Consider the following 45,697-nt stretch of genomic DNA (forward strand, 5'->3'; position numbering starts at 1 on the left):
GCCGTGGTCGACGTGACCGATCGTGCCCACGTTGACGTGAGGCTTGGTGCGGGTGAATTTACCTTTTGCCATTTTTCGACTCCGAAAAAAACGTTTTCAACGTATGCAGATGGGTTGCAAAGCTGCCGTTGCAACCCCCAAAAACTGGTGCCCTTTGCGGGAATCGGACCCGCGACCTCTCCCTTACCAAGGGAGTGCTCTACCACTGAGCCAAAAGGGCTTTTGTAACAAAGTTACGAATTCACATCGCCTCAACAACGAACCGGGCCTCTGGAGCGGGAGACGGGAATCGAACCCGCGTCATCAGCTTGGAAGGCTGGGGTTCTACCATTGAACTACTCCCGCATCGGGGGCACTTCAAGGCACCCAAAGCGCTAGATCCAATCGCTCTTAGAAACCAAATTCATCGCTGGTGGAGAGGGCTGGATTCGAACCAGCGTACTCGTAAGAGGGCAGATTTACAGTCTGCTGCCATTAACCACTCGGCCACCTCTCCGGCGAACCTCGAAATATAGCACGGTTTTGTGACTACCCGGAAACCCATGCATCAACGAAGATGCAGGAAAACCGCTCGAGGCGTTAGCCCACGATTATCGCCTAAGTTTTCACCCCGCCGACTGCTGCGCCTCACGCCAGGCACGGGCTTCGCCAAAATGGCCGCAGCCGATGAACGGCACGGGCGGCCTCAGGGCCGATAGAGGCGACGGATGATTCGACATCAGCACCTTATGTCGCCCAACATCGATCAACGCCCGCTTACTTTGCGCGTGCGAACCCCAGAGCATAAAAACAACAGGTTTTTCTCCACCTGAAACATGGCGGATGACGGCATCCGTCAGCACCTCCCAGCCCTTGCCTGCGTGGCCGGCGGGCTGGGCCTCCTCGACCGTCAGGCAGGTGTTGAGCAGCAGCACGCCATGCGTCGCCCACTTCACCAGGCTGCCGCCCGGATTGGGGAATGCAGGGGGCGCCGTGCCGAGGTCACGCTGCAGTTCCTTGAAGATGTTGCGCAGCGACGGCGGCAGCGCCACCCCGGGCGCCACCGAGAACGCCAGCCCCTCGGCCTGCCCGCGCCCGTGATACGGGTCCTGACCCAGGATGACCACGCGCACGTCCTCCGGCGGCGTGAGCTCCAGCGCCCGCAGCGGCTGCGGCGGGAAGATCACCGCGCCAGCATCGAGCCGCTCGCGCAGAAAGCCCTGCAGCTTCTGCCCCACCGCGCTGGCAAAGAAATCATCGACCAACGACTGCCAGCCCGGCGCCACGGGCCAGTCGGCGGGGTCGCTGCTCGACAGCTGATCGGGCCGGCTCATTTGAACAAAGCAGCGAGGGCCTCGCCGGGTTCCTTGGCACGCATGAAGGCCTCGCCGACCAGGAAGGCGTTGACGCCTGCGGCGCGCAGCGTGGCCACGTCCTCGCGCGTACCGATGCCCGACTCCGTCACTGGCAGGCGGTCATTCGGCAGCCTGGGCAGCAGGTCGATGGTCGCCTGGATCGACACCTCGAAGTTGCGCAGATTGCGGTTGTTGACGCCGATCAGCGCCGTCCTGAGCTTCAGCGCGCGGTCAAGTTCGGCCGCGTCGTGCACCTCCACCAGCACCGCCATGTCCAGCCCGCGCGCGATGGCTTCGTAGTCCTTCATCTGTGCGTCGTCGAGGCATGCGGCGATCAGCAGGATCGCATCGGCGCCCATCGCGCGCGATTCGTACACCTGGTATTCATCGACGATGAAATCCTTGCGCAGCACCGGCAGGTCGCACGAGGCACGCGCCTGCTTGAGATAGTCGACGCCGCCCTGGAAGAACTGCTTGTCGGTCAATACCGAGAGGCAAGCCGCACTGACCGTGCCGTCGCCCTCCGCATAGCTCTGCGCGATGTCGGCCGGAATGAAGTCCGCGCGCAGCACGCCCTTGCTCGGGCTGGCCTTCTTGACTTCGGCAATCACCGCAGCGTGGCCCGCGGCGATCTTGGCGCGCAAGGCGGCTTCGAAATCACGCGTGAGCATGCGGCTCTCCGCGTCGAAGCGCACGGCTTCGAGCGACGCGCGCTTGCGGGCCGCGGCGACCTCCTGGTGCTTGACGGCAACGATCTTGTCGAGGATGTCGGACATGGGGTTTCTGGTGCTCCCGGTTTCTCTGTGTTCAGACGGTGGCGGATGCCTTGACCAGCTCCGCGAGCTTGGCCTTGGCGGCACCCGACGCAATGGCGGCACGCGAACGCTCGACGCCCGCGGCCACTGAATCGACCACGTTGGCCGCGTACAGCGCGGCGCCTGCGTTCAGCAGCACGATGTCCAGCGCGGGGCCGGCCTGATTGTCGAGCACACCCAGCAGCATGGCCTTCGACTGCTCCGGCGTTTCCACGCGCAGCGCGCGGTTGCTCGACATCGCGAAGCCGAAATCCTCGGGGTGCAGTTCGTACTCGCGGATCTCGCCGTCCTTCAGTTCGCCCACCATGGTGGCCGCGCCGAGCGAAATCTCGTCCATGCCGTCGCGGCCGTAGACCACCATCGCATGCTCGGTGCCCAGGCGCTGCAGCGCGCGCACCTGGATGCCCACGAGGTCGGGGTGGAACACGCCCATCAGGATGTTCGGCGCGCCGGCCGGATTGGTCAGCGGCCCGAGGATGTTGAAGATCGTCTTGATGCCGAGCTCCTTGCGCACCGGCGCGACATTCTTCATCGCGGGATGGTGGTTCGGCGCGAACATGAACCCGATGCCGCACTCCTCGATGGAGCGCGCGATCTGCTCGGGCTTCAGGTTGATGTTCACGCCCAGCGACTCCAGCACGTCGGCGCTGCCCGACTTGCTCGACACGCTGCGCCCGCCGTGCTTGCTCACCTTGGCGCCCGCAGCGGCGGCCACGAACATCGAGCAGGTCGAGATGTTGAAGGTGTGCGAGCCGTCGCCGCCGGTGCCGACGATGTCGACCAGGTTGGTCGTATCGGTCACCGGCACCTTGGTCGACACCTCGCGCATCACCTGCGCGGCGGCGGTGATCTCGCCGATGGTTTCCTTCTTCACGCGCAGGCCGGTGATCAGCGCGGCCATCATCACCGGCGAGCACTCGCCGCTCATGATGAGGCGCACGATGTGCAGCATCTCGTCGTGGAAGACTTCGCGGTGTTCGATGGTGCGCTGCAGCGCTTCCTGGGGGGTGATCATGGAAAGTCTCCTCGGGGTGAATCAGCGGCCGACGCGAACGGCGGGCGCATCGGTGAACGCAAGCTTGAGGCCGAAGCCGATGAACAGCACGCCGGCGGCGCGGTCGAGCCAGTGCATGCCCTTCTGAACGGCGCTGCGGCGCGCCATCCAGCCCGCGGCGACGGCCCAGCCGATGTTCACGGGAATGGCGTTGACGTTGAACAGCACGCCCAGCAGCACGAAGCAGAGCGCCGTGTTGCCGGCGCCGGGCGCGATGAATTGCGGCACGAAGGCCAGGAAGAAAAGCGCGACCTTGGGATTGAGCACGTTGGTCCAGAAGCCGCCCAGGAAGATCGCTTTCAGGCTGCGCTCGCCGGCCGCCGCCGCCTCGGCCCGCAGGTCGGCCGGCGGCTTCGCGCGCGACAGCAACATGCGCACGCCGAGGTACAGCAGGTACGCCGCGCCGATGTACTTGAGCACCGTGAAGGCGGCGGCCGACGTCGCCATCAGCGTGCCGACGCCCACGGCGGCGGCGAAGATGTGGACGAAGCAGCCCGCCGTGATGCCGAGTCCCGCCATGATGCCGGCGCGCACGCCGGAGCGCAGCGAATTGGTCACGACGTACAGCACGTCGGGCCCCGGTGTCAGGTTGAGCAGCCAGCCGGCGGCGATGAAGGCGAGCAGATGAGGAAGATCGGGCATCTCGCTCCCCCGGGGCTCAGGCGTTGAAGAATCCGCGAATCGCTGTGACCGCGCGGTCGACGCCGGCGGCATCGACATCGAGGTGCGTCACGAAGCGCAGCCGGTAGAGCCCCGTCGCAAGAATGCCCTGCTGGTTCAGGCTCGCGAGCAGCTCCGCGGATCGCGCCTGCGCGGCACCCGCGAGATCGACGAACACGATGTTGGTGTGCGGCGCCTCGACCTTCAGACCCTCGATGCCCTTGAGCCCCTGTGCGAGCCGCTGCGCCAGCGCATGGTCGTCGGCCAGGCGGTCGATGTGATGGTCGAGCGCATGCGATGCCGCCGCCGCCAGCAGGCCGGCCTGCCGCATGCCGCCGCCCGCCATCTTGCGAACGCGGTGCGCACGCGCGATGAACTCGCGCGAGCCCACCAGCGCCGAGCCGATGGGCGCGCCCAGGCCCTTGCTGAAGCACACCGACACGCTGTCGAAGCACTGCGCGATCCGGCGGGCTTCCGCGCGGATGTCGCTGCGCTTGTTCAACGCAGCCTGCGCGGTCGCCGCATTGAAGAGCCGTGCGCCGTCCAGGTGCCGCTGCAGCCCCTTGCTCTTCGCCAGGTCGGTCGCAGCCTGCACGTACTCGAAGGGCAGCAGCTTGCCGCCCAGCGTGTTCTCCAGCGCCAGCAGCCGCGTGCGCGCGAAGTGCGCGTCGTCGGGCTTGACGGCGGCCTCGATCTGCGCGAGCGGCAGCGTGCCGTCGGGCGCATGGTCGAGCGGCTGCGGCTGCACGCTGCCGAACACCGCCGCGCCGCCGCCTTCCCAGCGGTAGCAATGCGCCTGCTGGCCGACGATGTATTCGTCGCCCCGGCCGCAATGCGAAAGGATCGCGCAGAGGTTGCTCTGCGTGCCGGTCGGCACGAACAGCGCGGCCTCGAAGCCGAGCATGGCGGCGATCTTTTCCTGCAGCGCGTTCACGCTCGGATCGGTGCCGAAGACGTCGTCGCCCAGCGGCGCCGCCATCATGGCCTCGCGCATCGCGGGCGTGGGTTGGGTGACGGTGTCGCTGCGCAGGTCGACGAGGTGGGTGCGGTCGGTCATGGTGGCTCAGTCCAGGAAGTTCTTGAGCATGGCGTGGCCGTGCTCCGTCAGGATGGATTCGGGATGGAACTGCACGCCTTCGATGCGCACGTCGTGCGCGAATCCGGTGTGCCGCACCCCCATGATCTCGCCGTCGTCGGTCCAGGCGGTGACAGCCAGCGCCTTGGGACAACTCTCGCGCTCGATGGACAGCGAGTGATAGCGGTTGACGACGAACTTCTGCGGCAGCCCCGCGAACACGCCTTCCTGCGTGGTCGTGATCTCGCTCGTCTTGCCGTGCATCAGCTGCTGCGCGCGCACGATCTTGCCGCCGAAGGCCGCGCCGATGGCCTGGTGCCCCAGGCACACGCCCAGAATGGGCAGCTTGCCGGCAAATGCCTCGATGGCGGCCACCGACACGCCCGCCTCCGCCGGCGAACACGGCCCGGGCGACACCACCAGCCGCGTCACGCCGGAGGCGACGAGTTCGCCGATCTGCGCCACGGTGATCTCGTCGTTGCGGTGCACCTGCACGTCCGCGCCCAGCTCGCCGAAGTACTGGACGATGTTGTAGGTGAAGCTGTCGTAGTTGTCGATCATCAGCAGTTTCATGGCTTGCTCACAATCCGGTGGACGCCCTTGACGACGGGGAACACGTTGAAGTTGATCAGCAGGCCCAGCTTGAGGCCCGACAGCCGCAGCGCGGCCAGCACCTGCGCGCGATGCAGGTCGGTCAGCACGTCGACCGCCTTGAGCTCCACGATGACCGACTGCTCGATCACGAAGCCCGCGCGGTAGACCTCACCGAGCGAGCGGCCCTTGTAGCTGGCCGACAGCGCCACGTCGCGCGTGAAGCCGATCTCGCGCTCGGCCAGCTCGATGGCCAGCGCCGCGGCATAGGCGGCTTCGTCGAGCCCCGTGCCGAGCACGCGCTGCACCTCGACGGCGGCGCCGATGATCTCGTGCGAGAAGTCGTTCTGAATATCCGGTGCGTTGCTCATCATTCCAGGCCTTCCTCGACCAGTTCGGCGGCGCGCAGGAGTGCGCGCGCCTTGGCTTCCGTTTCCTTCCACTCGAGTTCGGGCACCGAGTCGGCCACCACGCCGGCCGCGGCCTGCACGTGCAGCATCTGGTCCTTCACGATGCCGGTGCGGATGGCGATGGCCACGTCCATGTCGCCCGCATAGCTGATGTAGCCGCAGGCGCCGCCGTAGAGGCCGCGCTTGGTGGGCTCCAGCTGGTCGATCAGCTCCATCGCATGCACCTTGGGCGCGCCGGTCAGCGTGCCGGCCGGGAAGGTGGCCTTGAGCACGTCGATGGCGGTCATGCCGTCCTTCAGCGTGCCTTCGACGTTGCTCACGATGTGCATCACGTGGCTGTAGCGCTCCACCGCGAAGGCTTCGGTCACCTTCACGGTGCCGGTCTTGGCGATGCGGCCGATGTCGTTGCGCGCGAGGTCGATCAGCATCACGTGCTCGGCGCGCTCCTTCGGGTCGTTGATGAGCTCCACCTCGGCGGCCTTGTCCAGCTCGATCGACGCGCCGCGCGGACGCGTGCCGGCCAGCGGGCGGATGGTGATCTTCTGCTCGCCCTCGCCCGTGTTTTCCTGGCGCACCAGGATCTCGGGCGAGGCGCCCACCACGTGGAAGTCGCCGAGGTTGTAGTAGTACATGTAGGGCGAAGGGTTCAGCGAACGCAGCGCGCGGTACAGCGACAGCGGCGACTCGGTGTAGCGCTTGCTGATGCGCTGTCCCACCTGCACCTGCATGAAGTCGCCGGCGGCGATCATTTCCTTGGCGCGCTCCACGGCCGCAAGGTAGTCGGCCTTGGCGAAGCTGCGCTCGGGCGGATGCGGCTGCGTGGGCTTCACGATGGGGGCGCTCACCGAGTACTTGAGCTTTTCCTTGAGCTCCCTCAGGCGGCGCTTGCCCACTGCATAGGCCTCGGGCTGCTTCGGATCGGCATAGACGATGAGGTACAGCTTGCCCGAGAGGTTGTCGATGACGGCCAGCTCTTCACACTGCAGCAGCAGGATGTCGGGGCAGCCCAGTGTGTCGGGCGGGCAGCTTTTTTCGAGCTTGCGCTCGATGTGGCGCACGGTGTCGTAGCCGAAATAGCCGGCAAGGCCGCCGCAGAAGCGGGGAAGGCCCGGGCGCAGCGCCACCTTGAACCGCTTCTGGTACTCGGCGACGAAGTCGAGCGGATTGCCCTTGACGGTTTCCACCACCTCCCCGTCGGTCACCACCTCGGTGACGGCCTCGGCGCCGAAGCCGCTGGCGCGCAGCAAGGTCCTCGCGGGCAGCCCGATGAAGCTGTAGCGCCCGAAGCGCTCGCCGCCCACCACGGATTCGAGCAGGAAGCTGTGCTTGCCGCCGCCTTGCGAATGGGCGAGCTTGAGATAGAGGGAAAGAGGCGTCTCGAGGTCGGCGAAGGCCTCGGCCATCAGCGGAATGCGGTTGTAGCCCTGGGCGCTGAGGCTCTTGAATTCAAGTTCGGTGATCACGGGTTCGTTCTCCAATTGCCAGCCGGCGCTCCTTTGGCCGGGGGCAAGGTCATTCACGGGTGGTCCGGCGTCGTCGAGTATGTGTCGATCCGGAACCGCGGGCGCACGGCGTGCGCCGTGCAATCAAACAGTCAGCGAAGTATGGCTACGCCAGGGCCAGGCTCCCCGGCTGCCTTCACCTGTTTGATTGATGTGATGAACGAACATGGAAAGCCGAGTTTAGCCCACGAAAACGCCGGTTCGCACAACAACGGCCGCTCCGGCGCGGCTTCAGGGCGGCTTCAGGGTTCATCCCGAGGTTGCCCATAAAACGAAAAGATACATTCGCACGACCGTTCGCAAAATACCGAGGAGACCTCCCGTGCCAGCTTTTTCGCTCCCGACCGTGTTCTCCCGGCTCGCCCTGGCGGCCTGTCTTGCCGCTGCCGCGTCCGGTGCCGCGGCGGCCCAGGTCGATGTGGCCGGCGTCAAGCTCGAAGACCGCATGGACCTGCATGGCAGTGCGCTGCAGCTCAACGGCGCGGGCATTCGCTACAAGGCCATCTTCAAGGTCTACACGGCGGGGCTGTACGTGGGCAAGAAGGTGTCGACGCCGGAAGAGGCGCTGGCCGCGCCGGGTCCCAAGCGCGTGGCCATCACCATGCTGCGCGACATCGACGCGAACGAACTCGGCAAGCTCTTCACCAAGGGCGTGGAAGAGAACTCGCCCAAGAGCGAAATGGTCAACCTCATTCCAGGGCTGCTGCGCATGGGCCAGATGTTCGCGGACCAGAAGCAGTTGAAGACCGGCGACACCTTCAACATCGACTGGGTGCCAGGCACGGGCACCGTGATCACGGTGCGCGGCGTGCCTCAGCCCGACCCGGTGAAGGAGCCGGCCTTCTTCAACGCCCTGCTGCGCATCTGGCTGGGGCCCAACCCGGCCGACTGGAAGCTGAAGGACGCGCTGCTTGGCAAGCAGTAGCCGAACAGCCTCAGATCAGGCGGCCGCAAGTTCGGCCAGCGAATCCACGAAGCCGTCGGCATCCACCGCCCGCACCGGCTCGCCGTGGTTGTAGCCGTAGGTCACGAGCACCACGGGGCAGCCGGCGGCGCGCGCGGCACGCGCGTCGTTGCTCGAATCGCCCACCATCAGCGTGCGTGCGGGCGTCGTGCCCAGCGCCTCGCAGGTCTTCAGCAGCGGCAGCGGATCGGGCTTCTTGCGCTCGAAGGCGTCGCCGCCGAACACCAGTTCGAAGAACCCGTCGAGCCCCTTCTCGGCCAGCAGCGGCTTCGCGAACGACGTCGGCTTGTTCGTGAGGCACGCCAGCCGCAGGCCCTGCGCGCGCAGTGCCTTCAGGCCGTCGATCACGCCCGCGTACACGGCCGAGTGCTGGCCGTTCACCGCCAGGTAGTGGTGCTGATAGCGCTCCCAGGCGCGGTCGAACAATGCGCGCGCCCTGGCGTCGGCAGCGTCGCCCTCGGTCGGCGCCATCACGTGCACGAGCGCGGAATGGATCAGGTGTTCCGACCCCTTGCCCACCATGCGCTCGATCGCAGCCGGCTCGACCGCGGGCAAGGAAAGATCGGCCAGCATGCGGTTCAGCGATGCGGCGAAGTCGCCGAGCGTGTCGACCATGGTGCCGTCGAGGTCGACGATGGCGGCGTCGAAGCGGTTGGGGTGGAAGCTGATGGAGTTCAAGACAGATCGATCGAGTTGCGACAAGGGAGGAACGGCGGGCAAAACATAGCAGACCCGGGCGCGAGTCGCGCCGTCTCTCTCAGTCGCCGCCGTCCCGCGCGGCGAGCCTTGCCACCTCGCGATCGAAAGCCTCGTACTGCCCGTCGCAGAAAAGCTCGCAGAGGCGATCGACCTCCGCGCGGCTGCACTCGTCCACGACCGCCGCGTCCTGCTCCGGCTTCGCCTTGCCGAAGAAGCCCTTGCGCATCTGGATCGACACCGACTGCAGCTGGTAGCTGCGGTTGCGTTCGTCGCCCAGCGCCGAGATCCAGAGCTCCCGTTGGTCGGGCTCGTTCTGCAGCACCAGCGTCGGCAGCGGGCCGTCCTGCTGCTCGTCCCACAGCGCGAGTTGCTCGGTCCACGGGAAGGCGTCGATGGCGGCCATGAAGGCGATCAGGTTCGTCTCTCCCTGCGGGTCCGTCTGCTTGTAGTCGTAGCCGACTCTCTGGATTGCGTAGGTCAACATGGTGTGTGGATCGGCGAATGCCGGGGGTGTTGGTGAGAGCGCCATTCTGTGGCCCCGGGGGCACGAGGCCGGCACGCGGGGATAATGGTCGCCCGATGATCGTCCGACCCCGCCCTCATTGGCTGCGCATGCTCTTCGTGTGGCGCGGCTCGGTCCTGCCGGACATCGTGCCGCAGCTGTTGTGGACCACCGCCTTCGCGGTGCTGGTGACGGTACTGCACGGGCGGCTTTTTCAATGGAAGGTGCCGCTCAACTTCGTGCCCTTCTCGCTCATCGGCCTCACGCTGGCGATCTTCCTGGGCTTCAGGAACAGCACGAGCTATTCGCGCTACTGGGAAGCCCGCACGCTGTGGGGCACCCTGCTCAATGAAACGCGCTCGCTGGTGCGCCAGGCGCTGACCCTGGGCGACTCCCCCGCGCACGCCGGCGTGGCGGCCGCGCGCCTCATCGCCTTCGTGCATGCGCTGCGCCATCAGCTGCGAGGCACCGATCCCTGCGCCGACCTCGCACGCCTGCTGCCGCCGGAAGACTGCGAGCGCCTGCGCGCCGCGCGCTTCAAGCCGGCCATGCTGCTGCTCATGGTCGGCGAATGGCTGCGCGACCAGCGCAGGAGCGGCCGGCTCGACCCGATGCTCGCGCAGGCCATGGAAGTACCGCTGGGGCGGCTGACGGAGGCACTGGGCGGCTGCGAGCGCATTGCGAGCACGCCGATCCCCTTCACCTATTCCGTCATCATCCACCGCACCATCTATCTCTACTGCGTGCTGCTGCCCTTCGGCCTCGTGGACGCCATCGGCGCAATGACGCCGGTGGTGGTCGCGTTCGTCGCATACACCTTCTTCGCACTCGAGGCACTGGGCGCCGAGATCGAGGAACCCTTCGGCACCCAGCCCAACGACCTGGCACTGGACGCCATGTCCCGCATGATCGAAGCCTCCCTGCGCGAGATGATGGGCGAGCCCCGAGCGCCGGAAACCACCGATGGGCGAACCGTTGGTTACATCCAGACCTGAAGAAGCTTAAGAAGCATTCCGGAAACTTTTCGGGGCTTTCGGACACCTACGTTCCGGCGCTGTCTTTCGCGAACGCGCAAGACAGCCATTCATTCAATGTCTGTATTCCAGACACATCCATGAGGAACACTCCATGCGTCTGACGACGAAGGGCGGCTTCGCCGTGACGGCCATGATCGATGTCGCGCTGCGCGAGCAGGCCGGCCCCGTGGCCCTGGCGTCGATCGCCAAGCGCCAACATATTGCCCGCTCGTCGCTGGAGGCACTCTTCAGCAAGCTGCGCCAGCATGCGCTGGTGAAGGCGACGCGAGGCCCGGGCGGTGGCTACACGCTGGCGCGCAAGGCATCTGAGATCACCGTTGCGGACATCCTGTTCTCGGTCGACGGCCAGGCCGCACCAGAGGCCGAAGCCGCACCGCCGCGCGACAAGGCCGGCAACGGCGCCGCAGACGGCGAATCCGGCTGCTACTCGACCGATGCGCTCTGGGCCTCCGCCAACCACCACGTGATGGAGTTCCTCGACTCCGTCACGCTGCAGAGCCTGGTCGACGACCAGTTGGCCAAGGGCGTGCGCGTCGAAGAGGAAGCCCCCCGCAAGAAAGAACCGCAGCCGCGCCCCGTGCCCAGCCTGCGCCACGTGAACGCACCCAACTCCGTGTTCGCTTGGAGCGGCGTGTTCGCCAAGCGCTGACCGGCACCGCTCCCGCCCCGCCGGCGGGCGGTCAGCGCAGCGTGGCATGCGGATGCAGCGGATGCGCCAGCGTGTCCGCGATGAGCCGCAGCGCCTGATCGCACTGCTCGCGCGACATCGGCCCGCCCAGGCAGATGCGCACCGCGTCGGGCGGATCGCCGTCGGTGGAAAAGGCCGCGCTCGCCACCACGCCCACGTTCTGCGTGCGCAGGTAGGACGCAAACTCCACCGGACTCCAGCCCGGCGTGAGCGGCAGCCATGCATGGAACCCCTCCGGATGCGCCTGCAGCCCGTTCGCGCCCAGGTAGCGCGTGGCCAGCACCTGCCGCGCCATCGACTCCGCGCGCACCGCCTGCAGCATCTCTTCGGCGGTGCCGTCCTCCACCCACAGCGTGGTCAGCGCATTGGTGATGGGTGAGGCCATCACCGTGGTCGCGCGCATTGCGCCGGCCAGCCGCTGCGACTGCACCACCGTCGGCGAGCACACATACGCGCTGCGCAACCCCGCGCCGAAGCATTTCGAGAATCCGCTCACGTAGTAGGTGAGCCCGGGCGCCAGCGTGGCCAGCGACGCTGGCACCTGGCGCGGCAGCATGCCGTAGGCGTCGTCCTCGATGATCGGCACCGCGTAGCGCAGCGCCACGTCCGCGAGCGCCTCGCGACGGGCGCGCGAGACCGTGGCGGCGGTCGGATTCAGCAGCGTCGGGTTGCAGTACAGCGCCTTGGGCTTGAGCGTCCTGCAGGCGTGCTCGAAGGCATCGGCAATCGGGCCGTCGTCGTCCATCTGCAGCGCATGCAGCTGCACGCCCAACTGCGCCGCGATGGCCTTCACGCCGGGGTACGTGAGCGACTCCACGCACACCAGCTCGCCCGGCCGCGCAAGCTGCGAGAACAGCGCCGTCAGCACGCCGTGGATGCCCGGGCACACCAGGATGCGGTCGACGCTCGCATCGGGCACGAAGGGCCGCAGCCAGTGCATGGCGGCGGCGCGGTCGTGCGCGGTGCCGCCGAAGTCCTGGTAGCGCAGCAGGTCGTGGAAGTCGGCCTGCGCGAAAGCCCGGCTCGCGCTGTCGTGCAGCCGCGCCATCAGGTGCTCGTCGTCGGGCTCGGGCGGCATGTTCATCGTCATCTCCGCGCCGCTGCCGCCGCGCAGCCGCAGGCTCGGGCTGCCCGAGCGGATGAAGGTGCCCGTGCCCGCGCGCGAATCGATCAGCCCGCGCTTGCGCGCCTCGGCATAGCCGCGCGCCACGGTCGTGTAGTTCAGCTCCAGGTCGGCCGCCAGTTCGCGCAGCGTGGGCAGCCGGTCGCGCACGCCGAGTCGCCCGGTCTTGATGTCGTCGGCGATCAGCTCGGCCAGTTGCAGGTAGGCCGGGCGGGCGCTGTTGCGCAGTTGCCTGCGCCAGTGGGCGGTGATGGTGGTCATCGGGGGGCTCCGGCGAAGTTGATCGCATTCATTGATTGCATCCGGCCACCGATCAACACGCAGGATTCGCGCCCGCCCCAGAGGACCCGGATGCTTCGATCAGGTGCGATCAACCCCATTGATCGGGTGCATTGATCGCACGGCGCATGCGTCTTGCCGGTGCGCGGCGAGCCCCCCGGCCCCGCCGCTGGCCGGCCTTTTCACGGGCCGGAAAAATTTTTTGCGGCTTGCGGCCCGCGCCGCTGCGCGTTGATCGCGACTTGATTGCACGCAGCCGCGCGGACGCTGGCACATCGCCTGCGAAGAGGAAGGCACGCAAGACCTGCGTGTCCAACCACCCAACCGGAGTCCCCCATGCCCAAAGTCACCCGCCCCCGCAACGAAAAAGGCGAGTACCTCGTCGACTACGAAGAGAAGGTGTTCGAAGACGTCAAGGCCGAGCCCGGCGAGAAGGCGCTCGTCACCTTCCACACCGTGGCCTTCGAAGGCTCCATCGGCTTCGTCAACCTGCTGCAGGCCACGCGGCTGCGGCGCAAGGGCTACGAGACCTCGGTCCTGCTGTACGGCCCCGGCGTGACGCTGGGCGTGCAGCGCGGCTTTCCCACGCTGGGCGACGAGGCCTTCCCGGGCCACCAGAACTTCAACAAGCAGATCGTCAAGTTCATGGAGGAAGGCGGCAAGGTCTACGCCTGCCGCTTCGCGCTGCAGGCGCTGTACGGCCACGGCGAAGGCGCGCTGATCGAAGGCATCACGCCGATCAACCCGCTCGACGTGCTCGACCTGGTGCTGCTGCACAAGAAGGCCGGCGCGGTCATCCTCGACACCTGGACACTGTGAGCGAAGGCGCGGCGATGGCATCCACACCCACCACCGTTCGGGCGGCGGCGATCCAGATCGCACCGGACTTCGAGCGGCCCGACGGCACGCTGGAGCGCGTGTGCAGCGCCATCGACGCGGCCGCTGCCAGGGGCGCGCAGCTCGCGGTCTTTCCCGAGACCTTCGTGCCCTACTACCCCTACTTCAGCTTCGTGCTGCCGCCGGTGCTGCAGGGCGCGCCGCACCTGCGGCTGGCGGAGCGCGCGGTGGTCGTGCCAGGCCCGGTCACGCAGGCCGTGGCGGAGCGGGCCCGCGCACGGAACATGGTGGTCGTGCTCGGCGTGAACGAGCGCGACCACGGCAGCCTCTACAACACGCAGCTGGTGTTCGACGCCGACGGCACGCTGGTGCTCAAGCGCCGCAAGATCACGCCGACCTATCACGAGCGCATGGTCTGGGGCATGGGCGACGGCGCGGGCCTGAAGGTGGCCGACACCGCCGTGGGCCGCGTCGGCGCGCTGGCCTGCTGGGAGCACTACAACCCGCTCGCGCGCTACGCGCTGATGGCGCAGCACGAGCAGATCCACTGCGCGCAGTTCCCCGGCTCGCTGGTCGGCCCGATCTTCGCGGAGCAGATGGAAGTGACCATCCGCCACCACGCGCTGGAGTCGGGCTGCTTCGTGGTCAACGCCACCGGCTGGCTCACCGACGAGCAGATCCGCTCGGTCACGCCCGACGCGCAACTGCAGAAGGCGCTGCGCGGCGGCTGCCACACGGCCATCGTCTCGCCCGAAGGAAAGCACCTCGCGCCGCCGCTCACCGAGGGCGAAGGCATGGTGGTGGCCGACCTCGACATGGCGCTGATCGCCAAGCGCAAGCGAATGATGGATTCGGTCGGCCACTACGCGCGGCCCGAGCTGCTGTCGCTCGCCCTCAACGACCGGCCGGCGCAGACCACCGTGCCCATGCACCTCACGCAACCTTTCGCCCAACGGAGCCCCGACCATGACCACGACACCCATCACGACGCAGCAGCAGGACAGCCGGCAACTGATGACCGAGCTCCAGTCCTTCGGGTTGCGGCTGGTTGATCCTTCGGCCGGCGTCTCGAGCCGCCGCGGCGGCGCGGGCCCTTCGGACCACAAGGCCGTGACCGTCGACGGCCACACGATCATGGTGCCGGTGCACACGTCCACCGCCTGGCACTCGCCCTTCACCGCCGAGGCGCCGGACGCGAGCGGCATGAGCCGCGTGATGCGCGGCAGCATTCCCATCGCAAGCATCAGCTTTCCGAGGCAGCCGCGCTTCTACGCCATGCAGACCTTCGACGGCGTGCCCTACTCGCACATCGCCACGCTGCACGGCAGCGACGTGCTGGCCACCACCGTGCTGCAGACCTGCATCCGCTACGAGAGCCGCAGGAAGAGCTGCAAGTTCTGCGCGATCGGCCAGTCGCTCGCGGCCGGCCGCACCGTCGCGCGCAAGACGCCCGAGCAGCTCGCCGAAGTGGCGCGCGCCGCCGTGCTGCTCGACGGCGTGAAGCACATGGTGATGACCACCGGCACGCCCAACGCCACCGACCGCGGCGCGGCCGTGCTGTGCGAGAGCGCCTTCGCCATCAAGGCCGCGGTCGACATCCCCATCCAGGGCCAGTGCGAGCCGCCCGACGACGACCAGTGGTTCCACCGCATGAAGGCCGCCGGCATCGACACGCTGGGCATGCACCTCGAAGTGGTCACGCCCGAGGTGCGCGAACGCATCATGCCGGGCAAGGCCAGCGTGCCGGTCTCGCGCTACATGAGCGCCTTCGAGGCGGCCGTGGGCGTGTTCGGGCGCGGGCAGGTCAGCACCTACATCCTGGCCGGGCTGGGCGACACGCGGGAAGCCATCCTCGACACCTGCGACCAGCTGCTGGCGCGCGACGTGTACCCCTTCGTCGTGCCCTTCGTGCCGATCAGCGGCACGCCGCTGGAAGACCATCCGGCCCCCACGCCCGAGTTCATGAAGTCGCTGCTCGCGCCGCTGGGCGAACGCGTGGTGGCCGCCGGCCTGCGCTCGGCCGACATCAAGGCCGGCTGCGGCAAGTGCGGCGCCTGCTCGTCGCTGTCGATCTACGAAAAAGAAAGCGAAGGCTGACCATGCTGTGCATCGACGACCTCTGCGAGATGGCGGACCACTACGCGCCCGCCGAATACCTCGTGCGCGAAGCCGCCCAGCGATGGGAGCGCGACGAAGCCATGGCGCTGCGCCGCGCGGTGTTCTGCATCGAGCAGGGCATCTTCGCGCGCGACGACCGCGACGCCATCGACGACCACGCGCGCCTGCTGGTCGCCATGTCGTGCAACGGCGGCATGCCAGAGCAGGTGGTGGGCACGGTGCGCATCCATCGCGGTGAGGCCGAAGGCGAATGGTGGGGCTCGCGGCTGGCCGTGCACCCCGCCTTCCGCAGCCAGGGGCACCTGGGCGCCACGCTGATCCGGCTGGCCGTATCGCGCGCCCATGCGCTGGGCTGCGAGACCTTTTTCGCGCAGGTGCAGCTGCAGAACGTGCCGCTGTTCAACAAGCTTGGCTGGACGACGCTGGAGGAGACCAGCGTGCACGGCCGCCCGCATGCGCGCATGCAGGCCGACCTCGCGTGGTATCCGCCTTGCCACGATCCCGTCAGCGGCTTCGTCACGCGCGCCAGGGTGGCGGCATGACGCAGCATGTCCACGACATCGCCGAAGCCCTGCGCGCCACGCGCGGCTTCGCCCACAAGCGCGACATCAGCGATGTGGTGTCGGCGCTGGGCCGTTCGCTGCCAGGCGGCCATGCGGCGCTCGCGCAGGCCGTGCCCATCGGCGACGACTGCGCGGCCATCCCCGACGGCCACGGCGGCTACCTGCTGTTCGCCATCGAAGGCCTGGTCGAAGACTTCATCGTGCGCATGCCGTGGTTTGCCGGCTACTGCGGCGTGATGGTCAACGTGAGCGACATCTACGCCATGGGCGGGCGCCCCACCGCCGTGGTCGATGCCCTGTGGAGCACCGGCATGAGCCCCGCGGACGACGTGCTGCGCGGCATGGCCGAGGCCGCCGTGCGCTACGGCGTGCCCATCGTCGGCGGCCACAGCAACAACCGCAGCGAGCGGCCGCAACTGGCGGTGGCCATCCTCGGGCATGCGCGCCGGCTGCTCACCAGCTTCGACGCCAGGCCGGGGCATCTGCTGGTGATGGCCGCCGACCTGCGCGGCGCCTACGAGGAGCCTTTTCCGTACTGGAACGCCTCGACCCGCGCGCCCGCCGCGCGGCTGCGCGCCGACCTCGAGCTGTTGCCGGCCATTGCCGAAGACGGCCTGTGCGGTGCCGGCAAGGACATCAGCATGGCCGGCGCCGTGGGCACGGCCATGATGCTGCTCGAATGCTCCGGCGTGGGCGCGCGCATCGACCTCGACGCGCTGCCCCGGCCCGACGGCGTGCCGCTGCTGCGCTGGCTCTCGTCGTTCCCGAGCTACGGCTTCGTGCTCAGCGTGGCGCCCGCGCAGGTGGCCTCGGTGCTGGCGCGCTTTGCCGCGCGCGACATCGCCTGCGGCGTGATCGGCGAGGTCGATGCCGCGCGGCAGGTGCGCCTGCGCGCCGGTGGCGAAGAGGCGCTGCTGTGGGACTTCGGCAGCGACGCCTTCATCCAGCCGCCCAGCCTGCAAGCGGAGGCCGCCGCATGCCCGTGACCCACTTCAGCGTGCGCTGGCCCGACGCCAGCGAAACGCGCTGCTACTCGCCCTCCAGCGTGGTGCGGGAGCACCTGGCACCCGGCGAGCGCTATGCCCTCGCCGACTTCATGCAACGCACACGCGAGGCATTGGGCCAGGCCTCCGAGCGGGTCCGCGCGAAGTACGGCTTTGCATGTTCGCAGGCAATGGACCAGCTCGCGCAGATCGAGCGGACCGCCGCGCGCTTCGCCGCCACCGCGGACGCCCACGTCACCGTCGTCGCCATCGACTGACGCGTTCCCCACATCCAGAGAAAGAAGCACCCCATGTCACATCCCTACGGCGGACGCAGCCACTACAGCGTCGTCATCGTCGGCGGCGGCCAGGCCGGCCTGTCGCTGAGCCAATGCCTGCAGCAGCGCGGCATCGACCACCTCGTGATAGAGAAGCGCAGCCTGGTGCACACCTGGCGCACGCAGCGCTGGGACTCGTTCTGCCTCGTCACGCCCAACTGGCAATGCCAGCTGCCGGGCTGGGGCTACACCGGCGGCGATCCGCACGGCTTCATGGTCAAGGACCAGATCAACGAATGGCTCGCGGGCTTCGTCGAGCACGTGAAGGCGCCGGCCGTGGAGGGCGTGACCGTCGAACGCGTATCGCGCGACGGCGAGCGCGACCGCTTCGGCGTGCAGACCGACGCCGGCCTCTACACCGCCGACCAGGTGGTGGTGGCCTCGGGCGGCTACCACCGCCCCATCGTGCCGCGCCTGGCCGAAAAGCTGCCGGCCAGCGTGGCGCAGTTCCACTCGGCGCAGTACCGCAACCCGGCGCAACTGCCCGAGGGCGCGGTGCTGGTGGTGGGCTGCGGCCAGTCGGGCGCGCAGATCGCCGAAGACCTGCACCTGGCCGGCCGCAAGGTGCACCTGGCCACCGGCAACGCGCCGCGCTGCGCGCGCTTCTATCGCGGCCGGGAGGTGGTCGACTGGCTCGCCGACATGAAGTACTACGACATGCCCGTCACCGAGCATCCGCTGCGCGAAGGCGTGCGCGACAACACCAACCACTACGTGACCGGCCGCGACGGCGGGCGCGACATCGACCTGCGGCGCTTCGCGCTCGAAGGCATGGATCTGTACGGCCTGCTGAGCGGCTTCGACAACGGCAGCTTCGAATTGCAGCCCAACCTGCGCGACAACCTCGACCAGGCGGACAGCACCTACAACCGCATCAACGCATCGATCGACAAGCACATCGCGGCGCAGGGCATCGAGGCGCCGCCGCCTTCGGTCTACACGCCGGTATGGGAGCCACGGGAAGAACGCACGCGGCTCGACCTTGCCGCGGCGGGCATCACCAGCGTGGTGTGGTGCATCGGCTTCTCGCCGGATTTCGCGTGGGTCGATGCGCCGGTGTTCAACGGGCGCGGCGCGCCGGTGCACCTGCGCGGGGTCACGAACGAGCCCGGGCTGTACTTCCTGGGCCTGCCTTGGCTGCACACCTGGGGGTCGGGGCGCTTCTCGGGCGTGGCGCGGGATGCGGAGTTCCTGGCGCAGGCGATCGAGGAACGCAAGGCGACGTTGCGCGGCGGTGCCGACACCGCACCGCCCCCCGAGTTGCGCGCAGCCTAGGCCTGCTGCGCCTCGGTCAGCGCCTGCGCCGCCACCACCGCCTCGGTGCGGTTGCGCACGTTCAGCGCACGGAAGATGGCGGCCAGGTGGATCTTCACCGTGCCTTCGCTGATGCCCAGGCTGCGCCCGATCAGCTTGTTGGGCTTGCCCTGCGACAGCAGTTGCAGCACCTCGACCTGCCGCTCGGTCAGCACGTTGCGCAGGTGTTCCAGCGTCTGGCTGCCGGCGCCGCCGCGCGGCAGCGTCTCAGACGCCTGGGGTGCCACGCCCGCCACGATGCCCGGCGGCAGCGCGGTGAGCATCATCGGCGGCACGTACACGCCGCCGGCCAGCACCAGCCGCACGGCGGAGAGCATCACCTCGGGTGAATAGGCCTTGGGAATGAAACCGAGCACGCCGCGCTCCAGCGCGCTGCGCATGATGGCCGGGTCTTCGTACCCGGACAGCACCATGACGGGCAGGGCCGGATGGCGCTTGCGGATTTCGTCGATGTGCGCCTGCCCATCGGCGCCGGGCATGTTGAGGTCGATCAGGGCCAGGTCGAGGTCGTCGGAAGCACCCGCAAGCAGCTCGTCGACGCTCATCGCCAGAACGAACTCGATGCCGGGCTCCAGTTCCGACAACTTGGCTTTGACCGCCTCGATGACGAGCCGGTGGTCGTCGGCGATCAGGATTTTCATGTCTTTTTTCCCGTGCCCCAGCACGCGTTGAACTACCGGGTGCAGAAGATACCGGTGATTTCCCCGCGCAGCAAGGCCGCCGCCCCACCAACGGCATAGGCCCCAAGCGGTATGGCGCCCCCGCCGGCCCGTTTGAAACAATGAAAGCCTACTCGAAGGAACCGGGGACATAGGCATGTGCCATCGCTGCAGACGCCGGTGCAAGGCATCCTTCGCAATGCACGCCTGAGCAGGCACCTCCATGGCTCGCCTGCTCGACTGCTTCTCCGGCTTCATCGCATACGGCCTCGCCCTCGATGCATCGGCCGCCGCCGGGCGCCCGATGCCCGCGCTCGCGACGGTGCAGCGCAAGGCCATGCAGCTGCTCGACACCGCGCGCGCCGAAGCGGCCGCCGCGGGCACGCCCGCGCCGCAGGTCGAGTCGGCCGTGTTCGCGATGGTGGCGTGGATCGACGAGATCCTCGCGCGGCACCCGGAAGCGACGGCAGGCGCGGATGCCGGCAGCGGCCCCTCGCCGCTGCAGGCGCAGCTCTTCAACTCGAACAATGCGCACAGCGAGTTCTTCCACCACCTGTCGGCCCTGGGCGCGCAGGACAACGACGTGCGCGAGGTCTACTGGCACGCGCTGGTGCTGGGCTTCAAGGGCCAGTACTACTTCGAGGACGGCGACCAGGGTGAGCTCGGAAAACTCAAGGACCTGCACGGCCGCCAGCTGCAGCTGCGCCCGCTCGCGGCCGACAGCCTGGCGCACGACCGCATCACGCCGCAACCGTACAGCGTGCCCGACCCGCGCGGCCCCAACGACACGCACCGGCGCGACCGCGCGCTGCTGCGCGCCGGCGCGGCGCTCGCACTGCTGCTGCCGCTGATCTACCTGCTGTGGCTGTGGTCCACCGGGCCGCCCGCGGCCGGCTCCGGACTGAGCCAGCGCATCGAGCAGCACCTGCAGACCTTCGCCTGCGCCGACCTCACGGCCACCGTGGACCCGGAGGGCCGCACGCGCGTGTCCGGCTTCGTCTCGCTGCCCGGCGACCTGTCGCGGGTGGAGCGCGAAGTGGCCATGGTGCCCGGCGTGAAATCGCCGAGCTTCGACGTCGGCCTGCGCGTGTGGCCGCACTGCGAGGTGTTCGCCATCATCAAGCCCTACCAGGCGCGCAACCGCGAGCGGGCCTACGGGCTCGACATCGACTCGCCCTCCGCGCTCGAAGGCAAGCTGCGCGAAGGCGACCCGGTGCGCGTGCAGGTGGTGGCGCCGCGCCACGACAGCTACATCTGGGTCGACTACTACACGGCCGACGGCGCGGTCATGCACCTCAACGCCGGGCAGGCGCCCACGAAGCTGCATGCGGGCGAAACACTGGCGCTGGGCCGCGAGATCCCGTCGAGCTGGCTCGTGAGCCCGCCCTTCGGCAGCGTGCTGATCACCGTGCTCTCGGCGCCGACGCCGTTCACCGAAACCGCCGACCGGCCGCCTTTCGAGCTCGCGTCAGACTACCTGCTGCGGCTGCGAGAGACCGTCGCGGCCGGCAAGAACAGCGACCGGCTGATCGCCGACTTCGTGTTCCTGGAGACGGTTTCGCGGTGACCGCCATGCTTTCGCACGACCATCGCTTCTGGCTGCTGCTGGTGCTGTGCCTCGCGGGCTTCGCGCTGCTGTACGGCGTGGTGCGCGATGCCGGACGCGGAGCGCGGCGCCGCGCGCTGCAGCGGCGCATCGAGGCGCTTGGCGTCCCCGCCTCGGAAGCCGGCGACACGGAACTGGCCGCCGCCGCGTTCAGGGAAGGCATGGCGCAGGCACAGCAGGCCCTGAAGCGCAGCCGCCCGCGCGCGCCCGTTCCATGGTTCCTGTTCTTCGGCAATGCCGCCGCCAACGTGTGCGGCCTGCTTTCTGCGGCGCATGGCGAGCGCCTGCCCGCGCACGACGCAGGCGAAGCCAAGGCAGATGCCCGGTGGCACTGGTGGCTGACCGGCGCCACCGTGTCCATCGAGATTCCGCCCGGCGCGGTCGGCAAGGCCGCCGACACGCCGGCGCAGCGCGGGCTGTGGCTGCAGTCGCTGCTGGCACTGGCCGAGCGGCGACACCGCCTGCCGCTCAACGGCATGGTCGCGTGCGTGTCCGCGCAAGAGCTGCTGCATGCCGACGAGAGCGAACTCGCGGCCCTGGCCGCGCGAATGCGCCGCCTGCTCGACGAGACCGCAGACACCCTGCGACTGCAGCTTCCCACGTACCTCGTCGTCACCGGGCTCGAACAGCTCCCGGGCTATGCGGTGCTACGCGGCGCGTTGCCGCCCGAGGTGCTCTCGCAGGCCGTGGGCCATCGGCTGACCGACGCCTCGGCCGCCATCGCCACGCCAGCGCGCGAACGGCTCGATGCGGTGTTCGACCCGCTCGCCCGGCACCTGCATGCGCTGCGAATGAGCCTGCTGCATCGGCAGGCCAGCGCCGCGGACCGGCTTGCGGTGCATGAATTCGTGGAAGCGGTGCGCGCGCTGCAGCCAGGGCTGCGCACCTTCACGCAGGTGCTGCTCGAGAACCATGGCAAGGGCACGCGCGCGACGCGCTGGCGCGGCCTCTACCTGACGGCTGCGGCGTCGCCCATGCACGGCGCGGGAGCAGCCTTCGTGGATGACCTGTTCGGCCGCTTCCTGCCGGCCGACCAGCCACTGGTGCGGCCGGGCCGTCCATCGCCCGCCGGCGCCACGGCCTGAACAGGCAGGCCGCCGACGGCGCTACTTCGCGTCGATGCGCATCTGCCGCGCGCCGAGCAGCACGTCGAGCGACTGCGCCTTGCCGGTGGTGACCGGACGCACCTCGCGCCAGCGCGCGCGGTCGAGATCGCGGAACGCCGCCATCACGCCGATGGCCTTGGCGTCGGGCGGCAGGTTGAAGTCGAGCTTCCTGCTTTCGCCGGGCCGCAGCAGCACTTCTTCGCGCTGCACGAGTTCGGCGCCCAGCGTGGCCTGGTCTTTCTCGAACAGCGAGAAGAAGTCGGCGCCTTCGAACGGGCCGGGCGACTTCAGCGCATACACGCGCACCGTGAGCGGCGAGGCGCGTCCGCGCGCATCGGGGTTGGCGTCGGGGCCTGCCGTGAGCGAGACCGCGACGGTCGTCACCACCGGCTTGCTCGCGCATCCGATGAGCGAAAGACCCGCTGCAGCAAGGCCAAGAACGGCGATGCGACGCCGCGGCAGCGCGGCGCAGGAGCTCTCATAGGACGAATGGTGTGTACCCAGCGTGCGCATGCTATTCCCTTCGTTGCATTGACCGGTCAAGACGCATCTTTGATTATCACCAGCCAACTTCAACAGGCAATATGCTGAACAACCAACTTGCCGCCGCACTGCTCACGCCCATCGGCGAAGCCTCGCCGTGCGGCGACGACCTGGAGTACGACGCGGACTTCACCGCGCTCGTCTCGGCCGCGCAAGGCAAGCCGGAGCAGCAGTTCGGCGACACGGTCATTCCCGCGGTCGAACCCGAGTGGCGCGAAGTCGCCGAGCAGTCCGACGCCATCCTTCGCCGCAGCAAGGACGTGCGCGCCGCGGTGCTGCTGCTGCGCGCCGCCACGCGCCTGCAGGGCGTTGCCGGTTTCGCCGCGGGGCTGCGCCTGCTGACCGACCTGCTCGACAGTTTCTGGGACGGCATACATCCAAAGCTCGATGCGGACGACGACAACGATCCGACGATGCGCCTCAACGCGCTCGCGCCGTTGACCGACGAAGGCATGGGCCTGCGCGACCTGTACGACGCGCAGGTCGGCATCGCGCGCGGCGTCGGGCCGATCCGCGTGCGCGACATCGCCATTGCGCACAACGCGCTCACCGCCGTCGGCGGCGAGGCGGCGTATTCCATGGCGCAGGTGCAGGGCGGGCTCGAAGCCATACAGGCCGAGCGGCCCGAGGCCATACAGGCTGCCGTCGAGGTGCCCGCGCTGATCGATCGCCTGCACAGGCTCATCGTCGATCGCACCGGTCGTGCCGACGCGGTCGACTTCGACGCGCTGCGCGGCATCGGCCGCGTGCTGAACAAGGCCTGCGCCGCGGCCAGCGGCGCGCCGGCGGATGCCGCGGGCGCGGCAACCGGCGAGGGCGATGCGGGCACGCAGGACGCAAGCGCCCCGGCCGCACATCCCGCAGCCCCGCGCGGCGAGATCCAGAACCGCCAGGACGCGGTGCAGATGCTCGACCGGGTGATCCGCTACCTCGAGCAGGCCGAGCCCGGCAACCCCGCGCCGCTGCTGATCGAGCGCGCGAAGAAGCTCATCGGCGTGAGCTTCCTCGAGATCATGGCCAACCTCGCGCCCAACGCGATGGACACCATCGAGACGGTCACGGGCCGACGCCCTTCCGAATAAGCCAGCACCACAACACAACCGCCCCATTCACACCCGCAAGGAGCATCTTCCATGGCCAAGAGCAGTCAGAAATTCATCGCCCGCAACCGGGCGCCCCGGGTCCAGATCGAGTACGACGTGGAGCTCTACGGAGCCGAGAAGAAGGTGCAGCTGCCCTTCGTGATGGGCGTGCTGGCCGACCTGTCGGGCAAGCCCGCCGACCCGCTCGCGCCGGTGGCCGACCGCAAGTTCCTGGAGATCGACGTCGACAACTTCGACTCGCGCATGAAGGCCATGAAGCCGCGCGCAGCCTTCGCGGTGGAGAACTCGCTCACCGGCGAAGGCGACCTGAAGGTGGAGCTCACCTTCGAGAACATGGAAGATTTTTCGCCCGCCGCCGTGGCCCGCAAGGTGGGCGCGCTGAACAAGCTGCTCGAGGCGCGCACCCAGCTGTCGAACCTCGTCACCTACATGGACGGCAAGGGCGGCGCCGAAGACCTGCTGGCCAAGGTGCTGGAAGACCCGGCCCTGCTGCAGACGCTGGCCGCGAGCAAGAAGCCCGAAGACGGCAGCACGCCCGCCGCCTGACCCCCGACACACACACACCGGTTAACGAGGAGTACCCACCATGGCCGAAGCACTCGAACAGAGCGCGCTGAAAGATGTCGCGTACGCGGGCAGCGATTTCTCGTCGCTGCTGCAGAAGGAATTCAAGCCGCGCAGCGACGAAGCCAAGAGCGCCGTCGAGGCCGCCGTGCTCACGCTGGCGCAGCAGGCGCTGAGCAACAGCACCGTCATCGGCAAGGACGTGACCAAGTCGATCCAGGCCATGATCGCCGCGATCGACGCCAAGCTCACCGACCAGGTCAACAGGATTATCCACCACCCCGACTACCAGAAGCTCGAGAGTGCGTGGCGCGGCCTGCACTACATGGTGAACAACACCGAGACCGACGAGAACCTGAAGATCCGCGTGATGGACATCTCCAAGGCGGACCTTGCCAAGAGCCTGAAGAAGTTCAAGGGCGCGGCCTGGGACCAGAGCCCGATGTTCAAGAAGATCTACGAGCAGGAGTACGGCCAGTTCGGCGGCGAACCCTTCGGCGCGCTGGTGGGCGACTATCACTTCGACCAGAGCCCGCCCGATGTGGAACTGCTCGGCGAGATGGCCAAGATCGCCGCTTCGGCGCACGCCCCCTTCATCACCGGCGCAAGCCCGAACCTGATGCAGATGGAGTCCTGGCAGGAGCTCGCCAACCCGCGCGACCTGACCAAGATCTTCCTCACGCCCGAGTACGCCGGCTGGCGCAGCCTGCGCGAGTCGGACGACTCCAAGTACATCGGCATGTGCATGCCGCGCTTCCTGGCGCGCACGCCCTACGGCGCGAACACCAATCCGGTGGAAGAGTTCGACTTCGAGGAGGACACCGCCGGCGCCGACCACAACAAGTACGCCTGGGCCAACGCGGCCTACGCGATGGCCACCAACATCAACCGCTCGTACAAGCTCTACGGCTGGGGTTCGCGCATCCGCGGCATCGAATCGGGCGGCGCGGTGGAGAACCTGCCGCTGCACACCTTCCCGAGCGACGACGGCGGCGTGGACCAGAAGTGCCCCACCGAGATCGCCATCAGCGACCGGCGCGAGGCCGAGCTCTCGAAGGCCGGCCTGCTGTCGATGATCCACCGCAAGAACTCCGACTTCGCGGCCTTCATCGGCGCCCAGTCGCTCAACAAGCCGGCCGAGTACGACGACCCCGACGCCACGGCCAACGCCAACCTGGCGGCGCGCCTGCCCTACCTGTTTGCCTGCAACCGCTTTGCGCACTACCTCAAGTGCATCGTGCGCGACAAGATCGGCAGCTTCAAGGAGCGCGAGGACATGCAGCGCTGGCTCAACAAATGGATCATGAACTACGTGGACGGCGACCCGGCCAACTCCTCGGAGATCACCAAGTCGCAAAAGCCCCTGGCTGCCGCCGAGGTGGTCGTCGAGGAAGTGGAGGGCAACCCGGGCTACTACACGTCCAAGTTCTTCCTGCGTCCGCACTACCAGCTCGAAGGCCTCACGGTTTCGCTGCGCCTGGTGTCGAAGCTGCCTTCCGCCAAGGGCGGCGCATGAAAAACAGGCCGGAATTTTCTTGAAATTCCGGCTTCCGTTTCGTTCTATCAACAGCTGCCGCGCACCGGCTTTCACCGCAGGCCGCCGGCAGCCCAGGTAACCGTCTGGATCATCAACAACCGCCCGAACGCAATCGGGTTCCAAGGAGTAGGAACATGTCTTCTGACTTTCACATCAAGCTCGACGGCGTCAAGGGCGAGTCTTCCCACAAGGATCACAAGGACGAGATCGAGATCTCTTCGTGGTCCTGGAACGTGAGCAACTCGTCGGGCGCGGGCTCCGGCGGCGGTTCCGGCAAGGGCAAGGCCACGCCCGGCGAATTCCACTTCACGCACACCTACGACAAGGCCTCTCCGGTGCTGGCCAAGAACTGCGTGAGCGGCAAGCACTTCAAGGACATGGTCCTGACCTGCCGCAAGGCCGGCGAAGGCCAGCAGGAGTACCTGAAGGTCACCATGAAGGAAGTCTTCATCTCCGGCGTGAGCCCCGGCGGCGCGCAGGGCGGCGACGTGCACGAGCAGGTTCTTTGCTCGTTCAAGGACATCGAGTTCGCCTACAAGGCGCAGGACGACAAGGGTGCGGCCGGCGGCGAAGTGAAGTTCGGCTGGAACGTGCCGACCACCGAAACCCGCTGACGGGCGACGGACGCCAAGGTTCGGCATCGGGCGTGCAAGCGCCCGGGCCGGCCCCGACGTGTCCTCACCGGAGCAATGCCATGGCATTCAGCACCCCATTCATCGGCTCGAGCGGCAATCCGCGCACGGCCTACAACATCGACTGGTCCGTCGGCCTGATCGGCTCCAACACGCGCGAAGACGTGATGCTGGTGCAGGCGCTGTTCAGGATCTTCTACTACGAACTGCTCGGCTTCAACGACGGTTTCGATCCACCGCCCGGGGAGAACGCAGTGATCGTCGTGGACGGCCAGAAGGGGCCGATCACGCAGAGGCACATCGTGCACTTCCAGGAACAGGCGATCGCGCGCGGCCAGAACCTGAAGCCGGACGGCATCTTCGATCCGTACCGGGCGGTGGGTGCGAGCAGCACGATCAGCAAGACGCGCTACGCACTCGACCTGCTCAACAACGGCTGCGCCAACCTCTGCGACGCGCAGGGCATCGACAACTACAGCAACCTGCCGAACCGGCAGGACATGCCGCTGTTGCTGCGCAGCGCGCTGAAGCGGGTCAAGAAGACGGCCAGCAAGTACACCTACGTCGCGCCGCAGACGGTGCCGACCACGGGCGGCGCCTGAACGAAGGACCGAAGGAACAGCCGACCCGGCTGATGCGCAAAGGGCCCGGAGCGATCGCTGCGGGCCCTTTTCCTTTCTGCGCAGGCAAGAGGATTCAGGAATCCGTCGGCATCGCGTTCTCCGGCATCAGCCGGGTCACGTCGTCCTCGTCGTCCTCTATCACCCACAGCGTGAGCGCCGTGTAGTTGTCGTGGCCCGGCTTGGCGTTGGCCTTGACCTGCGCATCGATCAGCTCGGTCCACTGGGTGGGCGTGCGCGAAGCGTGCAGCGTGTCGATCAGGCACTCGTCGCCCAGCGGCTCCCACACGCCGTCGCTGCACAGCAGCAGCACGTCGCCGGGCAGCAGGCGCATGCGGTCCGACACCGCGATGTCGGGCGCCTCCTCGACCGAGCCCAGCGCCGACAGCAGCATGTTGCGTTGCGGATGCAGCCGCGCGCCCTCTTCGTCGAGCATGCCGCCGGCCACCATCTGCTGCACCAGGCTGTGGTCGGTGGTGCGCGCCACGATGGCGCCGCCGCGGAACAGGTAGGCCCGGCTGTCGCCGCTGTGCACCCAGGCGAGCGCGTGGTCTTCCAGGTCGATGGCCGCGAACACGATGGTCGAGCGCATGCCCGCGAGCTTGCCGCCCTCGGCCTGGCGCGCCACCACGTCGAGGTTGGCCTGCTCCACCAGCCGGCGCAGCGTGGCTTCGTCCAGGCCCGGCGCGGCCGAGAAACCGCCGAGCATGCTGGCGCGCGCGGTGGCCGCCGCCACGTCGCCGCCGCCATGGCCGCCCGCGCCGTCGGCCACCAGGCAGGCGACATGACGCTCGTCGTGCCAGTGGCCGTGCACGTCCTCGTTGTAGGTGCGGCCGCCCTGCCGGGAGAGCGTGACGATTTCGATTTCCAAGCGGGGTGCCTCGCGAATGCTGCGGTTGTCGTTGTTGCTGCCGTGCTTTTTCTTCGTCAGGCGTCCGACTTCAGGCGCGCCATCTGCTCTTCGTAGGCCTGCAGGAAGGCCTTGCCGAAGAGGCTGTGGAAGTCGTCCTCCGCCTCGCTCGCGATGCCGCCGTAGAGCGACACGAACTGATCCCAAAGCTTGGCCTTGCGGTTGGCGCTGAAGAGCGCGTCGAGCGCGGTCTTGGCGCTGATCTTCTTCTCCAGCTCGGCCGGCTCGAAGCGCGCGATGACATGGGCCAGCGCCGCGCGCATGCCCACCATCACGCCGAACTGATGCGCGCGCAGGTCGTCGAAGGCGTCGCGCATCGCGGCCTCCGGCGGCATGAAGCCGCGCACGCCGGGGCCCAGCAGGTGCGCAAGCGCCACTTCCACGGTGGGCGAGAACTTCAGCGGGTTGTTGGCCTGCGCCGCGATCATCGTGACCTCGGCGCGCACCTCGCGCTTGAACTCCTGGCGCGTGAGCAGCAGCTGCAGCGTGCCTTCTGTGGCGCTGCGCAGCATCGAGCCGATGCGCTCCATGAGGCCGGGCGTGAGCATCTCGGGCGGCTGGTGGGTGCTGGCCAGGCCGCGCAGGAAGGCGGCGAGCAGTTCGTCGTCGCTCGCCGCGCGCCTGGGCGCCGCTGGCGCTATCGGGGCGGGCGCCACAGGCACCACAGGCACCACAGGCACCACAGGCGGCGCGGGCGGCTCGAAGGGCTTGCCGGAACTCTCCGGCCCGCTGATGCGTATGGGCTGGCCGGTCATGTCGTCGAAGTTGGCGACCGGCTGCGCGGGCGCCGGGCTGTTGATCGCCTTCGGCGGCGTGAAGCCGAACTGGTCGATCGGCAGGTGGTCCGCGCGCGCTGCCGGCGTGGCGGGCGCGGCGCGCTGCAGCGCGGCCAGCGGATCGGCGTCCGATGCGGTGTTGGGCTGCAGCAGCGGATCGGCAAGCGGCGACAGCGCCAGCGGATCGCCGCCGATGCCGCCGCCGCCGCCGTTCATGCCGCCGAAGAGTTCGTCGATGCCCGTGGCCTTGCCGTGCGCGGGCGCGGCGCCGAGGTCGGAGAAGTCGTCGAGCGCGCCCAGGCCGGCCACCGGTGCAGACGAAGGCGTGGGTCCGAGCAGGTTGGCGAAAGGATCGATCTGCGCGGCCTGCGCGTTGCGCGAGCCGCTTTCCATCGGGTCGGGGAACAGCAGCGATTCAGGCAGTGCCGCTGCAGGGGCCGGGGCGGGCGCCGCGGCCGGTGCGGCCGGTGGCGCGAGGCCCGCGAGCAAGTCGGCGAAGGGGTCGTCGCTCGTCGGCGCGGCAGGCACCGCCGCAGAGCCCCCCAGCACGGTGTTCGGGATGGCGAGTGACGGCGGCGCGGCGGCGGCCGCGACACGCACCGTGAGCTCGAAGCTGCCCACCACCAGCCGTGCGCCGTCGGTCAGCGCGGCTTCCTTGCCCGAACCCAGCGACACGCCGTTGCACTGCATCGGGTTGCTGCCCCGGTCGATGACGAAGTACTGCCCGTTGCGGCACAGCACCTGCGCATGCACGCGCGACACGGTGCGGTCCGGGTCGTCGAGCACCAGCGTGTTGGTGTCGGCCCGGCCGATGGTGCCGCCGTTGGGGCCGAAGTCCGCGGCAATGGCCTGCCCGGCCGGAGCGCCTTGCCGGGTGATGACAGCGATATGGATCATGAATCGGCCCCCGAAGGCTCTGTGCCTGAATGCGCCCGAACAAACTCGCAAGGAGTATTCATTCCGTGGGGCATGTTGGCAATCTCGCCTAAAGAGGTATGCCGTCGCCGAGCCAGCGCTGCTGCCGCCACGCCGGCGCGCTGGTTGCGAACAGCGGCGCGTGCGCGTCGAGCAGCGCCAGGTGCAGCGCCGCCGCCACGCGCTGGCGCTGGAAGCCCTCACGCAGCACACCCGTGCAGGAGTCCGGCGAGACCGGCTGCCCCATGAAGAGCCGCACGCCGGGGACGAAGCGCGCGCCGTTCTGCTGCCACCACGCGCGGACCTTGTCGATGTCGGGCCAGGGCAAGGCAATGTCCTCGGGCAGCTCCACGTTGTCGTCGTCGGGGTCGTCGGTCGGCCCGTCCTCGAAGCCGTCGGGCGGCGGAACCTCCATCTGCGCGAGGTTGAAGTCCACGCCCGTGATGGTCACGAAGGCCTCCGCCGCGATGCGCGCCGTGGCCGGCTGCGCCATCTGCTCGATGAGCCAGGGCACATAGCGCGCGTCCCCGATGAAGCCCGAGCCGATGATGCGCAGGCGCTGCGCCTCGGGCAGCGCCGCGCTGTCGAGCAGCAGCGCATGGCCCGGTGCCGGCTCCATCGCCTGCAGCGCGAGCTGGAACGCGCGCGGCTGGCGCGGCCCGCTCTTCAGCGCAAAGGCCGAGAGCACATCGAGCGCCTGCGCCCGGTCGCCGAGCAGCACCGCCGCCCACGCGGCCCAGAAGCGCAGCTCGGGCTTGGCCTCGCCGAGCAGCGCCCGGGCCTGCGGCAGCAGATCGGCACGGCCCAGCTCGCCGGCCGCACGCAGCGCGCGGATGCGCACGCTGTCTGGAGCGCCTGCAAGCAGTTGCCCGAGCAAAGCGCCCGGATCGCGCCGATGCAGCGCGCAGGCCGCCACGCCGAGCTTCTGCCGCAATGGCGAGGCGTCTTCGAGCAAGGCCTTGACGCGGCCGCCCAGGTACTTGGGCTCGACCCATCCCAGCGCGGAGATCAGGCCGGGCACGACCTCGGGCAGGTCCTTGGCGCGCTCCACCAGATCGTCGAAGCGGCCATCGACCGCCTCGATGGCGAGCACGGCGGCGACGAAGAAGTCTTCGGGGCCTTCGTTGTCGGTGAGCGCCAGGGCATGCTGCCAGCCTTCATCGCCGGCAACGCGCAAGCCGTCGACGTGGGCGGCGAGGCGTTCGTCGAGGTCGGCGAATTGCTGGGGCGAGTAATTGGGGGCGTGGACTGCGCTGGCGCGTTGGAGCCAGAGGAAGGAGGCTTCGTCGGCGTGTTCGGCAAGGACTTCGCTCAGGGTCGGCGACGAAACGTCGGGATCATTCATCGCGCGCTCCTTCGTGTCAGTCGAATCGCGCCAGCCATTCGTCCGTTCCATAGCCCGGATCCGACTCGGCAAAGATCGCCGGGTGCCGCTGAAGGCGTGCGGACGCCAACGCCGAGCCGACACGGTGGTAGGGCTTCATCTCGTCCCTGTCCGGATAGCCCAGGGCCGGGGCAGCGCCGGCCTGGATCACCCAGCAACCCGGCAGCTCATGCACCGGGCATTCGCTGCCGAGTTCTCCGCGCAACTCTTCCAGTGCCGGCAGCCGCTGCTGAAGCCCGGTCCCCAGGAGCGTGAGCCAGTTCACGCACTTTATGGCCGGCGCAACGGATCGCTGCAGGGCGATGATGGTCGAATCCATGTAGTTCAGATCGATGCCTGGGTACTTCTTTGCGAGCATCAGCATCTGGCTGGCAGCCTCGTTCTCGTATTCCCCCTCCGGGTCCCAGTTGACCGCGAAGCCTGCGTGCCCAGAGTCAAAATCGAAGCCCGCGACCAATTCGGCCAGCAGGTTCGCGACGCTTTCATACCCTGTGTCCATGAACCAGGACGGAAGAATGAGCCGTACCGCGCCTACTCGCGTTTCCTCTTCCTGATCGGCCAGCAAGTAGAAGCCGTGCTCCGAGGGCTCGTCCTTGTCGTTGCCGCCTTCAAGGCTCAGCATGTAGATGCCTTTGCCCTTTCCCTTGCGCTTGGAAAACCAATCGGGCAACAGCTGCAGGGAGTCAGCCTTGAGCGGCCTGGAGCCCTCCATCGATTCGGTTCGATAGAACTTCAGGTAGCTGCCGATCACGCCGAGTGCCTTCGCGTAGAAGTTCTGGATGCCTTGTGCGTGATCGAACATCGACCCACGCCAATACAGCGTGATGTCGGTCACGAGTCGCAGATAGATCCCATCGTCGCCGGAGAAAACAAGCTTGTCGGTCACTTCGCTCATGGGGTGCTCCTTCCTTTTTCAGCAATCGCAGTTCTTGGCATTGATCTTCACCGGCTTGTTGCCGTTGGCCAGCTTCTGCTGCCGCAGCTTCTGCGTCTTGCGCCAACGGTCGCCGGGAAACTTGAAATCGAAACAGCGCTTCACGATCGGCACGCCCGCCGCATCCGTGCCGAGCGACAACACCACGTCGGGAATCAGCAGGCCGTAGGAGCGCGTGAACTGCTGAGTGATCAGGCCCCCGAGCTTCTGGATCGCACGCGCGGCCGACGATAACGGGTTGCTCAGACGGGATTCCAGTTCGTAAGACCAGTTGCCGCTCGAGGAAGGATCCCGGCTCCAACCACCACGCGGCCCCTTCACATGGCCTTTCGCAAGGTCTTTGCAGAACTCTTCGCAGAGCTTGTTCGCCATCGCCTCCTCGTCGGCGTCGAGCCCGAGATCCTTGACCACCGACTGGAGAATGCCGGCTAGATTGGCCGCGTTCTCCGAGTTGTGGAACATCTTGTCCATGAAGCGCGCGGCGTTCTTGCCGTCCATCTTCACGTCGAACGAATAGAGGATCCAGGTCGCCTCCTTCATGAAGGTGCTCGACTTCACGCCACCAGCCACGCCGGCGTTGTCGCCGTTGGACAGTGCGAACTTCGACCCCTTGTTCGCCGCCATCACCTTGTCACCCTTGACCGTGGCCGTCCCGTTGGTCAACGTGATGGATTGCGCGATGTTCGGATACGGCACGGGCACCGGGCCGCCCGGACTCGGCGTCTTGCAGACGTCCGGAATGGTCGCGGTGGTGATCCCGCTACTCATCTTGTGAACAAGCGAGCCCACAGTGCCATTGACCCGGATCGTGACAGGCATTGCAGGCCTCAGCCATCGCGCGGCTCGATGCCGCGTACCAGGACAGCGCCACGCTCGCCAGACTCGGAACTGGCCCACACCATCGACACCGGCCCCTTGCCGTAATGTTTCAGATGAGAGATCACGGCAAGGACAATGTGCAGCGGCATTCCGGCAGCTCCGACGTCGCCCCAGCAATCGGCCGGTGCCACGAAATCGGTGGCATTGCGAAAACGCTCCTTCGTCCGCAGAACGGTAAAACCGTACTCGTCGGCGCGATAGGTCTCACCGTTCATGTCGCAAAAGACGTTGTGCACCAGTTCGTCCTGGTCCAGCGATTTCAGAGCCTGGCGAAAGGCCTGCGTGAGTCCGTCGCCGATGCAGACCTCACCGCTCTTGATGAGCCGCGTCTCCAGACCCAACCCTGGCTCGCCGAGCGACGCGAGCGAGGTCAATCCGGCTTGCGCCGCGAACTCGCGCGAGGCGACCAACAAGGCGCCCGCTGCCTCCCCGGGAATGAATCCCCAGGGATTGTTGAGCACGCCGCCGCCATGAAGCTGGTCGATGGCCTCGACCCATTCAAGCGTTTCCGGCGCGAGGTAGGTATCGACACCGCAGACCAGGCATGCGTCGATCGAGGCGCTGGCACAACCACGCGCCGCCACTTCGAGCGCCAGATGCCCGCCCGCGTGGCCGATCTCGAAGACCCGCGATGCACTGAACAGCTCTTGGTGCCGCCGTGTGATGTGTGCCAGCAATGCATCCCGCAGGTCCGCAGGCCGTCCAGCGCGCGGAGGTGGCAGAGCCAGCGCCAGACCGAGCCGGCAATGCATCGCGGCGCCGACAGCCACGAGCGGCCGCACGGCTTCATCGATGGCCGGTAGCAGCATGGCCGCGCAGCGCTGCTGCGCGTCGACGTCCGCACCTATCCACGGTGCGCGGGCCACACGCATCGGTTCCCCCGCGGAGTCCATCAGGAACGGGTGCTCGCCGAAGCCGCAGATGCCCGCGCGCGCTGCGGCGGCACTCGACCACGCATTCCGGCCTATGGGCGTGCAAGCACCGATACCTGCAATCTGCAAGGAGGCAGCGGTCATGCCGGCACTCCGCTCTCGTCGACCTGCTCACCCAAGCGCACGAAACGCTTCTCCACGATGCGCGTTCGCAGCAACTTGTGCACCCTCGGATGACAAGGCAACGCGCTGTGCCACACCAGCGAGACACGCGAGCGATCCGGCTCGACGATCACTGTGTGCAACCTCGGCCGCTCGTGCGCTACCCGATAGCCGTCAATGAAGAATGTCTCGAGACCGAGAATCACCCGTGGCAGTTCGAAACGTAGCTGTCCTCCGTGTGGCCAGAGATGGATCAGCACCACCGGCTCTCCACCCACCAGAAACTGCGGCGCCTGCTGATCCCCCGGCGCGCACTGATAGTGCCGATCATCGAAATCCACCGGCAGCAACGGCATCCGGTCCCGCTGCCAAGCCTCGTCATACGTCCCCGCAAACCCCGCGCGCGGCTGCCAGTGATTGCACAGCGGCCCGAACCCCGCAGGCTCGGGCCTGTCGCTCCACGCCCGCACGCATTGATCCGGATACTCGATGTTCGGCAGCCGCACGCCTTCCGCATGCGCCGCTTCCAGTACAAAGCCGGTGCCCACCGGGTTGCGCACGTCGAACTGCGGCAACGGCGCGTCGCGCGTCCACGGGTCGATGCCGCCGTATGCGCGCTCCCACACCAGCGGCATGGTGCTGAAAGGCTCGGGCTCCGATGGCGCGCCGCCCAGCCACACGCGGTCGCCGGTCACGCGCAGGCGCTTGGCGATCGGGCCGACGCGCAGGCCCACGTCGAGCTGCGTCACGGGCACGCCGCCGGGCGCATGCGCATTGCCGATCAGCAGCACGTCGGTCGTCTGCTTGGTGCGCACCAGGTCCATCTCGTAGAGCAGGCTGGGCCGGGGCGCGGCCTCGTCGACGAAGACGGGCGCCTGCGCGACGGGCGGTTGTCCGGCGGCGACGCTCGTCTGGCCATCGGGCGAGACATCGAAGCTGCACTTCACCGCCACGAGCCAGATCTCCGCGCCGTCGCGGTCGCGCACCCAGGTGCGTTCGGCGGCGTAGGGTGTGCGGTTGTCGAGCTGCCACATGGCGGGTGCCTCGTTCGTCAGTTGATGCCCACGTAGGCACCCTTGACGCGGTTGGCGCCGCGCGAGCGCGTGAGCACGTAGTTGCCGTTGATCAGCACCTTGCCCGCGCGCGTGAGCACGATGCTGGCGTCGCCGCAGCGCAGCTCGATGCGCTCGCGCCCCTGCAGCACGACGCGCTCGCCGTCCACGCGCGCGTCCAGCACGGGCGGTGCCTCTTTGCGCGGCGGCTGCACACGCCCGACGATGACCGGGCGCCGCACCTCGCCCTGCTCGAAGGCCACGACGATGGCCGCACCGGCATCGCCGGGCGCCAGGCCTACCGTGGAGAGCGCCTGCACCGGCGCCATGCCGTCGCCCAGCGTGACCAGGAAGCGCCCCTCGGCATCGAAGCCGGCGAAGGCGGCCACCGCCACGCCCTGGCCCGGCAGCTTGGACCAGGCCGCCACGCTGTGCAGCACGCTGCGCGCGCTCCGGAGATCGGTGTGGTCTTCCACGGCTCAGTCCTCCCCCAGGTTGGAGCCCTTGATCTTGATCGAGCCGCCGGCCTTGAACGACGCTGTGCCGTCGGCCTTGATGGTGATCTTGGCGCCCTTGATGGTGATGCCGCTGGCGTTCATGACGATCTTGCTGCCGCCCGCCTTGAGCATGATGGTGGGCGCCTCGACCATGCAGATCGCGCCCGCCTTGATCTTGATCGGCCCCTTCGATGTCTCCGCGATCACCGCCGCCGAGAGCTTGTGCGGGCCGCCGACCGTGATCGACTGCAGCGCGCCCACGTTGACCTTCTGCACGCCGCCCACGCTCACCATCTGCGCACCGCCCACCGACACGGTCTGCACGCCGCCCACGTTGATGGCCTCGCCCGCGCCCACGCTGTGCATGCGGCCCGCCCCCACGGTGTGCGCCTCCGCCACCGAGATGGTGGTGGTCTGCATGCCGTTGACGGTGTGGCTGCGCCCGCCGGTCACGGTGACGGTCTCGCCGCCGTTCACGGTCTCGGTGCGATGCCCGGTGATGGTGATGGTCTCGGTGCCGCCCACGGTCTCGCCGCGGTTGGAGCCTATGGAGATGGTCTGGTTGACGCCCACGTGCTGCGTCTGGTTGTTACCCACGCTCTCCGAGTCGTCCACGTCGATGGTGTCGGTGCGGCTGTTGTGCACGGTGGTCGTCTGGTTGTGCTCCACCGTGGTGTTCATGTCGTACTGGCCGTGGATGGTCACCTTCTCCTTGCCGGCGGTATCGTCCATCGACAGTTCGTTGTAGCCCTTGCCCTTGTGCGTGTTCGACTTGATGCCGCTCACCACGGCGCCGGCCGGCAGGCCGAAGGGCGCCATCGATTCGCCGTTGTAGAAGCGCCCGACGATGATGGGCTGGTCGGGGTCGCCGTCCAGGAAATCGACGATCACTTCCTGGCCGATGCGCGGAATGCTGACCGCGCCCCAGCTCTTGCCGGCCCAGGGATGCGACACGCGCACCCAGCATGAGCTGTTCTCGTCGTTCTTGCCGTAGCGGTCCCAGTGGAACTGCACCTTCACGCGGCCGTGCTCCTCGGTCCAGATCTGCTCGCCGCTGCGGCCCGTGACGATGGCGCTCTGCGGGCCGGGCATGGTCACGCGCGGCGTCAGGCGCGGCGGGCGCCAGGGCGTGTTCAGCGGAATCACCGTGAGCAGGAAGCTGCTGCTCGCGCGCTGGCCGGTGCTCAGCGCGGGCGTCTGCGCGATCAGGTCGCCCACCAGTTCGCCCAGCCCGGTGTTGACGGGGTCGTCGGCCAGCGCGTCGTGCAGCACCGCGTCGATCGAGCGCCGGCTCTCGGGGAAGTTGGCGCCCTCGTAGCCGGGGTGGCTCGCGACGAAGGTGCACGCCGCGATCAGGTAGTCGCCGTCGCGCTTGCCGTCGGGGTCGCCCTTGAAGGCGAAGCTGCGCCCGGCGGTCACGTCGGGCCAGCCGGTCAGCGCCCAGTGGCGCTGGCGCCGGCCGATGAGTTCGTCGAGCCGCAGCTGCGCGAGGTTGTCGGTGTCGTCGCCCGACTGGTAGCCGCCCGGGAACTCGAACACTTCGAGGTCCGACAGCTCGTGCGTGTCGGGGTCGCCCTTGTCGGCGCGCAGCTGCTTGCTGATGACCTTGAAGTCCCGGTCGCGCGACGCGAACTTGCCCGATTCGAACTGGCGCGAGCTGATCCAGCGCGTGATCTCGTTGAAGCGCCCTTCCGATGCGCCGCGCTGCACGTGGTTCAGCGTGTCGGCGGCGGGCAGCTTCTCGTGCGCCAGCGTGCTGGTGTCAGAAAGGTAGAGCATGCCCGGCGCGTCGTGCGCGTCGAACCAGTAGTAGATGCCCTCTTCTTCCAGAAGGCGCGAAAGAAACTGGTAGTCGCTCTCGCGGTATTGCACGCAGTACACGTGGGGCTCATGCGGGCCGACCACGCCGCCCGCCTTGAGCTTCTTGAGGCTGCCGACCGGGCTGTCGTCGAGCACCGCATCGATCACGCCCAGCACCGGCTTGTTCTGCAGGATGCGCGCGTTGACGCGCTTGCTCAGCAGCCAGAACCACGAGCGCAGGCTGATGCGGTATTCGAGGAAACGCCCGCTCTGTGCCACGCGCGTGAAGCGCACCGCATGCCCCTGGCAGTGCCGCTTGTGGGTGCCGCCGTCGGCATCGGCGAACTCGATCACGACGTCGAAGGAGCGGCCCAGCACGTCCGCGGCTTCGATGCTTTCGTTGTCGGTCAGCACGGTGAGTTCGTAGGCCGACGGGCGCGCCAGCACCTCGTGGCCCACGATGCGCCAGAACATGAGCTTGTCGACTACGGGCGAATCGCCCTGGATGCTGAACTTGTGATCGGCCATGCCTTGCGCCCCTTTTCTTTCGTTCCCCTCCCGAATCGCACCGCCGGCCCGCCCATGCGGCGGCGCAGCCTTACGGCGCCAGCAGCAGCACCAGCGGCTGGCTCGGCACCGTTCGCACGCCCGGGCAGTTGGTGCTGTTCTGCAGCGACGTGCTGGTGAGCCGCGACGCGGGCATGCCCATCCACAGCACCGTGAAGGCGCCGGTGAGATGGCGGCTCGGCCCCATCACCGTGCCCGAGGCCACGCCCAGCATCACGCCCGCGTTGTCGCCGTTGGTCATGGGAATGGTGGTGCCGAGGTTGTGCGCCGGCCCGCCCATGATGAGGATCGTGGGGCAGTTCGGAATCGCCATCGGCCCCATCGCGATGTTCGGATACGGCACCGGAATGGGCGATGGCGCGGCGGGCGTGATGCAGACATCGGGAAAGCCCATGTCGGTGCCCATCAGCTGGCAGTTGGCGAACATTTGTTTTCTCTCCCCTTGCCGCTTCAACCGAAGTGGATCTGCGCGCCGCGCGCCTTGACGAGCTCGCGGCCGTTGACCAGCGTGTGCTCGCCTTCGAGCCGCAGCAGCTGCTTCGCCTCGCACTCCAGGTGCGTGGCCGCCACGCGGTCGATGCCGTCGGTGGTGCGCAGGTAGTGTTTGCTGAAGTGCTGCACGCGGTCCATCACCGACGACAGCACCGAGCCGACCAGCTTGATGCCGGTGCCCACCACGGTGAGCTGGCGGCCGACGACGTCCGCGGTGTCGGTGGCCAGGCGGGTGCGCCGGGTGGCCACGTCGAGCTCTTCGGCCGCGAGTTCGAGCCGGCCGCCTTCCACGGCGATGCGCATGCCGTTGCCTTCGCAGCTGACGACGTTGGCGGTGCCCTCCTCGCGCTGCAGCACGGCCATGACCCAGACTTCGTCGGGCGCGATGCGCAGGCAGGCGACGCTGTCGCCGGCGGCGGGTTCGAGCAGGCAGCTCGCCGCGCGCCGCGTGCGAAGCCGCAGGCCGCCGCTGTCGACGACGAGCGCCCCGACCTCGTCGCGGCCGAGCACGCCGACGCACCACTGGCCGGTGATGGCCTGGGCGGACGCCGGTTTCAGGCTGCTTGTCTTCATGGTGTGTTCCTCCGTTGCTTGGCTTCGATGTGGGGTCATGCGACCAGCGGCTGCCAGCGCTCGGACTTCTCCAGCTCCGGATCGCTCTCGATGGCGCGTGCGCGGTCGGTCATCTGCGCGTCCTGCGTATTGGCGCCATGCAGCACGGTGCGCATCAGCGTGGCACGGCGCAGGTCGGCGGTGCCGAGGTCGGCATGGCGGAAATCGGCATAGGTGAGTTCGGCGCCCGTGAAGTTGGCGCCGCGCAGCTTCGCGCCCGCGAAGTGCGTCTGGTACAGGTCGCAGCCCGAGAAGTCGGCCTGCGGCAGCGTGGCCCCGGTGAACAGCGCCTGCCTCAGCTGCGCGCCGGAGAAGTCGCAACCGGTGCCGCTCGCCTCGCAGAAGATCGACGAGGGCGCCACCGCCTTCGCGAACTTCGCGCCGTCGAGCCGCGCGGCCTGGAAGTTGCACTGCCGCAGCACGATGCCGCTGAAGTCCGCGCCGCCCAGGTCGGCGGACGAGAACTGGCAGCCCTCCAGCGCCAGCCCCGCGAACGACATGCCCTTCAGCGAGGTCTTGAAGAACACGTTGCGCAGCATGCGTGCGCCGGTCCATGTGAGGTGGGACAGGTCGCACTCGTTCACCGTGGTGTAGTGCCAGCTGGTGTCGTCCGCGCACACATCCAGCAGCACCGACTGGCTGAGCACGGCCGAGTCGAGCTGCGCGCCGCGCAGTACCGCATGGTCGAGCCGGCACTTCGCGACGGTGGCCATGGTGAGCACGCTGCCGGCCAGCTGCGCGTGCGTCAGGTCGCATTCGGTGAACACAGCGCCGTGCAGGTTGGCCTCGCGCAGGTCGACGTGGTCGAGCAGGCAGCGGTTGAACACGGCCTTGCGAAGGTTCGCGCCGGAGACGAGCGCGCCGCGCAGGTCGCACTGGTCGAACACGGTCTCGCGCAGGTCGGCCGCGCGCAGGTCTGCTTCGGCAAGGTTGACCCTGGAGAACACGCCGCCGCCCAACGGCAGCTTCGCGAACTGGCCCTTGCGTAGGTCGAGGCCTTCCAGCGTCTCTCCGACGCCGACGGCAATAGCGAGCAATAGGGGTGTCATGCCGCGGCCTGCTGTTCAGGGGTGAGACGGGGCCAGGTGCGCGCGCGCTGGAGCAGCGCGCCGTCGAAGCTGGTCGAGCCGTCGAGCCGCACGCGGCTCAGGTCGGCGCCGAAGAGGTTGCTGCGCCGCAGGTCGGCGCCGCGCAGGTCGGCCGACTGGAACACCGCGTCGCTGAAGTTCACGCCCGACAGCAGCGCTCCGGTGCACACGGCCTTGCGCATCAGCACGCCCTTGGCGCTGGCCAGCCGCAGGTCGGCCCCCTCGAGCCGCGCGTCGCAGAGGTTGGCGCCGTCGAGCACGGCACGCACCAGCTTCGCGCCGCGCAGGTCGGAGGCGCCGAAGTTGAAGTTGCGCAGGTCGGCCAGGCCCATCTCGGCATCGGCGAGGCTGGTGCCCTTCACGGCCACGGCACCGGCGCACTTCGCGCCCATGAGCCGGGCGGCATCGAGCTTGCAGGTGACGAAGGTGGCGGCTGCGAGCGTGGCTTCGTGCATGTCCACGCCGGTGAGGTCGCATTCGATGAAGTTGCAGGCCGACAGGTCGGCCTCGGGCCAGCGCATGCCCTTGAGGTCGAGCTTGTGGAAGACCTGGCCCGCGAGCAGCGCGCCGGTCCAGTCCGCCTCGCCCCAGGAGGTGTCGAGCAGCCGGGCTTTCGTGAAGTTGGCGCGCCGCATCTGCGTGCTGCCGAAGGCGCAATGCATGAGCGTGGCCTGCGAGAAATCGCAGCCGTCGAACACGCCGCGCGCGAGCCGCGCCTTGCCGAGGTTGGCCTCGCGAAAGCCGGCGCCGATGGCGATGGCGCCTTCGAGGTTCGCATGCGCGAGCACCGCCCCCGAAAAAATGGCGCCCGAGAGGTTGGCGTTGCTGAAGTCGGCGCTCTCCAGCCATGCGCCTTCGAAGTTGACCTCGCGCAGGTCGAGGCCCGAGAAGTCGGCTCCCGTGAAATCGGCGCGCGGGAACAGCCTGATGCCGGCCGCGATGGCGCGCGTCATTTCCGCGCGCAATGCCGCCGCCGCATCGGCCGGCATCGCAAAGGCCGGCGGCTGCACATGCGCGGACTGCAGGTAGCCCTTGCGCTGCACTTCCTCGAGCTCGCAGAGCCTGCCGAACATCGGCGTCAGGTCGACCTTGCGAGTGCTGCCCGCCGCCTGCGCCTGCATCTCGGCCAGGTGCTTCTCGGCGCTGTAGAGCGGCGGGCCGCGGTGCTGAACCTTGGCAAGGTCGATGCGGTGCTGCTGCGCCGCTTCCAGCGCGTTCTCGAGCACGGTCACGGCGTCTTCGACGGCGGCCCAGCCCTGCGCGTCGGCCTCCTTCATCTTCTTCTCGAGGTACGGGGGCAGCGCGTCGCCCACCGGCACCTTCTCGCGCGGCGGCATCCTGATGCCGAGCGCGTCGGGGTCCTTGCCCATTTCCACGGCCTTGTCGCGCGCGAACTCGACGTCCATCTCGGCCCGGCCGTACTGCGCCTCGCCCTGCAGGCCGTCCATGCCGAACGGCGCCTTGGCGGCTTCCACGTCGGGGTCGAGCGTGCCGATGCCTTCGGGCAGCAGGTCGCTGTCGATGATGGCGTGGACGGGGCCCATCTTCGGGTCGGCGCGTCTGGCGGCGGCTTCGAGGTAGTGCGCGTCGCTGCGCGGCTCGCCGGTGCGCTCCACCGCGCCCATCAGGCTGGCCACGTCGGAGCCGTCGTCGGTGCCGACCTCGGCCAGCCCCTGGAAGATCGCGATGCAGCGCTCCGCGTGCGGGAAGAACCACACGGTGGTCAGCCGCAGCGGCACCTCGCGCACCTTGGGCTCGCTGCTGCCGGCGATCCTGTAGCCGACGAACACGCGCGCGCGCAGGCCCGGCAGGCGGCCTTCGATGCGCGGCTTCTGCGGGTGCATGTTGTCGAAGGCGAAGGCCTCGTCGCCGGCGAGCGGCGCGGCCATCCACTGGTCGGGAGGCGCGAGGTTGAAGTAGCGCCAGTCGGTGTCGGGCGCAAAGCCCGGCGCATGCAGCTTCAGGTAGTCGGCGTCGTAGGTGCCGCGGTATTGCGCGCGCTGCGGATGCATCAGGTCGAGCGCGCCGAAGCCGGCCGGCGCAATGGCCTGGTCGGGCCGCAGCAGGCGGTCTTGCGGCAGCTCGGTGTTCGGCAGCCACAGGACGCCGTCGCGCGCCTGCCGACCCCGGCCTTGCGGGTTCTGCGCAAAATCGGCGCCGCCGTAGGCGGCGGCCCAGTCGAGCGGCAGCGACTCGAAGGGCCGCGGCGCGCTGGCGCGCGTGCCCTCCCAGTGCCGCTCGCCGAAGACGAGCAGCGTCTTCTCGCACGCGCCGAAGCGCGCGCGCACCGCGCAGGCCTCGGGCCGGCCGGGCGGCGCGAAGGCCTTGCCGTGCACCAGGAACTCGGGCGTGAGCTTGGCAACGCCTTCGTCGATCAGCGGCTGCGCCATTTCCTTCGCCAGAAAGGACCACATCGACTGCTCGGCCCACAGCGTGCCGCGCTCGCCCTGCGCGAAAGGCAGGTGCAGGTACGCGCTGACGCTGAGTCCGAACCGCTTGCGGAACTCGATGGGCCGCGTCGAGAGGCCGAGCGCCTGGGGCTTGAGGACTTGCATTCGGCGCCCCGGCTAGTCGCCTTCGGGCTCGCGCTCTTCGGGCGGCCGGGCCGAGCCGTCGGGCTCGACGGCGTTGTTGACCTTGCCCAGGTCGGCGGTGCCGCTGGGGTCGCTGGAAAAGACCTCCGCGAGCGGCAGCCCCAGGCCCATGACCGGCACCAGCCCGAGGATGGCGTCGGTGCGCCGGTTGCGGGCCTTGCCCGCCAGCGCCCGCAGCCGGTCTTCCAGGCTGTGCAGGCCTTCGGCATGCGCGTCGTCGGCGGCCTTGCCCAGGGCATCGGCCGCATCGGCGTACTGCTTGAGCGTGGCGCCGATGTCGACGTAGGCCGAGGCGGCGCCCGCCACCGCGGCCAGTCCGCCGGCCACCGCGGCCGCCCCGGCGCCCGCGCCGCCGGCCCCTGGCGTGAAGGTGTGCAGCGCCGATTGCTTGACATCCATCGCCACCGCCGCGATGTCGGGCGCCGCGCAGTTGGTGAGCTTCACGCCCGCGGTGTTCTCGATGTTCACGCCCAGCACGTTGGCCATGGCCAGCGCCAGCGCGTTCTCGATGCTCATGCCGATGAAGGTCGAGCGCGTCACGCCCATGTTGGCTTCGCTGTTGGTGCCGATGTAGCCGCTCGAATTGGAGCCCAGCACCGTGGTGTTCGAGCCGATGGAGGTGGCGTTGATGTCGCCCACCGCCATCATCTCGATCTTGGTGTTGCTCACCAGCTTGATCTTGTCGGCCATCAGCCCCAGCGGGCCGCTGGGCACGGTGATGTACTTGGAGCTCGCGCCCGTCACCAGCCAGTCGATGTGGCCGGCCTCGAAGCTCATCTTCGCCGCCTTGTAGGTGAGGTTGCCGCTGACCGTGATGGTCTGGTTGCCGGTCACGTTGCGGGTTTCGCCGGCGCGCGAGGTGTCGGTGCGCGCGCCGGTCACGTCGCTCAGGCTGGTACCCGTGACCATGGTCTTGTCGTCGGCGTCGACGAAGGTGGTGCGGTTGCCCACCACCTGGTTGTTCTGGTTGCCCTTGACGGTGTTCTTCTGGTCGACCACCACCATGTTGGTGTCGTTGCGCGTGACGGTGCTCTTGCGGTCGCGGTCGACCAGGCTGGTCTGGTCGCGCTTGACGGTGACGGTCTGGTCGCGGTCGATCGTGGTCGAGTCGTCGCGCTCCACGCTGCGGCTCATGTCGAGCTCGGCGTGGATGTTGATGTTCTCCTCGCCCTTCTTGTCCTCGAACATGATCTCGTTGTAGTTCGCGGGACCGCCGCCGGGCGTGGAGCGGGTCTTGAAGCCGCTCTGCGTGGGCGACTTGTACGGAATGGGCTGCTCGTCGTTGTAGACGCGCCCGACGATGACCGGCCGGTCGGGGTCGCCGTTGAGGAAATCGACGATCACCTCCTGCCCGATGCGCGGAATGAAATAGCCGCCCCAGCCCTTGCCGCCCCAGGGCTGCGACACGCGCACCCAGCAGGTCGACTTCTCGTTGCTCTCGTCGTAGCGGTCCCAGTGGAAGTGCACCTTCACGCGACCGTGGTCGTCCACGTGCAGCTCGTCGCCCTTGGGTCCGACCACGATGGCGGTCTGCGGGCCCGGCATGACCGGGCGCGGCGTGAGGCGCGGCGCGCGGAACGGCCGCTCGGCGGGCATCACGGTGAGCAGGAAGGCGCTGGCGCCGGTCTGTCCGGCCACCATCGCGGGCGTGGCGGCGATCAGGTCCTCGAGCACCTGCAGCGTGTCGGCGTTGACGGCGTCGTTGCGCAGCACCTCGGCCAGCGCCGCCTGCACCGGCCGCGCGGCCGACCCGGCGCTCACGCCCTCGTAGCCGCGATGGCTGGCGACGAAGGTGCAGGCCGCGATGATGTAGTCGCCGTTGCGCGTGCCGTCGGGGTCGCCCTCGAACTTGAAGCTGCGGCCGGCGGCGGCGTCGGGCCACGGCGTCAGCGCCCAGTGGCGATCGCGGCGCGCATTGAGTTCGTCGCCGCGCAGCTTGGCGCGGCTTTCCCCGTCGTCGCCGGTGAAGTAGCCGCCGGGAAACTCGAACATCTCGAGCGTGGCCAGTTCGTGTTCGTCCGACGCATCGATGTCGGCGCCGAGCTTTTTCTTGATGGCCTTGAAGTCGCTGTCGCGCGACGCATGCTTGCCGGTGTCGAACTGCCGCCCGCTCACCCAGCGCGACACTTCATTGAAGCGCGCCTCGGCCGCGTCGGTGGCCATGTGGTGCAGCGTGTCGTTGGCGGGCAGCTTCTCGTGGGCGATGTCGCTGGCGTCCGACAGGTGCATGGTGCCGGGGGCGTCGTGCGCGTCGAACCAGTAGTACACGCCCTCGTCCTCCAGCAGGCGCGAGAGGAAGCCGTAGTCGCTTTCCTGGTGCTGCACGCAGTAGCGGCGGGGGTTGTGGGTGCCGATGACGTTGTCGGCCCTGGTTTTCTTGAAGCGCTTGATGGGGCTGTCCTCGAACACGGCATCGAGCACTTCGAGCACTTTCTTGTCCTGCAGGATGCGCGAGTTCCTGCGCTTGGTGAGCAGCCAGAACCAGGAGCGCAGGGCGATGCGGTATTCGTAGTGCCGTCCCACGTGGCCCGTGCGCACGAAGCGCACGGCATGGCCCTGGCAGTGGCGCTCATGAGTGCCGCCGTCCGCGTCCTTGAATTCGATGACGACGTCGAATGCACGCCCGAGGATGTCCTTGGCGTCGATGGCCTTGTTCTTCGACAGCACCGTGAGTTCGTAGGCCGACGGGCGCGCGAGTGCTTCGTGGCCGACGATGCGCCAAAACATCAGGTCGTCCTTGGCGGGGGAGTCGGTCTCTATGCGGAACTCGTTGTCGGCCATCTTTTTCTCTTTTGGTCTTTTTTAAAGCGCTTGTTTCGGGGTGCGTGCACAGGGCACCGGGTACTCCCCTCCGCGAATGTCCCCCGGGCTTCGCCCTCCTCCTTTATTTCGCTGCGGGGAGCACCC

Annotated in this window: 44 protein-coding genes, 3 tRNA genes and 1 pseudogene; 17 read left to right on the plus strand and 31 right to left on the minus strand. The window is 68.2% G+C overall.

Annotated features, from left to right (window positions below):
• The 12 genes and pseudogenes from AC1RVW_RS23680 to trpE form a co-directional block, all read right to left on the minus strand.
• Positions 1 to 72: pseudogene (locus AC1RVW_RS23680) on the minus strand (GTP-binding protein); the annotation flags it as partial.
• A 73-nt stretch (positions 73 to 145) separates the two neighbouring features.
• Positions 146 to 220: transfer RNA gene (locus AC1RVW_RS23685), tRNA-Thr, on the minus strand.
• 51 nt (positions 221 to 271) lie between these two features.
• Positions 272 to 345: transfer RNA gene (locus AC1RVW_RS23690), tRNA-Gly, on the minus strand.
• Between the two features lie 65 nt (positions 346 to 410).
• A tRNA-Tyr gene (locus tag AC1RVW_RS23695) sits at positions 411 to 496 on the minus strand.
• Positions 497 to 605: 109 nt separating this feature from the next.
• The gene (locus AC1RVW_RS23700) at positions 606 to 1,313 is read right to left on the minus strand and encodes a uracil-DNA glycosylase (RefSeq protein ID WP_493202878.1); all 708 of its coding nucleotides are present in this window, start codon (positions 1,311 to 1,313) and stop codon (positions 606 to 608) included.
• Positions 1,310 to 2,110 (minus strand): indole-3-glycerol phosphate synthase TrpC, encoded by an 801-nt coding sequence (gene trpC / locus AC1RVW_RS23705; RefSeq protein ID WP_285413101.1) that lies wholly within the window; start codon positions 2,108 to 2,110, stop codon positions 1,310 to 1,312. Before trpC ends, AC1RVW_RS23700 begins: the two co-directional genes overlap by 4 nt.
• A 31-nt stretch (positions 2,111 to 2,141) precedes the next feature.
• Positions 2,142 to 3,164 (minus strand): anthranilate phosphoribosyltransferase, encoded by a 1,023-nt coding sequence (gene trpD, locus AC1RVW_RS23710; RefSeq protein WP_237678449.1) that lies wholly within the window; start codon positions 3,162 to 3,164, stop codon positions 2,142 to 2,144.
• Positions 3,165 to 3,185: 21 nt separating this feature from the next.
• The gene (locus AC1RVW_RS23715; protein WP_493202881.1) at positions 3,186 to 3,845 is read right to left on the minus strand and encodes a LysE family translocator; all 660 of its coding nucleotides are present in this window, start codon (positions 3,843 to 3,845) and stop codon (positions 3,186 to 3,188) included.
• Positions 3,846 to 3,861: 16 nt separating this feature from the next.
• Positions 3,862 to 4,920, minus strand: a complete 1,059-nt coding sequence (gene ltaE / locus AC1RVW_RS23720) for a low-specificity L-threonine aldolase (RefSeq protein WP_493202882.1) — start codon at positions 4,918 to 4,920, stop codon at positions 3,862 to 3,864.
• Between the two features lie 6 nt (positions 4,921 to 4,926).
• Complete coding sequence (locus tag AC1RVW_RS23725; RefSeq protein WP_493202884.1) at positions 4,927 to 5,511, minus strand: aminodeoxychorismate/anthranilate synthase component II; 585 nt, start codon at positions 5,509 to 5,511, stop codon at positions 4,927 to 4,929.
• Positions 5,508 to 5,900: a GxxExxY protein gene (locus AC1RVW_RS23730; RefSeq protein ID WP_106937579.1), complete on the minus strand. Its 393-nt coding sequence runs from the start codon at positions 5,898 to 5,900 to the stop codon at positions 5,508 to 5,510. Before AC1RVW_RS23730 ends, AC1RVW_RS23725 begins: the two co-directional genes overlap by 4 nt.
• A complete protein-coding gene (gene trpE, locus AC1RVW_RS23735; protein WP_493202886.1) occupies positions 5,900 to 7,402 on the minus strand; it encodes an anthranilate synthase component I in 1,503 nt (500 codons plus the stop codon). Before trpE ends, AC1RVW_RS23730 begins: the two co-directional genes overlap by 1 nt.
• A gap of 361 nt (positions 7,403 to 7,763) precedes the next feature.
• Between trpE and AC1RVW_RS23740 the strand changes: the two genes are divergently transcribed.
• Positions 7,764 to 8,366, plus strand: a complete 603-nt coding sequence (locus tag AC1RVW_RS23740; protein ID WP_081268452.1) for a chalcone isomerase family protein — start codon at positions 7,764 to 7,766, stop codon at positions 8,364 to 8,366.
• 15 nt (positions 8,367 to 8,381) lie between these two features.
• Here the strand turns inward: AC1RVW_RS23740 and AC1RVW_RS23745 are convergent, their stop codons facing one another.
• Together AC1RVW_RS23745 and AC1RVW_RS23750 are read right to left on the minus strand one after the other, a co-directional pair.
• Positions 8,382 to 9,083, minus strand: coding sequence for a phosphoglycolate phosphatase (locus AC1RVW_RS23745; protein WP_493202888.1), 702 nt, complete (start codon positions 9,081 to 9,083; stop codon positions 8,382 to 8,384).
• 79 nt (positions 9,084 to 9,162) lie between these two features.
• Entirely contained in the window at positions 9,163 to 9,588 is a 426-nt protein-coding gene (locus tag AC1RVW_RS23750) for a hypothetical protein (RefSeq protein WP_493202890.1), read from the minus strand.
• A gap of 95 nt (positions 9,589 to 9,683) precedes the next feature.
• Here AC1RVW_RS23750 and AC1RVW_RS23755 point away from each other — a divergent pair, with 95 nt between their 5' ends.
• Entirely contained in the window at positions 9,684 to 10,601 is a 918-nt protein-coding gene (locus tag AC1RVW_RS23755) for a bestrophin family protein (RefSeq protein WP_493202891.1), read from the plus strand.
• A gap of 133 nt (positions 10,602 to 10,734) precedes the next feature.
• On the plus strand, positions 10,735 to 11,292 hold the full coding sequence (locus AC1RVW_RS23760; protein WP_081268456.1) for an Rrf2 family transcriptional regulator: 558 nt from the start codon (positions 10,735 to 10,737) through the stop codon (positions 11,290 to 11,292).
• A gap of 31 nt (positions 11,293 to 11,323) precedes the next feature.
• On the opposite strand, the gene AC1RVW_RS23765 is transcribed toward AC1RVW_RS23760, so the two are convergent.
• Positions 11,324 to 12,715 carry an aminotransferase-like domain-containing protein gene (locus tag AC1RVW_RS23765; RefSeq protein ID WP_106935883.1) on the minus strand — a complete coding sequence of 464 codons (1,392 nt, stop codon included), beginning with the start codon at positions 12,713 to 12,715 and terminating at the stop codon, positions 11,324 to 11,326.
• A 354-nt stretch (positions 12,716 to 13,069) separates the two neighbouring features.
• On the opposite strand from AC1RVW_RS23765, the gene AC1RVW_RS23770 reads away from it, so the two are divergent.
• Genes AC1RVW_RS23770 through AC1RVW_RS23800 form a run of 7 tightly spaced genes read left to right on the plus strand, consistent with a single transcriptional unit; the run spans position 13,070 to position 18,847 of the window.
• Complete coding sequence (locus AC1RVW_RS23770) at positions 13,070 to 13,552, plus strand: MSMEG_0572/Sll0783 family nitrogen starvation response protein (protein ID WP_081268458.1); 483 nt, start codon at positions 13,070 to 13,072, stop codon at positions 13,550 to 13,552.
• Between the two features lie 14 nt (positions 13,553 to 13,566).
• Positions 13,567 to 14,622 (plus strand): Nit6803 family nitrilase, encoded by a 1,056-nt coding sequence (locus AC1RVW_RS23775; RefSeq protein ID WP_493202893.1) that lies wholly within the window; start codon positions 13,567 to 13,569, stop codon positions 14,620 to 14,622.
• The gene (locus AC1RVW_RS23780) at positions 14,585 to 15,667 is read left to right on the plus strand and encodes an MSMEG_0568 family radical SAM protein (RefSeq protein WP_493202931.1); all 1,083 of its coding nucleotides are present in this window, start codon (positions 14,585 to 14,587) and stop codon (positions 15,665 to 15,667) included. Before AC1RVW_RS23775 ends, AC1RVW_RS23780 begins: the two co-directional genes overlap by 38 nt.
• 2 nt (positions 15,668 to 15,669) lie before the next feature.
• Positions 15,670 to 16,230 (plus strand): MSMEG_0567/Sll0786 family nitrogen starvation N-acetyltransferase, encoded by a 561-nt coding sequence (locus tag AC1RVW_RS23785; RefSeq protein ID WP_106935885.1) that lies wholly within the window; start codon positions 15,670 to 15,672, stop codon positions 16,228 to 16,230.
• Positions 16,227 to 17,237, plus strand: a complete 1,011-nt coding sequence (locus AC1RVW_RS23790; RefSeq protein WP_106935886.1) for a sll0787 family AIR synthase-like protein — start codon at positions 16,227 to 16,229, stop codon at positions 17,235 to 17,237. The genes AC1RVW_RS23785 and AC1RVW_RS23790 overlap by 4 nt, the downstream gene beginning before the upstream one ends.
• Positions 17,228 to 17,512 carry an MSMEG_0570 family nitrogen starvation response protein gene (locus tag AC1RVW_RS23795; protein ID WP_493202896.1) on the plus strand — a complete coding sequence of 95 codons (285 nt, stop codon included), beginning with the start codon at positions 17,228 to 17,230 and terminating at the stop codon, positions 17,510 to 17,512. The genes AC1RVW_RS23790 and AC1RVW_RS23795 overlap by 10 nt, the downstream gene beginning before the upstream one ends.
• A gap of 33 nt (positions 17,513 to 17,545) precedes the next feature.
• On the plus strand, positions 17,546 to 18,847 hold the full coding sequence (locus AC1RVW_RS23800) for an MSMEG_0569 family flavin-dependent oxidoreductase (protein ID WP_493202898.1): 1,302 nt from the start codon (positions 17,546 to 17,548) through the stop codon (positions 18,845 to 18,847).
• Here AC1RVW_RS23800 and AC1RVW_RS23805 read toward each other — a convergent pair.
• A complete protein-coding gene (locus tag AC1RVW_RS23805) occupies positions 18,844 to 19,527 on the minus strand; it encodes a response regulator transcription factor (protein WP_081268464.1) in 684 nt (227 codons plus the stop codon). The genes AC1RVW_RS23800 and AC1RVW_RS23805 overlap by 4 nt on opposite strands.
• Before the next feature lie 241 nt (positions 19,528 to 19,768).
• Between AC1RVW_RS23805 and AC1RVW_RS23810 the strand changes: the two genes are divergently transcribed.
• Positions 19,769 to 21,112, plus strand: a complete 1,344-nt coding sequence (locus AC1RVW_RS23810) for a DotU family type IV/VI secretion system protein (protein WP_493202900.1) — start codon at positions 19,769 to 19,771, stop codon at positions 21,110 to 21,112.
• A gap of 5 nt (positions 21,113 to 21,117) precedes the next feature.
• Positions 21,118 to 22,236: a type VI secretion system protein gene (locus AC1RVW_RS23815; RefSeq protein WP_493202933.1), complete on the plus strand. Its 1,119-nt coding sequence runs from the start codon at positions 21,118 to 21,120 to the stop codon at positions 22,234 to 22,236.
• A gap of 21 nt (positions 22,237 to 22,257) precedes the next feature.
• Here AC1RVW_RS23815 and tssJ read toward each other — a convergent pair whose 3' ends face one another.
• Positions 22,258 to 22,770: a type VI secretion system lipoprotein TssJ gene (gene tssJ / locus AC1RVW_RS23820; protein ID WP_106935890.1), complete on the minus strand. Its 513-nt coding sequence runs from the start codon at positions 22,768 to 22,770 to the stop codon at positions 22,258 to 22,260.
• A gap of 71 nt (positions 22,771 to 22,841) precedes the next feature.
• On the opposite strand from tssJ, the gene tssA reads away from it, so the two are divergent.
• The 5 genes from tssA (at position 22,842) to AC1RVW_RS23845 (ending at position 27,238) form a co-directional block, all read left to right on the plus strand.
• Positions 22,842 to 23,882: a type VI secretion system protein TssA gene (gene tssA, locus AC1RVW_RS23825; RefSeq protein ID WP_493202903.1), complete on the plus strand. Its 1,041-nt coding sequence runs from the start codon at positions 22,842 to 22,844 to the stop codon at positions 23,880 to 23,882.
• 51 nt (positions 23,883 to 23,933) lie between these two features.
• On the plus strand, positions 23,934 to 24,449 hold the full coding sequence (gene tssB / locus AC1RVW_RS23830; RefSeq protein WP_081268468.1) for a type VI secretion system contractile sheath small subunit: 516 nt from the start codon (positions 23,934 to 23,936) through the stop codon (positions 24,447 to 24,449).
• A 40-nt stretch (positions 24,450 to 24,489) separates the two neighbouring features.
• Entirely contained in the window at positions 24,490 to 25,983 is a 1,494-nt protein-coding gene (gene tssC, locus AC1RVW_RS23835; protein ID WP_106935891.1) for a type VI secretion system contractile sheath large subunit, read from the plus strand.
• 155 nt (positions 25,984 to 26,138) lie between these two features.
• Positions 26,139 to 26,618: an Hcp family type VI secretion system effector gene (locus AC1RVW_RS23840; RefSeq protein WP_081268470.1), complete on the plus strand. Its 480-nt coding sequence runs from the start codon at positions 26,139 to 26,141 to the stop codon at positions 26,616 to 26,618.
• Positions 26,619 to 26,698: 80 nt separating this feature from the next.
• On the plus strand, positions 26,699 to 27,238 hold the full coding sequence (locus AC1RVW_RS23845; protein WP_493202906.1) for a peptidoglycan-binding domain-containing protein: 540 nt from the start codon (positions 26,699 to 26,701) through the stop codon (positions 27,236 to 27,238).
• 94 nt (positions 27,239 to 27,332) lie between these two features.
• Here the strand turns inward: AC1RVW_RS23845 and AC1RVW_RS23850 are convergent, their stop codons facing one another.
• The 14 genes from AC1RVW_RS23850 to AC1RVW_RS23915 all read right to left on the minus strand — a co-directional run bounded on the left by AC1RVW_RS23850 (position 27,333) and on the right by AC1RVW_RS23915 (position 45,571).
• The gene (locus AC1RVW_RS23850; protein ID WP_493202908.1) at positions 27,333 to 28,127 is read right to left on the minus strand and encodes a PP2C family protein-serine/threonine phosphatase; all 795 of its coding nucleotides are present in this window, start codon (positions 28,125 to 28,127) and stop codon (positions 27,333 to 27,335) included.
• Between the two features lie 56 nt (positions 28,128 to 28,183).
• On the minus strand, positions 28,184 to 29,839 hold the full coding sequence (gene tagH / locus AC1RVW_RS23855; RefSeq protein WP_493202909.1) for a type VI secretion system-associated FHA domain protein TagH: 1,656 nt from the start codon (positions 29,837 to 29,839) through the stop codon (positions 28,184 to 28,186).
• 88 nt (positions 29,840 to 29,927) lie between these two features.
• A complete protein-coding gene (locus AC1RVW_RS23860; RefSeq protein WP_493202911.1) occupies positions 29,928 to 31,202 on the minus strand; it encodes a TIGR02270 family protein in 1,275 nt (424 codons plus the stop codon).
• A gap of 16 nt (positions 31,203 to 31,218) precedes the next feature.
• Positions 31,219 to 32,136, minus strand: coding sequence for a type VI immunity family protein (locus AC1RVW_RS23865; RefSeq protein ID WP_493202913.1), 918 nt, complete (start codon positions 32,134 to 32,136; stop codon positions 31,219 to 31,221).
• A gap of 18 nt (positions 32,137 to 32,154) precedes the next feature.
• Complete coding sequence (locus tag AC1RVW_RS23870; protein ID WP_081268476.1) at positions 32,155 to 32,994, minus strand: DUF4150 domain-containing protein; 840 nt, start codon at positions 32,992 to 32,994, stop codon at positions 32,155 to 32,157.
• Positions 32,995 to 33,002: 8 nt separating this feature from the next.
• Entirely contained in the window at positions 33,003 to 34,070 is a 1,068-nt protein-coding gene (locus AC1RVW_RS23875; protein ID WP_493202915.1) for a hypothetical protein, read from the minus strand.
• On the minus strand, positions 34,067 to 35,122 hold the full coding sequence (locus AC1RVW_RS23880) for a DUF2169 family type VI secretion system accessory protein (RefSeq protein WP_493202917.1): 1,056 nt from the start codon (positions 35,120 to 35,122) through the stop codon (positions 34,067 to 34,069). Before AC1RVW_RS23880 ends, AC1RVW_RS23875 begins: the two co-directional genes overlap by 4 nt.
• 17 nt (positions 35,123 to 35,139) lie before the next feature.
• Positions 35,140 to 35,616 carry a DUF6484 domain-containing protein gene (locus AC1RVW_RS23885; protein ID WP_493202918.1) on the minus strand — a complete coding sequence of 159 codons (477 nt, stop codon included), beginning with the start codon at positions 35,614 to 35,616 and terminating at the stop codon, positions 35,140 to 35,142.
• Positions 35,617 to 35,619: 3 nt separating this feature from the next.
• Positions 35,620 to 37,965: a type VI secretion system Vgr family protein gene (locus AC1RVW_RS23890; protein ID WP_493202920.1), complete on the minus strand. Its 2,346-nt coding sequence runs from the start codon at positions 37,963 to 37,965 to the stop codon at positions 35,620 to 35,622.
• 70 nt (positions 37,966 to 38,035) lie between these two features.
• On the minus strand, positions 38,036 to 38,431 hold the full coding sequence (locus tag AC1RVW_RS23895) for a DUF4150 domain-containing protein (RefSeq protein ID WP_081268481.1): 396 nt from the start codon (positions 38,429 to 38,431) through the stop codon (positions 38,036 to 38,038).
• A gap of 23 nt (positions 38,432 to 38,454) precedes the next feature.
• Entirely contained in the window at positions 38,455 to 39,069 is a 615-nt protein-coding gene (locus tag AC1RVW_RS23900; protein ID WP_493202923.1) for a DUF3540 domain-containing protein, read from the minus strand.
• 35 nt (positions 39,070 to 39,104) lie between these two features.
• A complete protein-coding gene (locus AC1RVW_RS23905) occupies positions 39,105 to 40,157 on the minus strand; it encodes a pentapeptide repeat-containing protein (protein WP_493202925.1) in 1,053 nt (350 codons plus the stop codon).
• Positions 40,154 to 42,751: a DUF2169 family type VI secretion system accessory protein gene (locus AC1RVW_RS23910; protein ID WP_493202927.1), complete on the minus strand. Its 2,598-nt coding sequence runs from the start codon at positions 42,749 to 42,751 to the stop codon at positions 40,154 to 40,156. The genes AC1RVW_RS23905 and AC1RVW_RS23910 overlap by 4 nt, the downstream gene beginning before the upstream one ends.
• Positions 42,752 to 42,763: 12 nt before the next feature.
• Complete coding sequence (locus tag AC1RVW_RS23915; RefSeq protein ID WP_493202929.1) at positions 42,764 to 45,571, minus strand: type VI secretion system Vgr family protein; 2,808 nt, start codon at positions 45,569 to 45,571, stop codon at positions 42,764 to 42,766.
• Positions 45,572 to 45,697: the final 126 nt, after the last annotated feature.

It is taken from the genome of Variovorax sp. MPBD4-3, assembly GCF_058809745.1.

Coding starts and splice junctions, on each gene's coding strand:
- AC1RVW_RS23910 (WP_493202927.1), bottom strand. CDS start 42,751: ATGCAAGTCCTCAAGCCCCAGGCGCTCGGCCTCTCGACGCGGCCCATC.
- AC1RVW_RS23840 (WP_081268470.1), top strand. CDS start 26,139: ATGTCTTCTGACTTTCACATCAAGCTCGACGGCGTCAAGGGCGAGTCT.
- trpC (WP_285413101.1), bottom strand. CDS start 2,110: ATGTCCGACATCCTCGACAAGATCGTTGCCGTCAAGCACCAGGAGGTC.
- tssA (WP_493202903.1), top strand. CDS start 22,842: ATGCTGAACAACCAACTTGCCGCCGCACTGCTCACGCCCATCGGCGAA.
- AC1RVW_RS23900 (WP_493202923.1), bottom strand. CDS start 39,069: ATGAAGACAAGCAGCCTGAAACCGGCGTCCGCCCAGGCCATCACCGGC.
- tssC (WP_106935891.1), top strand. CDS start 24,490: ATGGCCGAAGCACTCGAACAGAGCGCGCTGAAAGATGTCGCGTACGCG.
- AC1RVW_RS23790 (WP_106935886.1), top strand. CDS start 16,227: ATGACGCAGCATGTCCACGACATCGCCGAAGCCCTGCGCGCCACGCGC.
- AC1RVW_RS23750 (WP_493202890.1), bottom strand. CDS start 9,588: ATGTTGACCTACGCAATCCAGAGAGTCGGCTACGACTACAAGCAGACG.
- AC1RVW_RS23755 (WP_493202891.1), top strand. CDS start 9,684: ATGATCGTCCGACCCCGCCCTCATTGGCTGCGCATGCTCTTCGTGTGG.
- AC1RVW_RS23725 (WP_493202884.1), bottom strand. CDS start 5,511: ATGAAACTGCTGATGATCGACAACTACGACAGCTTCACCTACAACATC.
- tssJ (WP_106935890.1), bottom strand. CDS start 22,770: ATGCGCACGCTGGGTACACACCATTCGTCCTATGAGAGCTCCTGCGCC.
- AC1RVW_RS23915 (WP_493202929.1), bottom strand. CDS start 45,571: ATGGCCGACAACGAGTTCCGCATAGAGACCGACTCCCCCGCCAAGGAC.
- AC1RVW_RS23795 (WP_493202896.1), top strand. CDS start 17,228: ATGCCCGTGACCCACTTCAGCGTGCGCTGGCCCGACGCCAGCGAAACG.
- AC1RVW_RS23765 (WP_106935883.1), bottom strand. CDS start 12,715: ATGACCACCATCACCGCCCACTGGCGCAGGCAACTGCGCAACAGCGCC.
- AC1RVW_RS23800 (WP_493202898.1), top strand. CDS start 17,546: ATGTCACATCCCTACGGCGGACGCAGCCACTACAGCGTCGTCATCGTC.
- AC1RVW_RS23810 (WP_493202900.1), top strand. CDS start 19,769: ATGGCTCGCCTGCTCGACTGCTTCTCCGGCTTCATCGCATACGGCCTC.
- trpD (WP_237678449.1), bottom strand. CDS start 3,164: ATGATCACCCCCCAGGAAGCGCTGCAGCGCACCATCGAACACCGCGAA.
- AC1RVW_RS23895 (WP_081268481.1), bottom strand. CDS start 38,431: ATGTTCGCCAACTGCCAGCTGATGGGCACCGACATGGGCTTTCCCGAT.
- AC1RVW_RS23860 (WP_493202911.1), bottom strand. CDS start 31,202: ATGAATGATCCCGACGTTTCGTCGCCGACCCTGAGCGAAGTCCTTGCC.
- AC1RVW_RS23905 (WP_493202925.1), bottom strand. CDS start 40,157: ATGACACCCCTATTGCTCGCTATTGCCGTCGGCGTCGGAGAGACGCTG.
- AC1RVW_RS23805 (WP_081268464.1), bottom strand. CDS start 19,527: ATGAAAATCCTGATCGCCGACGACCACCGGCTCGTCATCGAGGCGGTC.
- ltaE (WP_493202882.1), bottom strand. CDS start 4,920: ATGACCGACCGCACCCACCTCGTCGACCTGCGCAGCGACACCGTCACC.
- AC1RVW_RS23845 (WP_493202906.1), top strand. CDS start 26,699: ATGGCATTCAGCACCCCATTCATCGGCTCGAGCGGCAATCCGCGCACG.
- AC1RVW_RS23870 (WP_081268476.1), bottom strand. CDS start 32,994: ATGCCTGTCACGATCCGGGTCAATGGCACTGTGGGCTCGCTTGTTCAC.
- AC1RVW_RS23875 (WP_493202915.1), bottom strand. CDS start 34,070: ATGACCGCTGCCTCCTTGCAGATTGCAGGTATCGGTGCTTGCACGCCC.
- AC1RVW_RS23780 (WP_493202931.1), top strand. CDS start 14,585: ATGACCGAGCTCCAGTCCTTCGGGTTGCGGCTGGTTGATCCTTCGGCC.
- AC1RVW_RS23815 (WP_493202933.1), top strand. CDS start 21,118: ATGCTTTCGCACGACCATCGCTTCTGGCTGCTGCTGGTGCTGTGCCTC.
- tssB (WP_081268468.1), top strand. CDS start 23,934: ATGGCCAAGAGCAGTCAGAAATTCATCGCCCGCAACCGGGCGCCCCGG.
- AC1RVW_RS23785 (WP_106935885.1), top strand. CDS start 15,670: ATGCTGTGCATCGACGACCTCTGCGAGATGGCGGACCACTACGCGCCC.
- AC1RVW_RS23770 (WP_081268458.1), top strand. CDS start 13,070: ATGCCCAAAGTCACCCGCCCCCGCAACGAAAAAGGCGAGTACCTCGTC.
- AC1RVW_RS23775 (WP_493202893.1), top strand. CDS start 13,567: ATGGCATCCACACCCACCACCGTTCGGGCGGCGGCGATCCAGATCGCA.
- AC1RVW_RS23865 (WP_493202913.1), bottom strand. CDS start 32,136: ATGAGCGAAGTGACCGACAAGCTTGTTTTCTCCGGCGACGATGGGATC.
- AC1RVW_RS23715 (WP_493202881.1), bottom strand. CDS start 3,845: ATGCCCGATCTTCCTCATCTGCTCGCCTTCATCGCCGCCGGCTGGCTG.
- tagH (WP_493202909.1), bottom strand. CDS start 29,839: ATGATCCATATCGCTGTCATCACCCGGCAAGGCGCTCCGGCCGGGCAG.
- AC1RVW_RS23700 (WP_493202878.1), bottom strand. CDS start 1,313: ATGAGCCGGCCCGATCAGCTGTCGAGCAGCGACCCCGCCGACTGGCCC.
- AC1RVW_RS23760 (WP_081268456.1), top strand. CDS start 10,735: ATGCGTCTGACGACGAAGGGCGGCTTCGCCGTGACGGCCATGATCGAT.
- AC1RVW_RS23890 (WP_493202920.1), bottom strand. CDS start 37,965: ATGGCCGATCACAAGTTCAGCATCCAGGGCGATTCGCCCGTAGTCGAC.
- AC1RVW_RS23730 (WP_106937579.1), bottom strand. CDS start 5,900: ATGAGCAACGCACCGGATATTCAGAACGACTTCTCGCACGAGATCATC.
- AC1RVW_RS23880 (WP_493202917.1), bottom strand. CDS start 35,122: ATGTGGCAGCTCGACAACCGCACACCCTACGCCGCCGAACGCACCTGG.